We start from the raw sequence: 57,437 nt of genomic DNA on the forward strand, positions 1-57,437 counted from the left end.
AGCTCCCCAGAACTGGCGCAGTGCATCCCTAGGCATGTCGTCGAGCAAACGACTAGCGAAGGACAGATTGTCTATCCAAAATCAAAAATAAACTGGGCAACCGCCTTATCCAGAGCAGATAGATTCAAGATCGCCACCAACAATATCTTTAGAAAATACACCATATCCTCAAGCAAGCTAAGGATGTGCTATTTCTTAGAAAACTCCATCCAAGAAACCACATATCTCTCAAGAACCGCAGAGGGTGGCGGGCCTTCACTCTCATATGCACCATGGTATGGACGAGGAATGATGCAACTAACATGGGAGAAAAACTACAAACTATATACTGAGTTCCGTACCGGCCACCAAACTCCAACTTTCAGAGCAGAACTGGAGAGCAGCTTAGTTCACGCCTCGGAAAGTGCGGGCTTTTACTGGGTAAGCGTGGCAAAAGGACCTAACCTTGCAGTTTGTCTGAACAGATTCGCGGACACTCCACCTATTTTAATTCAGCAAACACTTCAAAACGTCTGCACAGATTACAATTACACAACTAAGACATGCTCAGTTTCACTCAGCAGCACCAAATACTACACATGCCAACAGCTAGAGACAGTTGCAAGAGGAGTAAACACAGGAAACCCAAACAGCACCGGAACAGTAAATGGATTAGTCCCTCGCCGAGTGGTTTTTGCAAGCTGCCTATTAACACTAACCGAAATGAACTTCCCAGACGGAAATAGCAACTCAATGTACCCAGGAATAATAATCAGGCAAACACCATGAAGCACTTACCTATAATTGCTATCGCACTTACCCTCCCACAAACAACACTAGCACTGGAGTGCATGGAAAAACAAAAAACCTATCAAGTCCTGAAATGTGAGGATCAAAAATTATGCGTCATAAATAATGAAAAAAAAAGTATAGTCGACCAAAAAATATCAGACGAAGACAACATTGCTTGCATCGATGTAAATTTTGACGGATATCAAGACATCATCGTAACTCACCCACCGTCAGGGCAGATTCAATTATCGTCTGTATTCATATACGACAATAGAAATGAACAATTCAAGAAAAATGAAGAGTTAAGCAAGTTACCTTGTTTGAAAATAGATAAATCCAAGAAGCTAATCTCTGGAACCTGCTTTTCATCAAGCAACTGTGATAAATGGATAGAACAGTATAGATTCAAGCCCAATGGAAGATTGCAGATCACAAAGACCAAAGGTACATACTGCGATCCGACTACCGGAGACGCATTCAGCTACACCGAAACCTATGAAAACGGGAAAGTATTTAAAAAGCAAGTAAAAAAACTAGATTAAAAAATTGACAATTTTTCTTTACAAACTCAATTTATGAAATATTACACCCCAGCCCTAGGGCAGAAAACAAATCTGTCCCCTTTCCTAATAAAGGGCCCCAACATGAACGGATTGGCAGACCGATCCACTGCAAACAAAAATGCAATTATAGTGCTATCGGTTACGCCTAGATTCGAGGCACCTAACGGATCGTACATCGACGCTCCCGAGGATTTCCAAAGAAGGACTCTGCCATGAAAAAATTTATCGCATTCGTGGCCATTTCAACAGCCGTTACCTCCACCACTAGCAGAGGTGAATCTCCGTCAACTGTAGAACCAGAGACCAGAAAATTCTGTAACTACTACATCGATGGAAATCTATCAAGAAATATAAAAAATATTGAATCAACAACAAACAACGGCATACAAAAAAACAAAATAACCACAACAATAAAAGCAGGAAAAAATCTCATCAAGACCGACATCGAGATATCTTGCTACACAACATCATCACCCGCATCCACTGAACCAAGAGGCGCCAAGTCAGAAATAGAGCTCGAAGACTCAGGGGGCCGATACTATCGGATAGTAAACTGGGAGAAAGAAGTACGAGGCAAAAACTGGCTAGGAACCATGGCCTACGTTAGCTCAATATTTGGCGATGGAGAGAGGAGTGTTATCCCCCAGCAATTCCTTACATGCCCGAACCTGCCTCGCAGCCCGTGCTTTTACATACACATATCCACTCCCACGCAACTATCAAAAGGAGATTCAATACAAATCATAAATGCCATGAAAGATATATCTATAAAACCATAAAGCAATCAGTCTGGAGAAAGACATGTGCGTTTTGTGAGGCACCACCATAACTGCTCTAGACATCATTACAGGTCACGCTCTAGCCAACGCATAAAAAACGAAAAAATCTGGCTCTATTGTGAACTTTTAAAATCAAAACGAGACGCCACTGGAGAACAACCTAAGGACTCAAGCATCCAGTAATATCTGGAAAATACCAAATGATAAAGTTGAATAACTTCAAAACATTACTCATAGCGATCACGACTCAATCATCTGTGGCTTTTGCAGCCACAGAAATAACCACCTGTGAGGCAAAAAATATATATCCGCCCAATTACACCCCAAGGCTTATAACAAAAGGCTCTCCAACAGAACACACTTCCTCAGCAAGCCAAGATTGCAGGGTGACTTTTCTAGACACTAAACACAACAACCAGACAAATGATGAATATATAAAGACCTACTCACCAGTAAAATCTTGGTCTTGTGTAAATGCAGGCGAAGCACTTCAGTACGGATACGACACAGACGATGAAAAAATTACTTATTCTTACAAAGTCAAATCATGGAAACTCTCTTCGCATAGCGCCAAAAAAAGCAACACGAAGCTCTACAATATAAAATCAAAAAATCCCTATGGTTATCTAATAACAAAGAGCACCGCGCCTTACAACTTTCACTTCTGCATGGTACAAAATTACCAAGCACTGTGTGGAGACGGTAACATCCCAGTCACTGAGGCCCAAGAAATAACAAGGCTAAAGAAAATCCTAAGTAGCTTCCAATTCGAAACAGTTGAAAGCAACAACTGAAAAAACACAACGATATCTCCTGATAAGCGAGAGCGAATATCCGGCATAAACCAAGGAGTTTTATCAAGATCTACTTTAGCACCCTCAATATTGCTCACATTTAAATCCTATCCTATAACTCCAGATAAATACCGAAGAAAAGCAGACAGGCAAAAAATGAAAATAAGATCAGCAATCTTAGCAATCTTAGCAATCTCTATCTGCTTCTTGCCAATTTCGATCCCTGCCAGAGCAGAGATCATTAACTTCTTTCCGTCAGACGACAGCAAGGTTACGATCAGAATAAACAACAACGAAGTAGAGATAATCAACAGAGACGCGCTAGAAAATAAATTAGAATTCGACACAGAAAAAACATTAAACATAGAAATCTCTGACTATGACTTTGACAAAAATCTAGACTTCTCCATATGGCACTCCGACGATGGGAAGGGAGTGTACGACATATACAGAATTTTCTTGTACAACAAAAAAACCAAAACATTCGTCGAAGCACAATCGAAATGTGGAGATGAATTTATAAACGTGAACATAGATAAAAAAACAAAGACAATCGCAAGCACAATCTTTGAAGATAACACCCCGAAAACTTGCCACACAAAGCTATAAGAAAAAATAGCCATCCGACAGCGATCAAAACATCTCGTGAAGACCCTGCTCCCACTTATAGCCAGCATAGTATTCTCATCAACCTCTCTGGCGGACTCATGCCAATCCGCCAAAGAACTAATATCCACCAATCTCTATGAGAGCAATGAATATAGAAATTTCACCTGCGGCGAGAAAAAATGCACACCAGATGTCTTCTCCGCAAGAATATCCATAGAAGCCATAGACCTCGGAAATAACTTAACAGGCTGTTTTGCGACCACAATAAATAAGGCGGCAAACTCCTACATAGGATTTTATCTAATCCAAAACAACAAGCCAAACCAGCAGTTCATTTTCTTCGGTTCATACCTATGCATAACAAAAATCATTAAGAACGACCACTACGTAATAACCGGAGAGGAGCGTATAGACTCCGAAAGCAAAGAGAGATACACATTCAAATGGAATGGGGAAAACTACATTTCAACCTCTGCGAAGTTCAGACACTCTCCAGAAGACCTAAAATGCCAGTAATCCAAGATATATCCAATCTTCAGGAGAAAAGGGAACTGATTTATTTCCAATCCCCATTCCTGAGCCTGCACCAACCAGTCCTAGAGCAGAAAATAAATCTGCTCCCTTTCCGGACAGTGGCCGGGGGTTCCAGTCCGAGCACCTCGCCGAACACTGGGACGCGCTGGACCGCTTCGAAGGCGCCGAATACCAGCGCGTGCTGACCGCGGTCACCCTGGCCGACGGGCAGCAGGTCCAGGCGTAAATCTACGCGCTGCGCTGAGCTGGAACTGCCAACGCTTCGGCGGTAATTTCGGCAGCGGCGGCTAATACTCTCGGCCGCTCGATTCCCTCTCAGACATGGACGTTACCGATGAAACTGCGCCTGCTTTGCGCCAGCCTGCTCTCCGTCAAACTGCTGTTCGCCTGCACCCTCGCCCACGCCGCCGATGCGCCGGCGATTCCCAAGCCGCTGGAGGAACAGGTCGCGCGCCTGGTGGAGCTGTACAAGGACGGCTTTGCCACCGGCTACCCCGAGGCGACCCGGGTGCAGACCCTGAAGATCGGCAAGGACAGCGAGATAATCCTGGCGGTGTTCACCATCGAAGGCTTCGACATGGGCAACAACTACAGCCAGTACCTCGCCGCCTTCACCCCCAGCGCCAACGAGGAAGGCGTGATCCACTACACCCTGCTGGATGCGCTGGCCATCGGTGGCGGCGGCTGGCGCTCCATCGACAAGCTGGACGCGCGCCTGGTCAGCGACTCGTCCACTGGTGCGACCCGTTTCGACGTGCCGGTGATGGAAAACACCGACGACGACTCGCCGAACTTCCCCAGCCGCGCCGGGGTGATCCACCTGAGCCTGGAAGGCTCGCAGTCGGTACGACTGGTGGAGAGGAACTGAAGGTTCGCGCCGGCAGGGGTTACAATGACGCCCCTGCCGACCCACTGAGGTCGGGCAAGCCCGGAGCCCGTTTCAGATGTTCACCCTCGCCCTCCTCGACAACCCGCCGCCCGAGTCCCTGAAGAGCCAGGTGCTGCAGATGGTGGTGGACTACTTCAGCGATATCAGCCCGGTGCCGCTGACGCCCAGCAACCCGCTGTTCCAGCTGTACCAGTACGTGATCGGCTTCGAGGTGCACCTGTACCTGCAGGGCATGGACAGCGCCAACCCGAGCGGCACGCGCCTGCTGCTGGCGCTGGATGACGAAGACCCGTCGCAGGTGCTGGGCTTTGCCCTGTACCTGCCGAGCCAGGACGACGAGCAGGCATGCACCCTGGCCTACCTGGCGGTGAGCGCCAGCCACCGGCGCCGGGGTATCGCCCGTGCGCTGCTGCAGCGCATGCTGGAACACCGGCCACACGCGGAGCTGGCCTGCGCTGCGGGCAAGGTGCCGGTCTTCGAGTTGCTGGGGTTCCGCGTGCTGGCGGCGCAGGGGCCGCATGTGCTGCTCAATACCCGCGAGCAGCGTTCCGACGGCATGGTGGCGGTGCAGGACTGGGCGCCGATCTACCAGACCAGGGAGGTGCGGCAGATCCACGCCTACCTGCTCAAGCAGAACGGCGCCAAGGCCATGAGCGATGCCGAGCGCAAGCGCGACCGCCTGCTCGACCAGATGACCTACCAAGCGCAGCAACTGGTGCAGGAACGTTTCCCGACCCTGCACTGATACCCCGCCCTACCCTGCGCGACACGCGCTCCCACCCGCCATCGGGCGGGAGCACGCCTGGCTAAAACCGACTCAGCTCAAACCGAGCCGCTTCAGAACGACCAGTTGGTAACGACGCTGTCCTTGTCGAACTCGAACGACAGGGAGTTGCTGGCGCTGTTGCCCTGCGGCTTGCCGGTCAGCTCGCCGAGGGAGGTGCTGGCACGGTCCACGTTGGTGCTGTTGTAGCCCTTGCCCTTGGCCTCGGACAGCGCCGAGGCCACCTTGTCGCCGCCGGGGATGCTGCCGGCGAGGTTGTACAGCGAGTTCAGGTCATCGCCGGCGCTGCGCTTGTGATAGACCAGCGACAGGCTGCCGTCGCTGCGGCTGTTGCGCGAATCCGGCGAGCCGTACAGGGCCTGGATTTCGTTCAGCGTGGTCTTGTGCGGGATGACGTGCGAGCGCACGTAGGCATCGTTGAACTTGTCTTCGCCGCCGCCCAGGGTGCTGCACCCGGCGGCCGTCAGCAGGGCGATGGCGAGAAAGCTGAATTTCACGAAAGGCACGGGCATGTTGAACTCCATGGTTTTGCTGGGTCGTCGAACAGGGAATGGCATCAGCTGCCGGGCCGCGCGAACGAATAGTCGTTGCAGCCACCCGGGTAGCTTTTCCACGTCTTGAAGTTCGTGATGGTGTTGCTCTGGTCGTACGTCAGTTCCAGCCGGCATTCCAGAGTTCTTGTGCTCTGTACGCTGTTGGGGGTGACGGTTACGCCTCCGGGCCCAGGGCCGGCGGAGAGGGTGTTGTAGCTGGTGCTCGATGACCAGGTACGGATGTAGCGCCAGCGCGCCACGGGATGGCCGCTGGAATCCTCGACGATATCGGTCGGCTCGCCGAACTCGGCCACGGCGCTTTGCAGCGGCTGCCCTTCCCAGTTGCGGGCGTTGATCACGTCCGGAATGCTCGGGAAGAGGTTGGCCGTGTCGAATTTCCCGTTGCTGCATCCCGAGAGGAACGCCAGACAGGAAATACCGAAGAAAAGGTGCAATCCATTGCGCAAGGGATAATCCTTCAACCTGCTTCAGCAACTCCCAGGCACCGCCCATTGCCGGGCGTTGGTCCGGGGCAGGAAGGTTCGGGGAATTGCCTGGATCGCCCGGAAAAAGCCCGCCGGACGGCCCTGAAATAATCTGAAACCGATTATAGGGAGCGGGCTTTTGCGCGGATGGAAATCTCTTGCCTGGGCGTCTCGGACTCTTGCCTGAGCGTCTCAGCCGCTCTTCATCTGGCTCAGCACGCTGTGCAACGAGGCGCGATGGCGGGCATGCGCCGGTTGCGGGCGTTCGCCCTGCTGGCCGGCCAGCGCCAGGTCACGCGCTTCCGTGGGCGAGTAGCCGAAGGCAGCACGGAAGGTGCGGCTGAAGTGGGCGTCGCTCTTGAAGCCGAACTGGAACGCCAGCCCCGATACCCGGTACTGCCGGCCCAGGTCGGCCTGCAGCAGTTCGCGGGCCTTGCTCAGCCGGCGCAGCTGGACGTAGGCCGCCACTCCCGACTCCTGGGCGAACAGCCGGTACAGCCGCGCCCGCGAGATGCCCAGCCGCCGGCAGAGGAAGTCCGGCGTCAGCTCGGGGCTCTGCAGGTGCTGCTCGACCAGTTGGCGGGCGCGGTTGAACAGGCTGTGGTCGATCTCCGCCTCGGCGCTTTCCAGGTTCGCCAGCCCCGGCGCCATCGCCGCCGCGACCAGCGCCAGGGTGGCCTGCTGCACGTGGGGGATTTCCTCGGGAGTGAAGCTGGGCAGGCGCTGGCGCAGGGCACGCATGTGATCGCCCAGCAGCTCGCTCAGCCCACCCTGCAGGACCAGCCCGTGGAAGCCCTTGTGCCCCAGCCGGGGGCTGAGCAGATCGCGGGGAATGGTCAGGATGATGGTGTCGCCGGCAGCGATGACGCTGTCCAGCTCGCGGGCCAGGTCGAGTACGTAGATCTGCGAGCTGCCGGCGCTGAGCGTCGTGCGGCCGGCGGAACCGCTGATGGAGTGGGACAGGCTCAGGCACAGGTAATAGTGGTCGAGGCCGTCGCGGCGGATCATCTGCAGCGGGCGCTTGACGTCGTAGTGCACCGGCTGCCCTTCGCCCTGCCAGGTACCGCAGCCCATCAGCAGCGAGCCGACGTAGCTGGTGGCGAGGTGGTAGTTGAAGGCCGAGGACTGTGGCGCGCCGATGTTGATGTCGAAGATGGCGTTGACCTCTTCGCGCCAGACTTCGAAACGCGACTTCTGCGGGTACGGCTGGGTGCTGAACGTGAAGACCGGATGTTCCATGAATACTCCGCTTTCGTGACAGCGCCCCGCGATGACGTGCCGAGGGGCCACGGGGACCAGCGACCGGCCAGAGCGCCGGACGCCGTCCACAAGCGAAAAATTCTAACGCCAGGCGACGCGTCGCCGCCACCTTCGCTGCGACAGGCCGCCGCAGGCGGGCCGGCAGCACTGCCCGGCGCCACCCTTGGGGTCAGTACCCGACCGCGGCTTGCTCGATGGAGCGGGCCACGGCGTCGGGGTGCGAAACCATGACGACATGGGACGCCCCGCCGACCACCTCGACACCTTTGGCATGGGCGCGCTGGGCCATGAAAGCCAGGGCCTGCGGCGGGATGTTGCGGTCCTGGTCGCCATACACGAACCACGAGGGAATGGCCTGCCAGGCGGCCGCGCCGGCCTTCTCGTTCAGCGCCGCTTCGGTGACCGGTCGCTGCGCCGCTGCCATTAGCGCAGCTTCACCGGCGGACACATCGGCGGCGAACTGGTCGTGGAACCTGTCCTGCTGGATGTACAGGTCCTTGCCGCCATCGGCCAGCGGCACCGGGGCCGCCAGGGTCGGGCCGAGGGTGCTGCCGGGGAACCTGCCGGCCAGCTCGGCGGCACTCTCGCCTTTTTCCGGGGCGAACGCGGCGACGTAGACCAGCGCCTTGACGTTGGGCCGGTCGCTGGCCGCCGCGCTGATCACATTGCCGCCGTAGGAATGGCCCACCAGCACCACCGGGCCCTTGATGCTGCCGACGATGTTGCCGATATAGGCACCATCGCTGGCCACGCCGCGTAGCGGGTTGGCGGCGGCGATCACGCTGTAGCCGTCCTTTTCCAGGATGCGGGTCACGCCGTTCCAGCTGGAAGCATCGGCGAAGGCGCCGTGTACCAGCACCACGGTCGGTTTCACCGGGGCCGCGCAAGCACCGCCGGTCAGCAGGCCGCTGACGAGGGCCAGGGCGGTGAGGGTCTTGTTCATGGTGGTTCTCCTGATTCAGAGGGAATCTCGTCTGCTTTTCGTAGGAGCGAGCTTGCTCGCGATCGCCTGTCACCGGACGTCACTGAGCGAAGCGGGTTCGCGAGCAAGCTCGCTCCTACAGGGTCAGTGAGGTGCGGGGAAATCGCTGGACTGGCTCAGCTCGCGCCACAGGCGCAGCTCCGCCAGCCGTGCCTTGTCGGCGTTCTCGATGGCCACCAGCGCGTCGCTGCCCAGGGCCAGGCGCAACGGCGGACGATCCATCCAGGCCACCGCGAGGATCGCCTGCGCGGCGCGCTGCGGGTCGCCCGGCTGGTTGCCGTCATAGGCCCGCTGCCGGCGTGCCACGGCACCGACCACGGCGTCGTACTCGAAGCGCCCTTCGGCCAGCGTTGTCGAGGCGCCGGCGAAGTCGGTGCGCAGGCCGCCGGGTTCGATGATCGTCACCCGCACACCGACCTGCGCCATCTCCCGCGCGAGTACTTCGGAGAAGCCCTCCACGCCCCACTTCGCCGCCGAGTAAGGGGCGCGTCCCGGCGCACCGATGCGCCCGCCCACCGACGACAGCTGGATGATGTGGCCGCTGCGCTGGCGGCGCAGGAGCGGAATCGCCGCCTTGGTGACGATGATGGTGCCGAACAGGTTGGTCTCGATCTGCCGGCGGAATTCCTCCAGCGAGGTGTCTTCCACCGAGTTGACGTTGCCGAAGCCGGCGTTGTTGAACAGCACATCGAGCCCGCCGAACTCCTCGACCATCTGCGCCACGGCATCCTGCGCGGCGGCCGGGTCGGTGACATCCAGCGGCGCCAGGCTCAACGTCTGCGGATAGAGCCGGGCGAGATCGGCCAGGGCGTCCGGGTCGCGGGCGGTGGCCAGGAGGCGGTGCCCGGCCTGCAGCACCGCTTCGGCCAGCGCCCGGCCCAACCCGCGGGAACAACCGGTGATCAGCCATCGTTGGTTCATGGGAACCTCCACGGTTCGCAAGGTACGGCTCTCAAGGTGCGTAGCGGGTGAACACCAGGTCGTGGTCCTTCACCCGCGCCTGATGGCAGGCCAGGCAGGTCTGGTGCTGTGCCTCGTCGGCGGGCTTGCCGTCGATGAAGCGGGCAAAGCCCCAGCCGCCGGTGGCCGCGTACTTCTTCGAGTCCTTGACCATGAACTGCACGGTGGTGGCGGCGCCGGGGATCGACGCCGGCTCGAACTCCGGCGACTGCACGTGCTTCCAGGCGAGCTTGGCCAGCACGCTGCCGTCGGGGAACGGCAGCGTGCCGGCGCGGTAGGCCTTCATGGCGATGTCGTTGCCCAGCACGGCGCGCAGTTCGTTCAGCGGCGCCGCCTCCTGGGCCGGCGCCACCAGCTGCCAGTTGCGGTAGCCCTCGGGCATGCGCACGCCGTAGATCGGCGAGGCATCGCCGTCGGCCCTGGCGCCTGCCGTCACCAGCAGGGCGAAGCCGGCCAGGGCGATGCGCCGCAGCGGGGTTGCTGTGAGGTTCATGGCGGCTCTCCGGCTCACAGGTGATCGGCGTCGACCACCGCCTTGACGAAGGCGTCCGGCGCCTCCTGCGGCAGGTTGTGGCCGATGCCGCCAGTGATCAGGCGGTACTCGTACTTGCCGCTGAAGCGCTTGGCGTAAGCCTCTGCCGGCGGATGCGGTGCACCGTTGGCGTCACCTTCGAGGGTAATGGTCGGCACCTTGATGCTCGGGAAGGCGGCCAGTTTCTTCTCCAACTCCGCGTAGCGCGGCTCGCCTTTGGCGAGGTTCAGGCGCCAGCGGTAGTTGTGGATGGAGATCGCGCCGTGGTCGGGGTTGTCCAGGGCCTGGGCGCTGCGCTCGAAGGTGGCGTCGTCGAACTTCCATTGCGGCGAAGCCAGTTGCCAGATCAGCCTGGCGAACTCGTGGCGGTATTTCTCGTAGCCGGCCTTGCCGCGTTCGGTGGCGAAGTAGAACTGATACCACCACTGCAACTCGGCGGCCGGCGGCAGCGGCACCTTGCCCGCTTCCTGGCTGCCGATCAGGTAGCCGCTCACCGACACCAGCGCCTTCACCCGCTCCGGCCACAGCGCCGCGACTATGTCCGCGGAGCGCGCGCCCCAATCGTAGCCGGCCAGCACGGCGCTCTTGATCTTCAGCGCATCCATGAAGTCGATGACGTCCACCGCCAGGGCGGCCGGCTCGCCATTGCGCTGGGTAGCGGCGGAGAGGAAGTGCGTGTCGCCATAGCCACGGGCATAGGGAACCAGCACGTGGTAACCCTTGGCAGCCAGTTGCGGCACCACTTCGGTGTAGCTATGGATGTCGTAGGGCCAGCCGTGCAGCAGAATCACCACCGGGCCATCGGCCGGGCCGGCTTCGGCGTAGGCGACATTCAGCAGGCCGGCATCGACGTGCTTGAGCGCGCCGAAGGCCGGGTCTGCTGCCGGCGCCGTGGCGGCTTGCGCCTGGGCACCGGCTACAGCCTGGGCGAGGACGATGGCCAGCGCCGAAGCGCCGAGAGTCGGGTATTTGAACAGGGTCATCACAGGTCTCCAGGGCAGGCGCGCGGCCCGCCCGGTGGTTGCCGGCAAGCGGCGATCTAGTGGCTGGTCAGGCTGGCGCGCAGCGGGCGGAAGGCTTCGCGCAGCTCCTCGCTGAACAGCTGCGGCTGCTCCCAGGCGGCGAAGTGGCCGCCCTTGCTCACCGCATGGAAGTAAGCCAGCGACGGATAGGCGCGCTGCGCCCAGCTCCTGGGTGCGCGGTAGATCTCGCCGGGGAAGACCGTGATGGCCACCGGCACCCTGATCTGCGCGGTCTTCTGCGCGGCGGCGCTGAAGTTGTTGTTGTTGTTTTCCCAGTAGAAGCGCGAGGAGGACGCGCCGGTGTTGGTCAGCCAGTACAGCGAGATATCGTCGAGCATCTCGTCGCGGCTCAGCACGCGCTCGGGCTCGCCGCCGCTGTCGGTCCAGGCGGCGAACTTCTCGTACATCCAGGCGGCCATCCCGGCGGGCGAGTCGGCCAGGGAGTATCCGATGGTCTGCGGGCGGGTCACCATCATCGCGCCGTAGGCGGCATTGCGGCCGAAGAAGCTGCTCAGCGCATCGAACGCGCGGCGCTCATCCGCGCCCAGCCCGGCGGGCGCCGGGGCGCCGCTGTTGATCGGCCCGACCAGCTCCGGCGGCACCGTCGCCGGCATGTTCAGGTGGATGCCGAGCAGGCCGGGCGGGGCCAGGCGGCCGAGGGCATCGGAGATCACCGAGCCGTGGTCGCCGCCCTGGGACACATAGTGGCTGTAGCCCAGGCGATGCATCAGCACGTCCCAGGCGCGGGCCACCCTGTCCGGGCCCCAGCCGGTGGCGGTCGGCTTGCCGGAAAAGCCGTGGCCGGGAATGGCCGGGATCACTACGTCGAAAGCGTCTTCCGCACGCCCGCCGTAGGCCACCGGGTCGGTCAGCGGGCCGATGGTTTTGAGGAACTCCAGCGGCGAGCCGGGCCAGCCGTGGGTGAGGATCAACGGCATGGCGTGGGGCTCCTTCGAGCGCACGTGGATGAACTGGATGTCCACGCCATCGATGCGGGTGATGAACTGCGGCAGCGCGTTGAGCCTGGCTTCGGCGCGGCGCCAGTCGTAGTCCTTGCCCCAGTAGTCCACCAGCGCGCGGACCTTCTCCAGCTGGATGCCCTGGGAGGCGTCGCCCACGGTTTCGCGGTCCGGCCAGCGCGTCGCGGCGATGCGCCGGCGCAGGTCGTCCAGCTGCTCCTGGGGCACCTGGATGTGGAGCGGCCGCACGCTGTCGTCAGCGCTGGCGGTGCTGCTGACGGTGGCGGCAAAGGTTTGTTGCAGCAGGTGATGCTGGCCGTCGCCGAGCAGGAACAGGCCCACGGCGGTGGCCATGAGCGTGCGGCTGAAGCGGCGACGAAACTGGGGCGATAGCGTGGCGGCTGGCATGGTCGATCTCCCTGATTCACTGGCCGACGGATCGGCGACCTGCAGCGATCTCAACAAAGCCCGACAGTTGCGGCGATTGCACCATGGTGTCGGTCGATACCTTGGTATCGGCTTTACTCGACCACGCGCCTGCAGTGCCGCAGGCGACACCTAGGTATCATTGGCAGCCCTGCCAGCCAGGCGCATGCTCGCCCCTCGGCCAGCGCCGGAAGAGGAAGCGGTATGCACAACGAAGTCGTCGACAAGCTGCCCGACATGGCGTGGACCGCCAGCGTCGAGGGCCGCCTGGAGAGCGTCAACCAGGCCTGGCGCAACTATGCCGGCCGCGACCTCGATGCCCACGACGAACACGCCTGGCAGGCGCTGGTGCATCCCGATGACCTGCCTGCGCTGCGGCGGGGCTGGGAAGCCAGCCGCCAGTCCGGCGTTGCCCGCGACCTGCAGGCGCGCCTGCGCCGGCACGACGGCGTGTACCGACGTTTCCTGCTGCGCGCCCGCCCGCTCACCAACGACCGCGGCGAGCCCGCCGGCTGGTGCGGCCAGCACATCGATATCGACGACCTGCTGCCCGCGCCGCCGGTCACCGTGACGCGCGAGACGCAGGAGCTGATCGACAGCATTCCCGCGCTGATCTCGCTGATGACGCCTGCGGGCGAGCTGGAGTGCGTCAACCGCCACAACCGCGAGTACCTGGGCGCCAGCTTCGACGAGCTGCGGCGCTGGACCAGTTCCGACACCATCCACCCCGAAGACCTGCCCCATGCGCTGAAAGCCTGGAAGCATTCGGTCGCCACAGGCGAGCCCTACAACTTCCAGCAAAGGGTGCGCGGTGCGGACGGCATCTACCGCTGGTTCCACGTGCGTGCCCTGCCCCACCGTGACGCCCGCGGGCAGATCCAGCGCTGGTTCGTGCTCAAGGTGGACATCGACGAGCAGAAGCGCGACCAGGCGCTGATCGCCCAGGCCCGCGAGTCGCTGGCCCGCGCGCTGGAGGAGGTGAGCGTCTCCGAAGATCGCCTGCGCACGCTGATCGATGCCGTGCCCGGTTTCGTCTGGCGTACCGGCCCGGACGGCAGCGTGGAATTCCTCAACCAGCGCTGGTTCGACTACACCGGCATGACCCCGGAAAGCGCCGCCGGCGTGGGCTGGATGACCGCCGTCCACCCCGACGATGCGCCGGCGCTGGGCGTCTACTGGCAAGGCCTGCTCGAAGCCGGCAGCGCCGGCGAGTTCGAGGCCCGCCTGCGGCGGGTCGATGGCAGCTACCGCTGGTTCCTGATCCGCGCGGTACCCCAGCTGGACGCCACCGGCCGCGTGCTGAAGTGGTACGGCGGCAACACTGATATCCACGTGCGCAAGCGCGCCGAACTGCTGCTGGCCGGCGAGAAACGCCTCCTCGGCCTGATGGCCGGCGGCTGCGCCCTGCCCCAGGTCCTGCAGACCCTATGCGAGCTGGTGCAGGACAACCTCGAAGGCAGCCGCTGCGCCATTACCCTGGTCGCGCCCCGCCATGGCCGCGTGGCGGAGGCGACACTGCGCCTGCAAGCCGGCGCCGCGCCACATCTGCCGGTGGCCTTGCAGGGTACGGCCGACGGCCAGCCGGTCGGCGCGCAAAGCAGCCCCCAGGCGCTGGCGGTGCTGCTGGGCGCCACGGTGCAGGTCGATGACCTGGCCGGCGAGGTGCGCTGGCCGGAGTGGTGCCGGCAGGCCCGCGAAGCCGGTATCCAGGCCCTTGCGGCGACGCCCGTGGTGTCTACCGCTGGCGAGGTGAGCGGCATCCTCTCGGTGTGTTTCGAGCAGCCCCATGCCACGGATGAAAACCAGCACGCGCTGATCGCGCAGTTCACCCACCTGGCCAGCATCGCCATCGACCGCGCCCGCAGCGAAGCGGCCCTGCGCCAGAGCGAAGCCTTCCTGGCCAAGGCCCAGCGCATCAGCCTCACCGGCACCTTCTCCTGGCGCGTGGACAACGACGAGATCGCCTGGTCGGAGGAAATCTACCGCCTGCTCGATCTGCAACCGGGCCTGACGCCGAGCTTCGCGCTGATCTTCTCGCGTATCCACCCGGATGACCGCAGCACGGTAGAGGACATGCTCAAGCGCCAGCGCCGCGACGGCCGCGACTTCGAGCACGAACACCGGCTGCTGCTGCCCAATGGCAGCGTGCGGCATGTGCACCTGGTCGCCCAGGCCACTCGCGAAGCCGACGGTGCGCTGCTGTATATCGCCACGGCGCAGGATGTCACCCAGCGCCGCCGCGCCGAGGAAACCCTCAACCGCACCCGCGCCGAACTGGCCCATGTCGCCCGCGTCGCCAGCCTCGGCGCGCTGACCGCTTCCATCGCCCACGAGGTCAACCAGCCGCTGGCGGGGATCATCACCAACGCCAGCACCTGCCTGCGCATGCTCGGGGCCCAGACGCCGAACCTGGAGGGCGCGCGGGAGACCGCACGGCGCACCATCCGCGACGGCAACCGTGCAGCGGACGTGATCAAGCGCCTGCGCGCCTTGTTCACCCGTCACGAGGCGGTCAGCGAGCCAGTCGATCTCAACGAGGCCACGCGGGAGGTGATCGCCATGCTGCACAACGAGCTGCAGCGCAACGGCGTGAACGTGCTGCCCGCACTGCCGGAACACCTGCCGACCGTGGTGGGCGACCGCGTGCAGCTGCAACAGGTGATAGTCAACCTGATCCTCAATGCCATCGACGCGCTGGGCGAGGTACACGACCGTCCCCGGCAGCTGCGCATCAGCACCGGCCATGATCTGGACGCGAGTATCTTCCTCGCGGTGCGCGACAATGGCGCAGGCTTCGCCGCGGAAGATGCCGGGCGCCTGTTCGATGCCTTCTTCAGCACCAAGCAGGCGGGCATGGGCATCGGCCTGTGGGTCAGCCGCTCGATCATCGAGCACCACGCCGGGCGGGTCTGGGCCACCACCCATGACGGGCCGGGCTCGACCTTCATCTTCGCGCTGCCGCAGGCGTCGGCGCAGTCGCACGCCCAAGGCACTCATGACCAGGGCGCTTACGACCAGGGCGTTTACGACCAAGGCACCCACGACCAACCGACGGAGAATCGCTGATGGCCACGCCCCTGCTCGTGTCGGTGGTCGATGACGACGAATCGGTGCGCGAATCCCTGCCGGACCTGCTGCGCGAGTTCGGCTTCGAGGTGTGCGCGTTCTCCTCGGCCGAGGACTTCCTCGCCTCCGACGCGCTGCTGAGTACCCGTTGCCTGATCCTCGATGTGTCGATGCCGGGCATGAGCGGGCCGCAACTGCAGAAGAAACTGGCCCTGCAGGCGATTCCCGTGCCGATCATCTTCATCACCGCCTACAGCGACGCCACCACCTGCCCCCGGCTGATCGCCCAGGGCGCAGTGGCCTGCCTGCTCAAGCCGTTCAGCGAAGCGGAGCTGCTCAAGGCGCTCAGCGCCGCCCTGCCGGTCGGCTGACAGGCCGGTCGACGCCACTCGGAGGACATGGCATGTTGCATCCCTACCCCCCTCACCCCGGCCCAGCCAAGCGAACGGAGAACCGGTCGATGCAAGAGACGACGCCCATCGTCTACGTGGTCGACGACGACATTTCGGTGCGCGAGTCGCTGGAGCTGCTGATCCGCTCGGCCGGCTGGCGGCCGGTACTGTTCGACGCCGCCAGCGCCTTCCTCGACGAGCCGCCGAGCCTTGCGCCCTGCTGCCTGGTGCTGGACGTCAACCTGCCGGACCTCAACGGCCTCGACCTGCAGCGCAGCGTGGCCGGCGCGCGCCCGGCGCTGCCGATCATTTTCATTACCGGCTATGGCGACGTACCGCTCACCGTACGCGCCATGAAGGCCGGCGCCGTGGAGTTCCTCACTAAGCCGTTCGACAGCGACACGCTGCTGCAGGCCATCGCCGATGCCCTGGAAAACAGCCGCGCCGCCCTCGGCCAGCAGACGCGCCTCGACGCCCTGCGCCAGGCCTACGCGCTGCTGACCCAGCGCGAAAGGGAAGTGCTGGAGATGGTGGTGGCCGGTCGCCTGAACAAGCAGGTCGCCGCTGACCTGGGCATCAGCGAGATCACCGTCAAGGCGCACCGTGGCCGGGTCATGCGCAAGATGCAGGCGCGCACCCTGCCGGACCTGGTGAACATGGCAGCGCTGCTCGCCATTACTTCCGCAGCGCGCTGAGCTCGACTCAGGCGCTGCTCAAGGTGCAACGCAGCGCTTCCAGCTGACGCACGTCCAGCGTGTCGAGACCTTCGCCCGGCTGGCAGGCATCCAGCAGCGCCAGCGCCTCGGCGGTTTTCCCCTGCTTTGCGCGCAGCCGCGCCAGGTCCAGGCTGGAGCGCAGCACCCAGGCACGGGCGCCCTGTTCGCGGGCCAGGGCCAGCGAATCCTGCAGCACGCCTTCCACCACTCGATCACCCTCCTCGCCCAGCGCCTCGATGATCTGCGCCTGGATGCGCAGCAGTTCCGGCAAGGCATAGGCATCGCCACTGCTGCGGCAGTGGGCAATCGAGCGTTGCGCCACCACCGCTGCGCGACGGAATTCACCGGCGAGGATCAGGCCTTCGGCCAGGGCGATCTCGAAGGAGGTGGTGAGCAGCTCGTAACGCATGCCGTGCAGGCGCTTGAGGCTTTCCTCCAGCAGGCGCACGGCGTCGCCGGGCTGCCGGCGACGGATCGCGATGGCCGCGCGCAGCCCGCCGGTCGCGGCCTGGTAGGGGCCGAAGGCATTGGCCTCGGCGAGGCGGCTGAAGGTCGCCAGGCTGCGCTCGGCCTTGTCCAGCTCACCGGTCCAGATATGGATGCACAGCGTCCACACCAGGGCGATGCAGTGGGTGGTGGGATGATTGAGTTCGGCCGCCTCGGCTTCCACCTGGTCTGCCCAGCGACGTGACTGGTCGGCGCAGCCGAGCAGCCAGAGCGTGCGCGCCAGGGCCAGGCCGGTGCGATTGTGGTGGTCGAAGCCATAGTGCAGCGTGCGGCTGCGCTCCGAGGGCAGGCTGTTGCGCAGGGACTTCTCCAACTCCTCGCGCGCCCGCTCCTGGTCGCCCAGCAGATGGTGGGAAATGCCGGCGAGCGAAGCCGCCACTGCCACCGCTTCCGGCTCGCCCAGGGTGTCGCCGACCAGCACCGCACGCTCGGCCCAGGCCAGCGACGAGGCGAAGTCGCCGATGCGCTCGTAGAAGATCTGCAGCAACCCCAGCAGACGCAGCTCGGCCCAGTGGTCGCCCAGCGCCACGGCGATTTCCAGTGCGCGCAGCAGGGCCTTGCCGGCGGCTTCGCTGTTGCCGCGGGTGAACATCAGCACCAGGCCGAGGGCCGCCTGCAACTCCATTTCGGTGGGCGTGCCGAAGTAGCCCAGTTCCAGCAGCTCGGTGGCCCGCGCGCACCAGGTGCGGCATTCCACCTGCAGCGAATAGTGCAGGAACAGCGGCGCACTGGCTGCCGCCAGCGGCAGCGCCAGACCGGGGTCGCCCTGTGGGCCGAAGCTCCACTCCAGCGCGCTGCGTACGTTGCCGAGCTGGCTGGCCAGGCGGGCACAGCCCTGGTAGCTCACCTCCGGCACGCTGCCCAGCTGCTCCAGCAGCCACAGGTAGTACGCCGCATGGCGGAAGGCCAGGGCGTGGGCCTCTTCATGGCCATGGGCGGCGGCCTTTTCGCGGGCGAAGGCGCGGGTCATTTCCAGCAGTCGGTAGGCCGTGGCGGTGTCACTGCGATCTACCGCCACCAGCCCCTTGGAGGTCAGTTCGTCGAGGATCGCCGCGGCTTCCAGCGCATCGATTCGCGCGTCACCGACTATCTGCGCGGCAGCCTCCTGGGAGAAAGGCCCGACGAATACCGAAAGGCGGTCGAACACCAGCCGCTCGTTCTCGCCCAGCAGACCGTAGCTCCAGTCGAGCATCGCGCGCAGCGTCTGGTGGCGCGGCTGCGCCGTGCGCCGGCCGGCCCAGCCAAGGGAGAAGCGCTCGCCGAGCAGGCCGTGGGTGGCCTGCACGCCATGGATGGCCACTCGCACCGCCGCCAGCTCGATGGGCAGCGCCATGCCGCCCAGGCGCCGGCACATGTCGGCGATCAGCAGCGGGTCGCCGTCCTGCAGTTGCAGCGAAGCGTTGGCGGCCTGGGCGCGTTCGACGAACAGCCGCACGGCCGGGAACTGCAGCAGGGTTTCCACCGCCAGGCCGTGGGGTTCTTCGGGAAAGTCCAGCGGGCCCAGCCAGTGCGCTTCTTCGTCCCGCGCACGCAGGGGCTCGCGGCTGGTCGCGAGCAGGCCGACACCGGGGGCAACCTCGCGGATGCGTTCGGCCAGGGCGGACACCACGTCCACCACGTGTTCGCAGTTGTCGACGATCAGCAGCAGGTCCTGCCCCTGCAGGTGCGCCAGCAGCACCGCCAGCGGGTCCTCGGCCTGCACCGCAACGCCCAGCGCGGCGGCCAGGGCCGAAGCCACCAGTTGCTCGTCCTCGACCTGGGCCAGGTCGATGAAGCGCACGCGCTGCCGACGCTCCAGCGCCAGGCGATGGCCCACCTCGTTGGCCAGGCTGGTCTTGCCGACCCCGCCGGTGCCGACGATGGTGTAAAGCCGTGGCTCACGCAGGCGCTGCAGGATCATCTGCACGTCGGCCTCGCGGCCGATCAGCTTCACCCGCGGTGGCAGGCTGCCGACGCCTTCGCCGAGGATCGCCACCGGCCGGGCCGGCGGTGGCGCCTCGACGCCGTGCCGGACCGGCGCGACGAAGGCGTAGCCGACGCCAACCTGGGTGGCGATGTAGCGCGCACCGTCCTCACCATCGCCCAGGGTGCGGCGCAGACCGGTCATGTGGAAGCGCAGGCTGCCCTCTTCCACCACCATGTCGGGCCACACGCGCTTGAGCAGCTCGCGCTTGGAGAGCACGCGGCCGGGCTTTTCCAGCAGCGCCAGGAGCAGGTCGAAGGCCCGCCCGCCGATGTCCATCGGCAGCGAATCGCGGGTGAGCAGGCGCTTGTCGGGCAGGACGCGGAAAGGACCGAATTCGATCGGCGTCATCGAGGCTGGGGGCGAATCGTCCGCTGCGGACTCCACGGGGTGTCTCTTCGGAGGTTGGAGTGGGCGCGAGGCTGGCCCGCAAGTCCTGGAAGGATAGGAGTTTCGCGCGCGCGATCAAGCCTTGTCAGCGGGCTTTTATGCGGGCCATCACGCTACGGCCGCTGGCGAAATCGCTCAGCGCAGGCTGACGCTGACCAGCATGTTGCCGCGCAGGGCCTTCGAATACGGGCAACTCTGGTACGCGGCATCCACCAGCCGCTGCGCCAGTTCCGGGTCCAGGCCCGGCAGCTGGATCGCCAGGTGCGCGCGCAGGAAGAAACCGAGCTCGCCATGCATCAGTTCGACCTCGGCGTCCACCGCCGTGTCCGCCGGGAACTCCAGCCTGCGAGCGTTGGCGGCATGCCTCAGCGCGCCGATGAAACTGGCCGACCAGCCGGCAGCGAGCAACTGCTCGGGATTGCTGCCCTGCCCTGGCGCCCCTGGCGGCGTCAGCCGGACCTGCAGGCGACCATCATCACTGCGTGCTTCACCATCACGGCCGCCGCGGGACTGCACGCGGGCGGTGTAGAGAACCTTCTCGATCGACTGCATCGGGTCTTCCTGAAAGCCTGAATTCAATGGGCGGCGACGGTACGCCTGCGGCGTGCCGGTCTTTTCGGCTCGGCCGCGTCGAGCGGTGGCAGGCGGCGGCAGGCACCTAGCTCGTGCCGGGCCAACTCCAGCAGCCAGGCACGAAAGGGCACCGCCGGGTCATAGCTGGCGCGCTGCCGGTCTACCTGGCGCAGCGTGGCGCGCAGCAGCTCGCCGATGTCCTGCTGGCCGATGCGGCCGGCCTGCGCCTGGCCCTCGAAGAAGGCGATCAGTAGCGGCAGCACGGCCATGTAGAGTTGCCGCGACGCGGCCTCGCCGGGCTCGCCGGAACCGAGGATCAACGCACCGAACTCGGCATTGCTGCGCCGCCCCGCCAGATTCATGCAGCCATCATGCTGGGTCATGGAGGCCTCCCTGGTTAGCCAATGACACCCGGCTGCCAGAGTGGCAAGGCCGGCGCAATCAGGCGAGTTATCTGCTGTTAGCTCCTGTTAGCCGCCTGGATTGTGCTCGGCGCAAAAAGCAGAAACCCGAGCCAGGCTCGGGTTTCCGTGAGGATGACGCTACGGGCGGCAGCACTCAGAACGGCGAAGGTTCCGCGCTGAACGCCGCGACCGCCTGCACCAGTCCCTGGGCCGCCAGCATCACCAGCTCGCCGCCCTTCTCCGGCGTGGCCAGGCCCGGATCGGAGCCCATGCGGCCGTCCGGATGGCGTGCGCGGAAGTCCGCCGCCTCGCGGATCGGCCCCCAGTTGGCGATCGCCGGCGAGTACTCGGCGGCCTTGATGTGCTGCGGATAGGCCCACTGGGTGACGGCGATTTCCGAGGGTGTCGCGTGGATGCCGTGGCCCTTGGGGAACTGCCGGTTGGCCAGCTCACCAACGCCTTCCAGGTCCCACCAGTTGCACAGTTTCAGCGCGAAGCCGGCCGGGCGCCGGGCGAAGCTGGCCTGGGCGTAGAGCTCGGAGAAGGCGGCCTCGATGGAGGCGACGTTGCCGCCGTGGCCATTGAGGAAGAGGATCTTCTCGAAACCGTGGGCGGCCAGGGAATTCACCCAGTCGCAGATGGCGGCGATGAAGGTCGAGGGGCGCAGTGTGATGGTGCCGGGGAAGCCCAGGTGGTGCTGCGCCATGCCGATGTTGAAGGTCGGCGCGATGAGGATGTCCGCCGCCTTCTGCGCTTCGTGAGCGATGATTTCCGGGCACATCCAGTCGGTGCCCAGCAGGCCGATGGGGCCGTGCTGCTCGTTGGAACCAATGGGAATGACGATGGTGCGGCTGCGGCCGAGGAACTGTTCGATCTCGGACCAGGTGCAAAGGGGCAGGAGCATGGGAACCTCGCGATTCGACGGACAGGCTTGCCAACACCCGGACTGGAAGTGCCGGGCTGCGGGACGCGCAAGCCAGGGTCAGGATGCCCGCGAGGCAGATGACACCATGGGCACTGGCGGTGCGGACATTGCACCATGGTGTCTATCGGGCGAATCAGCCTGCCGCCATTGCGGCGGCAGGCGTCGGCGATTGGCTCAGGCCCCGCCGGGCATGTGCCGGACGAGGTATCAGTACTTCCAGGTCACCGAGGCAGTGAGGTTGCGCGGCGCGCCGTAGTTGGAGGTGCTGCCGCTTTCCAGGGAGAGCAGGTACTTGCGGTCGGTGAGGTTGTTCAGGTTGAGCGAGGTGCTCCAGTTCGAGTCGATGTCGTAGCTGGTCATCAGGTCGACCAGCGCGTAGGCGTTCTGCCGCACGGCGCTGTAGGTGTCGCTCTCGACGCCGMTCTGCCAGCTGACACGGGAGCCGACCTTGACCTGCGGCAGCATCGGCAGGCGGTAGGTGGCGGTGCCGCGCACGGTGTGCTTGGGCACGTACCTGCGGGTGCGGTCGCCGTCGTCGTCGTCGATGCGCACGTAGGTGTAGCCGGCCAGCAGTTCCAGGCCCGGCAGCGCCTCGCCGGAGGCCTGCAGCTCGATGCCTTTGCTCTTGTTGTCGACGCCGTTGTAGACGTAGTGGCCGTCCACCAGGCCGGCGTATTCCTGGACGTTGCGTTGCTCGGTCTTGAACAGCGCGGCGCTGACGCTCATGCGGCTGTCGAGCAGGTTGCCCTTGATGCCGACTTCCTTGCTGGTGCCTTCCAGCGGATCGAGCAGGCCGCCGTTGGTGGCGATCACGTACTGCGGGGAGAAGATCCGCGTCCAGCTGCCGTACACCGCCCATTCCGGGCTGAGGTCGTAGACCAGGCCGGTGTACGGGGTGACCTTGCCGTGCTCGCGGGTGTCGTGGTCGGCGCCGTAGCTTTCGCCACTGCCATCGGCGCTGAGCATGCGCGCGCCGACGATCCAGTGCAGGTCGTCCAGCAGGCTGAAACGCGCACCGGCGTAGACGCTCTTCTGGGTGTCTTCGAAGTTCTGCGCGTTGGTGGTGTCGTTGGTGTAAGGCAGCGCCGGGCGCACCAGGTTGCCGGCCAGCGCGTCGGAGAGGTTGGCGCTGTAGTAGCCGTTGGCGGCAATGGTGTTGGCGCCGGCCTTGAGGTGGGTGCGGCCGTAGTTCACGCCCAGGGTCAGCTCGTGCTCGCGGCCCAGCAGCTGGAACGGCCCGGACAGCTGGCCCTCGCCGATGATCTGGTGCTGGGTGCTGGCGGTCTGGTTGGCGTAGGCGGTGCCGGCGTCGCCGTTGATGCCGTAGAGGTAGAACAGCTGGGTGTCCTGGTACTGGGTGATGCCGGTCAGGGTCAGCTTGCCGTTCCAGCCGTTGCCGAAGTCGTGGTTCAGCTCGGCGAAGGCGCGCTGGGTGTGCAGGTCCCAGTAGGTCCAGTCCTGGCCGACGCTGGAGCTGCGGCTGCTGTAGTGGATCGGGTTGCCGCTGCTGTCCACCAGCGGCAGGTTGCCCCAGGTGGTGCCGTTGGAGTCGGTGTTGTGCTGGGAGAAGCCGACGGTCAGGGTGTCCGCGTCGCTCAGGTCGAAGGCCAGCAGGCCGGCGGCGACGTTGGTTTCGTTGCTGTAGCGGTCGAGCCATGAGTTGCCCTTGTCGTGGGCGTAGATGAAGCGCCCGCGCACATTGCCGCTGTCGGTGAGCGGGCCGCCGACGTCGACGTCGAGGCGGCGGCTGTCCCACGAGCCGACGCTGGTGCCGATCTTCGCCTGGAAGGTATCGGTGGGCCGCTTGCGCACGAAGTTGACCGTGGCCGAGGGGTTGCCGGTGCCGCTCATGAGGCCGTTGGCGCCGTGCAGCACATCGATCTGCTCGTACTCGGCCATGTCCTGGCCGCCACCCATCAGGGTCTGGGCGAATGGCAGGCCCATGCCGTCGTACTGGAAGGTGTCGATCTGGTAGCCGCGCGAGGTGAAGATGGTGCGGTCGGTCTCGAACTGCTCCACGGTCACCGTGGGCGCCGAGCGCAGCGCATCGCGCACGTCGTTGAGCTGGAAGTCGTCGATCTGGTCGCGGGTGATGGTGGTCACGCCCTGCGGGGTTTCCTGGGCCGTCAGCTTCATCTTGGTGGTGCTGCTCGCCGGCCGGGTCTGGTAACCCTCGCTCGGCCCGTCGGAGCGGTCGGGAGCCTGGATCACGCTGTCGGACATGTTGAGTACATCGTCCGCGGCGTAAGCGGGAGGCATGGCGCTGCAGGCTCCGGTGAGCAACAGAGCAGAAAGACGGGGTTTCATGAAGGACGGCCTTGTGTAGGGAGACTTGTGTAGGGAGAAACGGGCAGGTACTGATTATTTGTTGCAAATGGTAATACATCCTATTTGATATTTCCCAGCACATTCGGTCTCTGTCGTGTATCGCCGTCGATACACAGCGTTCTCGATTGCCCTCGCGAGTACCGAACACAGGAAACAAGACAGCCCGCCCCGCCATCCGCCACACTGCCCGGCTACTGAAGACTGTCTGCGCCGGGGGCCGCCGATGAACAAGCTGCAAGCGATGGAAGTGTTCGTCCAGGTCGTCGACGCCGGTGGCTTCACCCGCGCGGCGCAGAACATGAACCTGCCCAAGGCGACGGTTTCCACCCTGGTGCAGGCGCTGGAGAACGAGCTGGCGGCGAAGCTGCTGATCAGGACTACCCGCCACGTCAGCGTGACCGCCGAAGGCGCCACCTACTACCAGCGCTGCCTGCGCATCCTCGCCGAGGTGCGCGATGCCGAGGAGGCGCTGACCCAGGACCTGCAAGCGCCTTCGGGGCGCCTGCGGGTCGATGTTCCGGCCTGGCTCGCCAGCGAGGTGCTGGTCCCTGCCCTGCCGGAGTTCTTCGCCGCCTACCCGGCCATCCACCTGGAGCTGGGCTGCAGCGACCGCCCCGTGGACCTCGTCGAGGAAGGCGTGGACTGCGCCATCCGCGGTGGCCGCCAGCTCGCCGATTCGCGGCTGATCGCCCGGCGCATCGGCAGCATGCGCTACCTCACCTGCGCCGCGCCGGCCTATCTGGAACGCCACGGCCAGCCCCAGCACCCTGACGAACTGGCGCAGCACCAGTGCGTGAATTACTTCTCCGCGCGCACCGGCAAGCTGTTCGACTGGTACTTCGTCCGCGGCGGCGAGCGCATCCAGGTGTCGCTGCCCAGCCGCATCGCCCTCAACGACAGCGCCGCCTATACGGCGGCGGGGCTTGCCGGCCTGGGGATCATCCAGATGGCCGAGCAACTGGTGGCGCCGCTGCTGCGCGACGCTCGCCTGCTGCCGGTGCTGGCGGACTGGGCCAACGAGCCGCTGCCGATCTACGTGATGTACCCGCAGAACCGGCACCAGCCGGCCAAGCTACGGGCCTTCATCGACTGGGTCGCGCACCTCATCGCCACGCATCCCAGCCTGAGCTGAAGCCCGGCACCATTCCGCACTTTGGCTAGCGTGGCCCCAGGCCTTCCGCTTCGCGGGCAGCACCAACGCTGGGACGCTGCTCCATGCGCGCCATGAAGGCCTCGATGAAGCGGTAGCCGGAGATATCCACGCCGACGCGCACCGGCCAGCACAGCACGTTGTACAGGTAGGCATCGGCCACCGAGAACTGCGCACCCATCAGGTAGTCGTGGTCCGCCAGGTGCGCGTCGAGGTAGTCGAACTTGCCGGCCAGGTTGCCCTCGGCGAAGCGCGCTTTCGACTCACGATCCACCAGCGGCGAGAACATCAGCGCCATGCCGCGGTGCAGGTCGGTCGCCACGTAGTTGACCCAGGCCAGCGCGCGGTAGCGCTCGCGGCTGCCGAAGGGTGGCAGCAGGCGGCACTGAGGATGGGCGTCGGCAATCCATTGCAGGATCACCGCGCCCTCGGTGAGCACATCGCCGTCCTCCAGCCGCAGCGCCGGCACGCAGCCCTTGGCGGTCACCTGCAAATAGTCGCCTTCCACAGTGGTCTTGGTCGCGAAGTCGACCTGCACCAGCTCGAACGCCTGCCCGGCTTCACGCAGTGCAATCTGCGGGGCGAGCCCGCAGGAGCCCGGGGAAAAATACAGTTTCATCATCATCGTCACCTTTCGCTCGGGGCGTTCGTTCAGGGCTTCAGTTGAGGGCATCGAAATCGGTGGCGGCATGCCGCTCGCGGAGGAACTCGCCGGGCGCGCCGGACGTGCGATTGACCACCCGCCCACGCGCCACCGCCGGGCGTGCGGCAATGGCGTGGTACCAGCGCAACAGGTGCGTGTACTGCTCGACGCCGAGGAATTCGTGGGCGTTGTAGACGCCGTAGAGGCTGCCGGGGTACCAGGGCCAGACGGCCATGTCTGCAATGCTGTAGGTGTCGCCGGCGAGGAACTCATGGGCCGCCAGGTGCTTGTCCAGCACGTCCAGCTGGCGCTTGGTTTCCATGGCGTAGCGGTCGATGGCGTACTCGATCCTGCTGGGTGCATAGGCATAGAAATGCCCCAGGCCGCCGCCGACGAAGGGCGCCGAGCCCATCTGCCACATCAGCCAGTTGAAGGTCTCGGTGCGCGCCCGGCCCTCGCTGGGCAGGAAGGCGCCGAAGCGCTCGGCGAGGTAGACCAGGATCGAGCCGCTTTCGAACACCGGCGTCGCCGGGTCGATGCTGCGATCCACCAGCGCGGGAATCTTGCCGTTGGGGTTGATCCCGACGAAGCCGCTGGAGAACTGCTCGCCCTTGAAGATATCGACCAGCCAGGCGTCGTACTCGGCGCCGGCATGCCCGGCGGCCAGCAGCTCCTCCAGCAGGATGGTGACCTTCTGCCCGTTCGGCGTGCCCTGGGAATACAGCTGCAACGGGTGCCTGCCCACCGGCAGCGGCTGCTCGAAGCGCGCACCGGACTCGGCGCGGTTGATGGAGGCGAACTGGCCGCCGTGGGCCGTTTTCGGGGTCCACACCTTCGCCGGCTGGTAATCCGTCGGCTGGCTGTAAGCGGGGGAATCTGTCATGGGGAAATACTCCTGGGAGTTCGGTCGTTACGCCGAAAAACTCTACCCAGGCCGCACTCGGCGATATACGCCGCCGCCACGAACTCATTGTTCAGGGATCTGAACAATCCAGAAAACAAACTTCAATCACTACCCTGCGACCACCCCATACGCTGAAAATTAAATTCCGGAGACTTGTATAAACCGCCGTTATCCGGCACTCCGCAAATTGATCGAAATTGACTCCCTGACAGCAGTAACGAAGATAGCGACTTCCACTTCCCCACCACCAGAGAACGCACAAGAGCCAGTTTGAAAGTTCACTCCGAAGAACCGTGACAAGGCTACAACCACCCCACTCCCAGAATAAAAACAGCAGGCACCCGGAATGTTATTGGATATCACCGTTGTCGTCATATATGCGGCAGGCATGCTGCTGCTCGGCTGGTACGGCATGCGCAAGGCGCATTCGAAGGAACAGTTCCTCGTCGCCGGGCACAGCCTCGGCCCGACCATGTACATGGGCACCATGGCCGCGACGGTGCTGGGCGGCGCCTCCACCGTCGGCACCGTGCGCCTGGGCTACGTGCATGGCATCTCCGGCCTGTGGCTGTGCACCGCCATCGGCGCCGGGCTGATCGCACTCAACCTGTTCCTAGCCAAGCCGCTGCTCAAGCTGCGCATCTTCACCGTGACCCAGGTGCTGGAGCGCCGCTACAGCCCGCTGGCGCGCCAGGCCAGCGCGGTGATCATGTTCGCCTACGCGCTGATGATCGGCGTGGTCTCGACCCTGGCCATGGGCACCATGATGGAAGTCCTGCTGGGGCTGCCGTTCTGGCTGTCGATCCTGCTCTGCGGCGGCGTCGTGGTGCTGTATTCCAGCCTGGGCGGCATGTGGTCGCTGACGCTCACCGACATCGCCCAGTTCATCATCAAGACGGTCGGCATGATGTTCCTGCTGCTGCCGCTGTGCCTGTACCGCGTGGGCGGCTGGGACGAGCTGGTGGCGAAGCTGCCGGCCAGTTCCTTCAGCTTCACCGCCATCGGCTACGACACGATCATCACCTACTTCATGATCTATTTCTTCAGCACCCTGATCGGCCAGGACATCTGGCAGCGGGTGTTCACTGCCCGCAGCGAGAACGTCGCCCGTTACGCCGGTAGTGTGGCCGGCCTGTACTGCCTGCTGTACGGCCTGGTGGGTGCGCTGATCGGCATGTGCGCCAAGGTGCTGCTGCCGGACCTGGCCAACGCCAACACGGCGTTCGCCAGCATCGTGCAGAGCACCATGCCCGACGGCATCCGCGGGCTGATGATCGCCGCCGCCCTGGCCGCGATGATGTCCACCGCCAGCGCCGGCCTGCTCGCCGCCTCCACCACCCTCACCGAGGACCTGCTGCCCGCCGTCATCGGCCCGAGGCCGCGCGGGCTGTGGCTGAGCCGTCTGTACACCGGCCTCACTGGGGTTGCCGTACTCGGCGTGGCGCTGCTGGTCAACGACGTGATCAGCGCCCTGACCCTGGCCTGCAACATGCTGGTGGGCGGCATGCTGGTCCCGCTGATCGGCGCCATCTACTGGAAACGCGCCACCACCAGCGGGGCGATTGCCAGCATGGCGCTGGGCTTCGGCACGGTGCTGACGTTCATGATCCGCGACGGCTTCGACGCCAATTCGCCGATCTACTACAGCCTGATCGTCGGCACCCTCAGCTTCGTTGTGGTCAGCCTGTTTTCCCGGCGTAGCGCGGGCGTGCCCGCGTAAGTAGGCCATCTGGCCAACGGCGTGGGCCGGGTGCCCACGCCGGTTCTTTTCCTCAGGCCCCGCCCTTCTTCAGACAATCAGCTCAGGCGATCAGCCGCCGCCCTTCCAGGATCAGGCGCTTGAACAGCGCCGCCACTCCGTCGGGCATCACCTCCCAGCTCAGCCAGTACAGCGGCGCCTTGCGGGTCTCCTCCAGCAGCAGCTGCAGATGCCCGTCAGCCAGCCGCGCGGCGGCCTGCACAGCCGGCACCCAGGCGTAGCCCAGCCCCAGGCAGCAGAGGTCGAAGATGCCGTTGGATGACGGCACCGACCAGCGCGGGTATTGCGAGCGGTAGATGCCGCTTTCCTCGATGAACAGGTGGTGCAGGTCGTCGATCTCGCCGCCGGTCAGCGCCGGTGCGTGCAGCAGCGCCTCGCGCGTCACACCCTCGGGGAAGTGCTGGCGGGCGAACTCCGCGGTGGCAACGCAGACGTACTCCATCTCGCCGATCGGCGTGGTGCGCACGCCCTTGAGGTTGGTCGGGTTGCTGCTCACGCAGCCCATCACGTCGCCCTTTTCCAGCAGGTGGTGGGTATGGCTCTTGTCGTCCAGGCGCAGGTGGATCAGGTAGTCCTCGCCCTTGAGCGCCTGGGCCAGCGCTTGCGGGAACCAGGTGGCGAGGCTGTCGAGGTTGACCCCCAGGGTGATCCGCGACGTCCGCCCCGGCTCCGGCGCCAGCTCGCGCAGCGCCTCTTCCTGCAGCAGCACCGAGCGCTGCAGGTAGCCCACCAGTTGCTGCCCGGTGGCCGTCGGCAGCACTGGTCGGGTGCGTTCCAGCAGCACATGCCCGAGCAGGCGTTCCAGCGCCTTGATGCGCTGGGAAATTGCCGGCTGGGTGAGATTGAGCTTGAGCGCGGCCAGTTCGAAGCTGCCCAGATCGGTCACGGCGAGGAACGCCTCGACCAGTCGCGAATCGATCATCGATAAATTCCCCTTATGCAGGACAGCCCGGACTTATGAATATTGCCGGTACAAGTTGGCAATGATGATATAGCCATCGCAAGTGTACAGCCACACTCACCGAGCCAACTTGATGCAAGTTACCCATATACAGTCAGGCGACACATTCATTGTCGACGCCGATACCGATCTATTGTCCGCCGGGCTCTCCGCCAATATAAAGATACCGCACTCCTGCCGCAGCGGAGTTTGTGGCGCCTGTCGTGCGGAAGTTATCAGCGGGCAATTCACCGAACGCCAGAACAATGAACTTCTGAACGCGAACAATACGCCGGTACTGCTTTGCCAGACTCGCGCCTGCAGTGATCTTGAAGTCAGTTTCAATACCGGCGCCGCGCTGCCGACACGCACCTTCATCATTGACGCCATCGACTGGCGCACACCCTTCATTGCGGTGGTTCATCTGCGCACCCGCGACGGTGAGCCGTTCGACTACCAGCCGGGGCAATACCTCGCCGTCCGCTGGAGCGGCCAGCGCCGCAAGCTGTTCTCCATGGCGACGCCCGCCGCCGATGGCCGCCTCGAACTGCACATCCGCCGCAACAGCGACGGCGAGTTCGGCAACTGGCTGTTCGACTCAGCCAGGCCGGGTTACCTGCTGGGCATCGAAGGGCCGTTCGGCGACTTCCAGTGGCAATCCCGCGAGGGGCAGAAGGTGCTGATGGTCGCCACCGGCACCGGCTTCGCGCCGATCAAGGCGCTGCTCAGCGAGCAGCTGGCGCGGCAGCCCGGCACCTCCATCGAGCTGTTCTGGGGCGCCCGGCAGAGTGCCGACGTCTATGACCTGGCGACGCTCCGGCAGTGGGCCGACGCCTATCCCGACTTCCGCTTCCGCGTGGTGCTCAGTGATGAGCTGGTGCAGGGCGAAGGCTTCCTCCACGGCAACTTGTTCGACCATCTGCCGGCGCTGGATGACCTCGACATCTACGCCTGCGGCGCGCCCGCCGTGGTCACGCGGCTGCGCCAGGAACAACGCAGCGGACGCTTCTTCGCCGACCCCTTCGACACCGCGCCCGGCAGCCCTGACGTCGCCCCCGCTCTGGTCAGCGCCAGCATCCAGCTCGGTAAAGGGAGCTGCGCGCAGGTTGCCCTGGAGCCCGGCCGACCACTGCTGCAGGAACTGAACCGCCTCGGCCTGCCGATCCAGCAGGTCTGCGGCGGACGCCTGGCCTGCGGTAGCTGCCGGGTCGAACTGCGCGGGCCGCAGCCCCTGCCAGCGGCGGAAATCGAAGAGCAGGACCTGCTCGAATGCCTGCCCGACAGCACCCCCGACAGCCGCCTGGCCTGCCAGCTGGTGATCGATTCGCGACTCGAACACAGCACCATCGAACTCTGAGAAGGAAACCGCGATGCACGCTATTGAAAAGACCGGCCTGAGCTACAACGCGCAAACCATGCTGGAAGCACGGGCGCGCGCCTGGGCGGTGATCGACGAACTGGGCACCAGGGTCCAGCCGGGGATGAGCGAGGCCGACTGCCGTGCCCTGCTGCGCACCATCCTCAAGGCCCACGGCCTGCTGCGCGGCTGGCACGAGGCGGTGGTCCGCGTCGGCCGCAACACGCTCAAGGAGTACGGCAATCCGTCCGAGGCGGATGTGGTGCTGGGTGCGGACGACCTGTTCTTCGTCGACATCGGCCCGGTGTTCGGCGCTGCCGAAGCAGATGCCGGCAAGACCTTCGTGGTCGGCCAGGACGCGGACATGCTGCGCGCCGCCACGGATGTGAAAACCCTCTGGAACGACGTCCGCGCGCTGTGGCAGAGCGAGCACATCACCGGAGCGGAGCTGTACCGCTTCGCCGAGCGCCAGGCCCAGGAAATGGGCTGGGAACTCAACCTCAAGCGCATGTCCGGGCACCGCATCGGCGACTTCCCCCACGAGCCCTGCTTCGACGGCCTGCTCAGTGAAGTGGACATCCACCCCACCTCCGGCCTGTGGATCCTGGAGATGCACATCCGCCACAAGACCCGCCCGTTCGGCGCCTTCTACGAAGACCTGCTGGTGGAAGAAGCCCGCTGACCCGCCGTCTGGCGAGCGCCCCGCCAGGCGGGGCGCTCGCTGCAGCAGCCAAGCGTCAGAACGTGCCCTGCAGGGTGACCATGAAGTTGCGTGGCTCGCCGTAGAAGTTGCCCCAGGAAACCGCGCCCACGCTCTGGTAGTACTTCTTGTCGAACAGGTTGTTGCCGTTGAGCGCGACGCTCCAGTGGTCGTCGATGCGATAGCCAACACGGCCGCTCCAGATGGCGTAGTCGGACTGCGTCGAGGTGACGTTGCGGCTGGTCACCGAGGTATCGCTCTGCGCCGTCACGCCTGCGCCCAGGCTCCAGCGATCCAGCTCGCCGGCCAGTTGGTAATCGGCCCAGGCGCGGAACAGGTGGCGCGGGAAATAGCTGGTGGTGAAGGTCGGCGACTGCGGGTTGTCTTCCGCACTCTTGAGGTACTTGGTCTGGGTGTAGGTGTAGCCGGCCAGCAGTTGCAGGCGCTCCAGCACTTCGCCGCTGACTTCAGCCTCGAAGCCCTGGGCGCGCACCTTGCCCACGTCGGTGTAGCAGTAGCCGTCGGAGGAGCCGAGGCAGGTGGTGTCGTAGTTGGCTTCGGCGCGATGCTCCTCGACCGTGCGGAACAGGTTGAAGGCAGTGTTGACCCGGCCATCGAGCAGCTCGCCCTTGATGCCCAGCTCGTAGTTGGCGCCGGTCTTGGGTTGCAGCGGGCTGCCGGATTCGTCGGTGTAGGTGCTCTGCGGCTGGAAGATATCGGCGTAGCTGGTGTAGACCGACCACTCATCGTTGAGGTCGTAGATCAGCGCGGCGAACGGCGTGACCTGGCCGTTTTCCTGGCTGCGGTCGTGCTGCCAGTAGTCCCAGGCCTGGGTGTAGGAGTCGCGGCTGTTGCGGTACCAGCTGACGCGGGAGCCGAGGACGAAGGTCAGCGGCTCGGCCAGCTTCAGGCGCAGGGTGGCGTAGGTGCCGAACTGGCGGGTGTCCGAATCGGTGGGCACGGAGCCGCCACGGTAGGAATTGGGCGGGTAGAAATCATCCGGCGGCTCGGGGATGTGCGGATTGGGGTTGAACGGGTCCTGGCTGGCGCCGAGCAGGCTCGACATGTTGATCAGCGCCCAGCGGTCGTGAGTCTTGGCGCGGCTGGCGTTGGCGCCGACGGTCAGCTCGTGCTGCAGGCCGAAGGCATCGAATTTGCCATCCAGGTAGGCGTCGAAGCCGTAGTCGGTCTGGTCGTAGTCGAACAGGCCGGAGTACACCGAGGACGGCGCGCTGGTCGCGCCCGGCGTGACGCCGCCGTTGGTCTCGGACAGCGCGTACTTCATGTTCTGGTCGTTGTGGCTCCAGACCCCGGCGAACTTGAACGCCCAGTCCTCGTTCAGCTGCTGCGAGAGGTCGGCGAACAGCGTGGTGCGCTCGCTTTCCCAGTTGTTCCAGGAAGCGCCCAGGCAGGTCGAGCGGCTGAGTTTCAGGTCCTTGCCATCGCTGTAGCGCGGCAGGCCGTGCCAGCAGGGAGTTGCATCGAGTTTCTCGTAGGCCACGCCGAGGCCGACGGTGGTGTCCGGGGTGAGGTCGTAGTCCAGGGCGCCATAGAGAATCTGGTCGTTGCGCTTGCCGACGTCGTAGAAGTACTGGCGATCCTGCAGTGCCACCACGGTACGGCCACGCAGGGTGCCGGACTCGTTGAGCGGCCCGCCCACGTCGACCTGGCCGCGGTAGTTGTCCCAGCTGCCGGCCGACAGCGACAACTTGGTCTCCGGCACGGCCTGGCCGCGCTTGGGCACGAAGTTGACGCCACCGGTGCTGCTGCCCGAGCCCTTGAGCATGCCCGCCGCGCCCTTGAGCACCTCGACGCGGTCGTAGAAGGCCATGTCGCCGGAGAAGCTGTTGGCCTGCACGTACTCGCCGCCGACATCCAGCGGCACGCCGTCGTACTGGTACTGTCCCTGCATCATGAAGCCGCGCGAGTAGAAGTACTTGCCGCCCATGGGCGATTCGTAGACGGCGATGCCGGGGGTCTTCTCCATGGCCTGCTCGATGGTGGTGACGTTCTGGTCGTCCATGTAGCGGCGCGTCAGCACGGTCACCGACTGCGGCGTCTCGCGCAGGCTGTGCACGCCCTTGCCGATGGTCACCGCGCGGGCGCCATAGGAGTTGGTGCCTTCGCTGGTCGGGTCCAGGGCCTGGCTGGAAACGGTGGTGGAGTCCATCTCCAGTACCGCGTCCGTCGCCGCCGGCACCAGGCCGTAGCCGCCGTTGTCCAGGCGCCGCACACTCAGGCGGGTGCCGGAGAGGATGCGGCTGAAGCCGTCCTCGATGCCGTACTCGCCATTCAATCCGCCACTGCGCTTGCCCTCGGTGAGGCCGGCGTTCACCGAGATCGGGATGCCGGCGCGGCGACCGAACTCGCCGAGCACCTGGTCCAGCGGGCCTGCGGGAATGGCGTAGTGCTGGGTGCGGGCGGTGGAAGTTTCAGCCTGCACCGGCATGGCCGGCAGCACGGTGAGCGCGGAACAGGACAACAGGGCGCAGCCGAGGGACTGGCGCAGGGCGCGGGTGATGGGGTGAAGCGTCATGGGCAGAGGGTCCGTTTCTCGTTGTTGGCCCGCAGTTGCGAGCAGGGATTTCTCCCTAGGCCACGCGAGAAAGGAAAACCTGCCGACTTTTCGAGAATTATTTTCATTGGCGCATTTTTGCTGCGCCAAAGGTTTCAGCGCGGGGCCACCGTCACCCAGTAGCGGGTACGCCGCTGTACCGTCACCAGCAGGCTGTCCTGCAGCATCGCCAGCACCTGTTCGGTGTCGCCCAGCGGGTAGCTGCCGCTCAGGCGAATGTCCGCCACCGCCGGGTCGCAGCGCAGCAGGCCGGGGCGATAGCGGTCCAGCTCGGCGAGGAAGTCCGCCAGGCGCATGCGCTCGGCCACCAGGTAGCCATCGACCCAGGCACCGGCGTTCTTCTCCAGCGCCTTGGGTGCGCTGACACCGGCTGCGCCGATGCGCGCCTGCCAGCCCGCTTCGATCACCCGCGCCTCACCGCCAGCCAGGGAGCTGGCGGCAACCCGGCCCTGGCTGACCGCCAGCAGCGTGCCGCGCCCATCCTCCTCGCGGCGGACGCGGAAGCGCGTGCCCAGCGGGCGCAGCAGCGCATCGCCGCTGATGACCCGGAACGGCCGCCCTGCCCCATCGCTGGCGGTGAGGATTTCGATTTCGCCATAGCGCAGGCGCAGTTCGCGCGCGCTGTCGCTGTAGTGCAGATCGACCGCCGTGGCGGTGTTGAGCCAGATACGGGTGCCGTCGGGCAGCGTCCGCTGCGTGCGCTCGCCGGTGCCGGTGCGGTAGTCCGCCATGGCCCCCTGGATCAGCTGGGTGTCGCGCCCCTGCCAGGCCAGGCCGCCGAGCAGGCCGAAGCCGACCAGCAGCTTGATCGCCTTGCGCCGGTCCATCTCGTTGTAGTGACGATGCCCGGCCAGTTGCCGCCCGAGCGGGTCGGCCAGCGCGCCGGCGTGGCGCTGCAGGCTCAGCGGGATGCTGCTCAGGCGCTGCCAGGCGCGCTCGTGCTCGCTGCTCGCCTCGCGCCAGTTGAGCAGTTGGCGTTGCTCGGCAGCACTCATGCAACCGGACTGGGCCAGGGTGAACCAGGCAATCGCCTGGTCGCGGATGACCGTGGAAATCGGCCGGGCATCGCCGTCGCGGGAAGCGCTCATTCGAAGCGGCTCGCATAGCAGGCAGCGAAGGCCTTGCTCATCGCCTTCTGCACCTGGTTGACGCTCAGTTCCAGGCGCTGGGCGATCTGCGGGTAGGTCAGGCCATCGAGCTGGGACAGCAGGAAGATCTCGCGCACCTGCGGGGCGAGCCCGTGCAGCAGCTCGTCGACCTCCACCAGCGCCTCGATCAGCAGCAGGCGCTCTTCCTCCGACGGCGCCACCGCTTCGGGGCGCGCGGCCAGGGCCTCCAGATAGGCGCGTTCGACCGCCTGGCGACGCCAGCGGTTGATCAGCAGGCTGTTGGCGATGGTGGCGAGGTAGGCCAGTGGCTGGCGCAGGTCGGCGATGGCGCTGCGCGAACGCATCACCCGCACGAAAGTATCGTGGGCCAGGTCCTCGGCGTCGGCATGCTCGCCGAGGCGACGACGCAGCCAGCCCTTCAGCCAGCCGTGGTGGGCAAGGTAAAGCCGTTCAACATCCCTTTCGAATGCCCGCTCGCTGTCCATGGAATTCCAGCTTTGTTAAACATGATAATCGTTCTCAACAATACTGGATTTCCCCTGCCCGACGCAATTGCGAGCCGCAGCAGGCGGTCAGCTAGGCGGTCAGGCAGTCTGGCAAGCAAGGAACCGCAATGGGGCGGCCAGGCCGCCCCATGCACGGATCAGAACAGGCCGCCGACGTAGATCGCCCCGCCGCCGCCCGCCTGCACGCCGACGTTGGCGCCGCGCATGTGCAGCGCGCCGCGTGCCGACTTCAGCAGGTCCGGCAGGAAGCGGTGGACGCCGCCGGTGGACATCATCGCCAGGGTCAGCGCCAGCAGACGGGCGTCCAGGCCCAGCAGCATGACCATGCCACTGTAACCGATGCCGACGCCGCCACCCACTTCGACATAGGCGCAGGCGCCGGTGATGTCGTCGCGGGTCAGGTCGCGGTCACGCAGCGCGTCGGAAACGAACACCACGCCGGTGGCCGGGAAATCCTCGGTCGCGCCGGTGGCGCCGACGCTCTTGCCGCGGATGTTCAGGTTGACCTTGCCGATCTTCGGCAGGCGCGCGCCGAAGCCGGCGCCCACGCCGATGCCGCCGAAACCGAACTTCTCTTCCTGGCCCTGGGGGTTCTTCAGCTTCAGCTGGCCGCCGCCACCGGCGACGAACATGAAGCTCGCGCCGCCGCTGGTGCCGGTGGTGTATTCCCAGTGGCTGCGGCGCATGCTGATGGGGATGATCGAGTTATCCATGGTTCACACTCCTTTGAACGAATGAACGCGCCCTACCGGCGCTTGAGCAGAAGATTCGCGCCTGCGCCGACGAAGGCCGCGCCGAGCAGGCCGAGCAAGGCGGTCATGCCCCACAGCGCGCCGAGATCGTCGACCACCGCGCTGAGCTGGGGTTGCTCCGACAGGTACAGCACCCGCACCGGCTGGCCGGTCTCGTAGCCGAAGATCAGGCCACCCTGAGGGTACGAAATGCGCTGACCAGCAGCCGTGGTGAACGCCACCTGGGGGTGCGAGCCACCGGCGTTGAGGCTTTCCACCTGACCCTCGGCGACCTGCGCGGCGCGCAGGAACTGCAGGCGATCGAGCGCCTCGTAGGTGACCAGCGCCAGGCAACCCAGGCCTATGACGCCGAACAGCAGGCCACGCAGGACCTGGGCGATTCGCGAGTCGGGAACATCTGCCATCGCTGGGGTTCATCCTTGCTGGTGGATTGCGCCCTGCACCGGGCCGCGCGGCCCGGTGCAGAACAGCTGGCGACCGGCATCCGCCGGCCGCTCGTGGGTCAGACGTTCGGGCAGGGCACCGGAGCCCAGTCGCCGATGTCCGGGTTCTTGCACATGCCGTTGACCTGGGTAGTGCCCTGGGAGGCCACCTGCACGCTCTTCAGCTGCTTGGCCTGGGCATCACGCAGGGCGCGTTCGGAGGCCACGGCCTCGCTCGGCACGCTCGGCAGCTTCTTCTTGGTCTGGGTCTTGGTCTTGGTCTTGGTCGGCGAAGTGGTGGTGCTGCTGGCCTGGGCGACGGTGGCGACGTCGGTACGCTTGACGCCCACGGTCTGCAGGTCCTTCTCGTAGGCCTGGGTGTAGTTGTTCAGGTCTTCGCCGGTCTTGCCGTTGACCGCGCTGATCAGGTCATTGGATTCCTTCAGGCCGGCGACGATTTCCGCCAGGCGCTTGCGACCTTCGTCTTCCTTGATGGTGCCGGCCTTGCGCTGCTGCAGCAGGGAGCTGAACTGGCTCTGGTAGCAGGACTGCGAAGCCTGGGCGTAGGCCACGCTGCGGTCGATGTCGGCGGCGCTCTTGTCGGCGTCACTGGCGTAGGAGCCCAGGCGCTGATGGTCGTCGGTGATCTGTTTCTGCTTCTCGGTGTAGTAACCGGCGGCACCGCCGACCAGCGCACCACCGGCCGCGCCGATGGCGGCGTTGCGGCCAAGGTCGTCCTTGTTGCCGACCAGCGCGCCGGTCAGGGCGCCGCCCACGGCACCGATCACGGCGCCGGTGGCGACCGACTTGGTCATGTTCGAGTCGGAGTCGCGCAGGTGCTGCACCGGCTCGTAGCAGGTCGGGTAGTACTCGACCTTGGTGCTCTTGCCGACCTGGGACACCGGCGAGCTGGAGCAGCCGCCGAGGAACACGGCGACACAGGTGAAGCCGGCGGTGGCCAGCGTCAGGGCGCGGCGGCGCGATTGCGGGTTTACACGGTTAGCGGACGATTGCATGTCTGGGCTCTCTGCTTGGGTTTGACCACCCCGGGACGGCAACGCGCCGGCCGGGTTCCTTCTGTACATGCCTGGCATCGGTGGTCATGGCTTCGGTACTGCCGATGCAAGCAATTCCTTCAGGATCGCCGCCGGGTCCGCGCGCTGCTGCTGGCGGTACTGGCTGACGTGCCTGACGAAAAGGGTCGCGCGGGTGACCAGGCTCTTGCCGATCACCGGTTTGCGATTGAGTTCTTCCTTGATGCGCTGGAACTGCGCCTGGATCACCGCGTCGGTGTAGCGCGTGCCGGTGGCCAGGTTGTCGATGTAGATGGCCACCGCGCCGTCCAGCGCGCTGCTGCCGTTCTGGATGGCGACGCCGAACAGCTTGGCGGTGGCGGCATCCTTGGCCTGCTCGGCCTGCTGCTGGTTCTTGCGCAGGTTGGTGAGGCGGATGTTGTAGTTGTTGATGGTCTCGGCCACGAGAGCCGAGGACTGGATCAGGTTGCCGGCGGCTTCCTCGCGCTGGCGGGCGATCAGCGAGACGTTGCGCTTGAGCTCCTCGTTGATGGTGCCCAGCTGCGCCTGCAGCTGCGGATCGGTGGTGGCGGCGATGATGCCGTCCAGGCGCTGGGTCGGGTCCTGGGTCTCGTCGATGGCGTCGGTGAGCCCGGCCAGGCGGCCTTCCTTCTTCCACTGTTCGAAGAGTTCCTGGTAGCGCGAGCGCGGCGCCGACAGCGCGCCGATGGCGACGCGGAAACCGGTGGTCTCGTTGCGCTGCTCGGTCCCGTCCGGGGCGAACAGCGGGTACTCGCGGCGCATGCCGGTGAACAGCGTGCCCTCGCCTTCCAGGTAGTTGCCGCCCTTCACCACGAAGCCGCCATAGGCGCCCTGCAGGCGGCCGGCGTGGACCATCTGGAAGGACTCCTGGACCATCTCGGCGGCGTTGCCGAGCACGTCGAACAGGCCGATCGGGTTCGGCTGGCGGGTGCCGATGGGCATCAGCCGCGCGGCCTGGCCGGTGCCGCCGGAGACCTGGTTGTACACCGCCCAGTCACCCAGCGGGCCGTCGCCCTCGCCGCCCTCGACATGCCGCGGGAACAACCGCGCTTCCAGCTCCTGCCGCGATACCGCCTGGGCGCCGCGGGCGGCGTATTCCCACTCCACCTCGGTGGGCAGGCGGACGAAGCCGAAGCCGCCGTCCTCGGCATTCTTGCCGCGGCCGCTGACCGGCAGGCGGTCGCGCTGGTACTTCATCAGCCAGGCGCTGTACACCGCCGAGAAGCGCTCGGCCTCGAAGCGCGACAGCTTCACCTTGGGCAGCCGGCCGGGCACGCCGTCGGGCAGGTTCAGCGTCTCGCAGGCCGGCGCCTCCTGGCCCTCGGCCAGCGACTGCGCCTGGGCCATGACCTGGGCGTACTGGCGCGCGGTGACCTCGTACTTGCCGAGGAAATAGAACATCGGCTTCAGCGGCTCGCCCTTGCCCGGCTTGGGCAGCTGCCCGGCGATGGTCTTGTTCCAGGCCGCCGGCAGGTCGCCGAGGCTGAACTGGCCGTTGATGTACTCGCGGCGGTAACCGGAGATGAACGATTGCTTGTAGCCCGGCTCGCCTTCGCTGAAGGGGTAGCCGAGGTTGACCTCGCGGTCGTCCAGCGAACCCTTGGCCAGCACGTAGACGTAGCGGAACACCATCTCGCCGCCGCACGGCAGCGGCAGCGTCACGTCGTCGGCCAGGGGCTTGGGATTGTTCAGCTTGTCGCCGTCATCCTCGGCGTGCGCCGCCGGGGCCGCCAGCAGGGCCGCGGCGATGGCCAGGGCGACAGGGTTGCAAGCCAGCATAGCTCGGCGCCACTCAGACATCACGGACTCCTTGCGCAGCATCGATACGACAGACCCGCCAGCCGCCCAGCAGCGCCGCCAGCAGGCTGGCCGCGAGCACCGCGAGGACGGCGACGAGGTAATGGGTGGGCAGCAGCTGCGCGGCGTGCTCGCCCGGCTGCGCCACGAACAGGCGGTTCAGCCCGCCCTGGGCCAGGCGGTACAGCGCGGCCGCCAGCAGCGCGGCGAAGGCCGAGCTGTACAACGCCTGCAGCACTACGAAGGCGAGCAGCGCCGAGGTGCCGAAGCCGACCAGGCGCAGCACCGCCAGCTCGCGGCGCTTGCGTTGCACCGCCGCCAGCGCGCCCGCGCAGATCGCGGCAAAGGCGCCGGCCAGGGCCAGCGCGGCGATCAGCCAGAACACCAGGGTCAGGTTGCGCGACAGCGACTGCACGCGTTCGATGGCAGCAGCCTGGGTGAACACCTCCACGCCCTGCCCGGCGAAATAGCGCCGCAGCGGCTCGACGTCGTCAAGCCCACGGGCATACAGGCGGAACGCCGGGTAGATGCGCTGCGCCCGCTCCCCAGGGGCTTCGCCCGGCCAGCCGAAGGCGTCCACCGCGAGGCCGTCGCGGAAGTCCTCGGCGGCTTCCAGCAGACCCGGTGCGGCAAACAGCGCATCGCGACCAAAAGCCTCCAGCGGCAACACGCCAAGCACCCGCAGGCTGAGCGCCCGCGAGCTGTCGCGGCCGGCGTTCTGCCGGGTCAGCAGTGCCTGCAGCGAGTCGCCAGCGCGCACGCCAAGCTTCTCCGCCGCCGTCTGGCTGAGCAGCACGTCCTGCAGGTCGTTTGGTACCGGCAGGCCGCCGAGCAGCGGATCGCCAACCGCGGTGGGGATCATCTCGGCGGTCAGCGCCTCGCGGCCGGGCAGCGACAGCTGCACGCTGGCGGCGATCTGCCGGGTACGCGGCACGGCGAAGGCCACGTCCGGGCGCGCGGCCAGCGCGGCGACATAGGCGGCGTCGAAACGCGCGCCGCCCAGGGGGATGATCTCGCGCACGCCGGCATCCCGTTGCAGGCGCTCGGTGAGGCTGCCGACCAGGCCGAACTTCAGGCCGAACAGCACCAGCAGCGGCGCCAGCACCGCCACCAGCGCGAGCACCGCGCAGGCGGACAGGCGCCAGTCATTGCGGTAGTCCTGCCAGGCCAGGCTGGCGACCAGGGGCAGGCGCATCAGGCGTGCTCCTCCAGGGTCGCGCAGACGCCGCCGTCGGCTTCGCGCCGGCAATCCAGGCGCAGGATGCGCAGCCCGGCCTCGCGCGCGGCGGCCTCGTCGTGGGTGGCGATCACGCAGCAGGCCTGCTGCTCGCGCACCTGTTCGAGGAACAGCGCGAGCACCTGGCGGGCGTTGAGCGGGTCCAGCGCGGCGGTCGGCTCGTCGGCCAGCAGCAGCGCCGGGCGATGGGCCAGGGCGCGGGCACAGCCGACGCGCTGGCGCTGGCCGACCGACAGCTCGGCGGGCTTCTTCTCCAGCTGATCGCGAATGCCCAGGCGTTCGGCCAGGCGCTCGACGCTGCCGTCGTCGGCCAGGCCGAGCAGGCGCCGCGACAGTTCTATATTGGCGCGCACGCTGAGGTAACCGAGTAGCCCGCCGGTCTGCAGCACGTAGCCGCAATGGCGGCTGCGCAGCTCGGCCAGGGCGCTGCGGCGGCCGCCGCGCCAGAGTGCGGGAATGCCGAACACCGCGTTGCCGGCACGCCAGTCGAAACGCTCCGCCTGCTGCGGCTCCGCCACCAGGGCGAGCAGGTCGAGCAGCGTGCTCTTGCCGCTGCCGCTGGCGCCCACCAGCGCCAGGCGCTGACCGGCAGCCAGGTCCAGGCACGGTACGTCCAGGCGGAAGCGCTGCGCGCCCTGCCCGCGGACACTGCTGACCCCACGCAGGCTGAGCAGGCTCATGGCAGCGTCGCCAGCGGCACACGGTACAGCGCGTCGCCCGGTTCGGCAGCGCCGAAGCGGACCCAGTTGGCCGTGTCGTTGTGGAAGGTTTCGTAGAGGCGGATCTTCGATTCCAGCTCGTCGATGAAGTCCTGCTGCTCAGCCACCGACAGCGACAGCCAGAGGTCCTGGGTCATGCCCAGCACCTTGCTGCGGTACGGCAGGCCTTCGAGGTACTCGCCGAGCAGGCCGCCCTTGGCCAGGTTGCCGCCCTGGCGCAGGGCGGAAGGGTCGCGACTCATGTAGGCGCTGGCGCTGGCGATTTCCTGGAAGAAGTCGCGCGGCGAGGTCTGCGTCTTGCGCGCCGCATCGACGATCAGCTTGAGCGACTGCTGCAGTTCGTTGAGCTGCAGGCGGGTGAGCAGCACGCAGACCTGGAAGGCCGGCAGCGCCGGGTTGCTCAGGTCGCGGTCGGCGGTCCAGGCGCTGACCAGCTGCGGGCTCTGCGCCTGGGTCTTGCGWCCGAGGAAGTCCATGTGCATGGCGTAGCCGATGGCCGCCGACTTCTGCGCCAGGCTCGGCGCGCTGGTCAGCTCGGGGGCGGCGCTGGGCGCGTTGCCGCGCACCTGGTGGACGAGGTCGGCGAAGACCGTGCCGATCTCGTCCAGGCGCTGGCCGAAGCGCTGCACGTCGCCACCGGGAACCGGCACGTAGAGGTCGCCGATGCGCGGGTTGGCGTCGCTGGTCAGGGTGCGGTATTGCTGCTCGGCGGCGGAGTGGTTCTTTGCCCCGGCCGGGGTCAGCAGGTGCAGCGCATAGAGGTGAATCTGCTTGTTCAGCGCGGCCTGGCGGACCTCGGCCTCGTTCATCCGCGTCGAGCTGTAGGGGTCGCTCTTGCGCAGCGCGCCGGCATCGCTGACCACCAGCACCACGCGGCCGCCGTAGCCGCTCCAGTCCATGCCATCCACCGCCTGCATGATGCCGGCGAAGGCGTCCTCGTTGAACGAATGGCTGGACACCGTGGTGGCCTTGATCTGCCCGGCCAGTTGCAGGAAGCGCGCGGGGTCGCGGCCTTCCTGCAGCGGGATCAGGGTCTTGCTCAGGTACTCCAGCCCCGGCGTCTTCTGCGTGTTGTTGCGGAAGCCCACCAGGCCGAAGCTGACGCTGTCCAGCTCGCCACGCTCGGCGAGCTTGCCCTGCAGGCTCTGCACCACGTCGCGAATCTGGTCGATGTAGGGCTGCATGGACACCGAGGTATCCACCACCAGCACGATGCCGGTGCGGAACGAATCGGTGGCAGCGGCCTTCAGCGGCTTGCCCGCCACCGTGCTGGCGGCCTGGCTGCCGGGGTCGATGGAGGCGACCTTGAGCATCTGCACGATCTGCCCGTTGTCATCCATGCTCTCGCGCGAATCGAAGATCGGCAGCAGGTAGAAACGCTCCTGGGCGACCGCGCTGGCGGCCGGTTCCAGGGCCAGCACCTGGCTGTTGTCGGCGGCATTGGCCTGGGCCTTCTGCAGCAGCGTGCGGGCGGCCTTGGGATCGGCGATCAACTGTTCCAGCAGGCTGTCCTGGCGCAGGAACATCACCGGCGCGCGGCCGGAGCGTTCGGTGAACTTGAGCACCAGGCTCTGCTTCCAGTCGGCGCCTTCGCTGGCCGCCAGCCAGCCCAGCGCGCGGCCGTCGCTGGCGGTGCTGACCTGCAGCCAGTCCTGGCCGGCGACATTGCGCCGGGCATAGACGTAGAGCACCGAGAACGCCGGCAGCGGCTGTACGGCGCCCTGCCCCGGCTCGCTGTGCAGCTGCGCGCCGGGCTTGGCCAACACGCGCTGGTAGAGAGTCTTCTTGCCGGGGATCAGCAGCGGGTGTTCGCCGGCCACCGAGTCGTCGCCCGCCTTGGCCTGGGTCGGCAGGCCGGCGGTCTGCGGCTTGTCGCTGGCCAGCGCCTGGCTCGGAGCCTGAACCGGCGCCTTGTCCTGCGTGTCCTTGTGGTCGACAACGACCGGCGCCTTGGCCGGACGGCCGAGCCACCAGTAGCCGGCACCACCGACACCCAGTGCCGCCGCGACGGCCACGGCGAGCAGCGCCAGCACCGGGCCTTTGCGCTGGCCCGACGACGCTGGCCCGGAGGCTGGCTGCGGCTTGCGTGCGCCGGCAGCCGGCGGCGGCGTGACCGGGGGCAGCGGCGGTTTTGCCGGCGGCGCCGCCTGGGGAATATCAATGGACACCGCCTGCAAACCGCCCAGTTCGGTGGGTGTCGGCTTGGCCAGCGGTGCCGGGTATGACGGCAGCGTCGTCACCGGCAGCGGCAACGGCAACGGGCGCACCACGGTGGCGTCCGGGTCCTGGGCGGACAGCGCGTCGAGGGCGGCGAGCAGTTCGGCGGCGTTGCCGAAGCGCTCGTTCGGCTCCTTCGCCAGCAGGCGCTGCAGCAGCCCCTGGTAGCGCCCGTGGTGCAGCGGCAGTTCCGGCAGCGGCTGGGTCAGGTGCGCCAGCGCCGTGGACAGCGCGTCGGTGCCCATGTACGGCAGCTCGCCGACGAGGATTTCATAGAGCACCACGCCCAGCGAATAGAGGTCGGCGCGGCCGTCGATGTCCATCCCGCGCGCCTGCTCGGGGCTCATGTAATTGGGCGTGCCGACGGCAAAGCCGGCCTGGGTGAACTGGGTGCGGTCATCCAGCGACTTGGCGATGCCGAAGTCCGAGAGCACTGCGGTGCCGTCGGCGCGGAACAGGATGTTGGCCGGCTTCACATCGCGGTGAATCAGCCCCTGGGCGTGGGCATAGCCCAGCGCCGAGGCGATCTGGCGGATGTAGGCCAGCCCCTGCTCGGGGCTCAACCCGGCGGCGATGCGCTCGCGCAGGGTGCCGTTGGGCAGGTACTCCATGGCCATGTAGTACTGCTCGCCGGCATTGCCGATGTCGTGCACGGTGACGATGTGCGGGTGCGACAGCCGCGCCAGGGTCTTGCCCTCGCGCAGGAAGCGCTCGCAGAACGAGGCGTCGGCGGCCAGCGCCGGGGCCATGATCTTCAGCGCCACCTTGCGTTCCAGCGAGCGCTGCACGGCCAGGTAGACGGTGGCCATGGCGCCCTCGCCGATCACGCTGTCGATGTCGAATCCGGGAATCTTCAGGTCCATGACGAGGGTTCGCTTGCCTTGATGACGATGGCGGTGATGTTGTCGGGAGCGCCGCGGGTCAGGCCCAGGTGCACCAGGCTGCGGACCACCTGGTAGGGGTCGGCGTGGCCGAGCACGTCGCGGATTTCATGGTCCTCGGCGGTCCGGGTGAGGCCGTCGCTGCACAGCAGCCAGGTGTCGCCGGGGAGGATGTCCAGTTGCAGCGCGGAGAGTTCCAGCTGGTCCTGCACGCCGATGGCGCGGGTGACGATGTTCGCCCTGGGGTGCACGCGCGCCTCGGCCTCGCTGAGCAGGCCGCTGTCCTGCAGCTCCTGCACGTAGCTGTGGTCGCGGGACACCGCGCTCAGCTCGCCGTCGCGCAGGCGGTACAGGCGGCTGTCGCCGGCCCACAGGCACAGGCCACGGTCCTCGCGCACGGCCATCAGCACCACGGTACTGCCCATGATGCTGACGCCGCGCACGCGGGTTTCCTCGCGCACCGCGTCGTTCACCTGGGCCAGGCCGCGGCGCAGAATCTCGTCGTAGTCTTCCAGCGAATCGGGCGGCGCAATGCGCCGCAGGCTGTCGACGATCAGGCTGCTGACGTAGTCGCCGGCAGCGTGGCCGCCCATGCCGTCGGCGACCACCCAGAGGCCGTCCTCGGGACGATCCAGGTAGGCGTCTTCGTTGATCTGGCGCACCAGGCCGACATGGCTGTGCGCCGCCGAGCGATAGAACAGCGGCAGCATCAGCACAGCGCCTCCCGACCCAGCAGGCAGGCGCCGAAGCGCTCGGCGGCGGGCAACCCGGCGCAGCGCAGCAGGCCCGCGGCGACCTGCTCGGAACCCTGGCCCCACCAGAGGCTGGCGCCTGCGCAGGCGAGCTCGGCCAACGCGGTGGTGCGCGCCGCTGCATCCAGTGCGGCCACGCGCTGCACGCCAATGGTCGACTCGCACGCGGCAGGCGCCTGTTCCGGCAAGGCCGGCAACGCCTGGACCGCTGCCTCGAAGGCGTCGAAACCGGCGCCCTCCTCCAGGCTCGCCAGCAGCGTCGCCTCGATGGCTTCGAACCAGCCATCGGCCGCCTGTACCGCCGCCAGCGCCTGGCCGGCGGGCAGCACGCTGGCGACCGTCAGCGGGAAATAACGGCCCACGCGATCAATGCTCGGCATCAGCACGCCGGCCACCGCCGCTTCGCCACACACACCCGGCGCGAGCAGGAAGCGCCACAGCGGGCTGACCAGGTAGGCCTGCAGCCACGCCTCGCCCAGTTGCCGCTGGCTGGCCTGCAGGCTGGCGGCGAGCCAGGCGTCCCAGCCCTGCTGGAAGCCAGCGGGCAGGTCGCGCCCGACGAAGTCACCGCGGCTGGCGATCTTGCCGTAGAAACCCACTGCCGTCATAGCCGCTCCGGCAGGCTGAAGCCGGCAACCGCGCGGCTCTTGAAGGGATTGAAGGCGCTGTTGGCGCGCAGCTCGTAGGCGATGCTGGCGCTGTCCACGCGCAGGCGCAGGTTGAAGCGATCCGGCGAGCCGCCGCCGACCAGCTCGGACTGGTCGAGCAGGCGGAACCACGCCCAGGGGCCTTCCACGGTCAGCGCCGAGCGCCCGCCATTGGCCGGCGGCGACACCGACAGGCGCACCGCGCCGATGCTGTTGGGGTTGGGCCACTGCATGGCCACCGGCCGGCTCGGGCCGTGGTCGTAGCTCAGCTGCTGGCCGTCGAGGTCGAGGAGGAACTGGCTGACCGAGGCGTCCATGGTCACCGGCTTCAACTCGAAGCGCACGCTGGGCTGCAGGCCGCCGCTGCGGAAGTACACGTCGCGGATCAGCGCGGCGCGCTGGAAGGTCTGCAGCACGCCCGGCGCGATGCCCAGCTTCTGCGCCGCGCCCGGCTGCCAGCGCCAGGTGCTGGCGGAGGTGTCGACGTAGGGTTGCAGGTACTTGCGGAAGTAGCTGTCCATCACCCCGCCGACACCGAAGAACTGGCCGAAGTCGTCCAGGGTGGCGTCGCGGGAGCTGCCCGGTACCAGCGGATAGCGACCGCTGAGGGACTGCCGCCAGACGTTCACCACCTCCGCCGACCAGGCCGCGTTGAGCTGGCTGCGCACACCGCCCATCATGCTGTTGGTGGTCGAGCTGACCACCGACTTGACCAGCCCCTGGACCACCGGCGGCTGGCGCTCGGCGGCCAGGCTGACGCGCGCAGCGGCAGCGCTGGCCTGGTTCTTGGCTTCGCCCAGCAGCGCATCGCCGCTGGCGCCGACCATGGCGCTGACCTGCACGTAGAGCGCATTCATGTCCGCCAGCAGCGCATCCAGCGCCATCGGCGAGCCGCCCTCCTGGCTGACCAGCCCGGCGAGCTCGGCGAAGTGCGCGCTGACCGGGTCCTGCCCCGTCGACTGCGCTACCGCGCCCGCCGTTTCCGGCGCCTGGCCGAGCAGAGAACCGAGCTTCTGCTTGAGCTGGTCGACGCCCGCGTCGGCCTTCTTCACCTGCGCCGTCAGCGCCGGGTCGGCCTGTTGCAGGTCGGTCTCGTGGGCCACCGCCACCAGCAGCTTCTTCAGCGGCGAGGTCGGCCCGGAGATCACCCGCAGCACGTCGGCGGCCTGGGCCACGCTGGTGATGGGCACGAAGTCGATGTCGGCGAGCAGCGCATCCCACTGCCGCACGTAGTCCTGGAAGTACAGCTGGCGCACCTCGGCGGCCAGCGCCAGGGCGTCCTGGGCATCGTTCAGTTCGCGGCCGAGCACCCACTGTTCCTCGGCCAGCACACCGGCCTGGTTGACGCTGGCCAGCAGGAAGGCCTCGCGGTAACCGCGCAGGGTGAAGAAGCCGCTCAGCGGATCAGCCAGCGGCTTGCCGCTCTTGCGCACGAAGACCAGCGCGGCATCACGGCCGGCGGCGTCGCTGAGGCGGAAGTCGCTGACACCTTCGGGCAGCTTCTGGCGCTTGACCCGGTCGTAGACGCGCTGCGCCACCGGCAGGCGTTGCAGTTGCTGGCGCAGGTCGTCGATCAGGCGCTGGTCCAGGCGTGCGTCCGGCGGGCGGCGTTCGAACAGCGCCTGCAGGTGCGTGTTCAGCGACAGGCGCTGCTCGGCCGGCAGGTCGCGCGGCAGGCTCTGGTCCCAGTCCAGGCCGATCCAGGCCTTGAGGAAGTCCGGGTCGTAGTGCGAACCGTCGCCGAGCATCAGGTAGGCCTTGAGCCCTTCGTAGAGATAGTCCGAGCCGCCGCCACTGCGCAGCTGCTCCTCGATGCGGCTGACCAGGCGCGGGGCGAAGGTCGCCACCAGCAGGCGGCGGTAAACGTTCCCGGCCTCCTCGTCGAGCATGTCGCCCTGGTACAGGCCCAGGCCCTCGGCCATCCCCGGCGGGTCGCCGGCCAGCGTGCGTACCGCGTCGAGCAGCGGCAGCACCGCCAGCACGTCGCGCTGGGCCGGGCTCAGGCTGCGCACGCTCTGGTCCAGCGGCGCGGTCTTTTCTCCAACCTGGGCGATGTACGCCTGGTTGGCGCGGAAGCTCAGCAGCCACAGTGTGCCCACCACCAGCACCAGCGCCACGCTGGCGGCCAGTGCGCCGATGGCCAGCCACTTGCGCCGCCGCTCGACCTTCGGGTCGACGCCGACCAGGCCGCGCTCGGCGAACGCGACATCGGTGAACAGGCGATGGATGAAGTAGCTACGGCCAGTGCCGTTCTGCCGCGCCAGGTGCTGGCGGTCGAGGTTCATGCTCTGCGCCATGGCGCCGATCAGGCGGTCGATAGGGCTGCCTTCCTGGGTGCCGCTGGTGAAGTACACGCCGCGCAGCAGCGGGCGCTCTTCATAGGCATTGGGCTTGAACACGCCGCCGAGGAACTCGCCGAGCATCGCCTTGAGCGCGGCGAACTGCTGCGGGAAGCCGTAGATCAGGTCGCGCCGCGCCGGGTCGCGTTCCTGTTGCAGGCGCTCGACCAGCCGCTGGTTGAGACGCTGTTCGAGGGCGGCGAATTCGCCGGCGAAATTCTCCAGCGGGCCGCCGGCCTGCTGGCCGTCGTCGAGGGCGAAGGTGAAGCCCCAGACCTGGGCGCGGGCCTCGCGGTCGAGGTCGTCGAAGAACTCCATGAAGCCGGGCACCAGGTCGCACTTGGTGAGCATCACGTAGACCGGGAAGCGCACGCCCAGCTGGCTGTACAGCTCCTGCACCCGCGCGCGGATCGCCACCACGTGGGCCGCCCGCTCCGCCTCGCTGGCCTGCAGCAGGTCGGCCAGGCTGATGGCGATGAAGGCGCCATCGATGGGCCTGCGCGCACGCTCGGTCTTGAGCAGGTCGAGGAAGCCCAGCCAGGCGGCCTTGTCGACCTGCGCGTGGCTGTCCTGGGTGGTGTAGCGGCCGGCGGTATCCAGCAGCACGGCCTCGTCGGTGAACCACCAGTCGCAGTGCCGGGTGCCACCGACGCCACGAATGGCGCCGGCGCCCAGTTGCGCGGCGAGAGGGAAGTTCAGCCCGGAATTCACCAGCGCGGTGGTCTTGCCCGAACCCGGCGGGCCGATGATCACGTACCACGGCAGCTGGTACAGGTTGCGCCGTTCCTCGCCGCCCAGGCGTGCCTTCTTCAGCAGCACCAGGGCCTCGTCCATGCGCTGGCGCAGGGTCGCCAGCTCCTCGGCGGTGGCCACGCTGGCGGCATCCGGCGGAGTCTCGGCGGCGAGGCTGGCGAGCATCCGCCGTTCCTGCCGGCGCGCCTGCAGCAGGCGCCAGGCGCGCCAGCCGAGCCACAGGGCGAACAGCAGGACGATCAGCGCCCAGCGCCGCCATTCCGGCACCAGCGCACTGAGCAGCGGGCCGATGAACCAGATGATCAGGCTCAGGGCGATCAGCCCGAGCACGGGAATCACCCAGCGGGTGACGAATCCGAACAACGACTTCACTCCACGCCCTMCGCCAGCACGGTGATTTCAACCCGACGGTTCTTCGCCCGCCCGTCAGCGGTGGCGTTGGAAGCCACCGGCTCGGTGTCGCTGAGGCCTTCGGCGCTGAAGCGCTCGGCCTGGCCGGTGCGTGCGGCGAGCATCTGCAGTACCTCTTCGGCGCGTGCCCGCGACAGTGCCCAGTTGGACGGGAAACGCAGGGTGGCGATGGGACGGTTGTCGCTGTGACCGGTGATGCGCACCTGGCCGCGGATCTTGCCGACGGCGTCGGCGATGCGCCCCAGCAGCGGCTGGAAGTCGTCCTTGATGCTGGCGCTGCCGGAGGCGAACAGCTCGTCGCCACGGATGGTCACCACCGAGCGGTCGACGCCGTCCTGCACCGCCACGCGGTTGGCGCGGATGTCGTCGGCGAGGAAGGTCGCCAGGCGCGGACGCTCGACCACCCGCGGCTTGACCACCGCCGGCTCGATGCTCTGCACCGGCACTTCGCCCAGGGCGTGAATCTGCCGGAACACCGGCTCGGCGTCGGCGGCCAGCTTCATCCGCAGGCCGAACAGCAGCAGCAACAGCAGCGCCAGCGCCACGGCCAGGCCGACCCACGGCGGCACCAGGCGCGACAGGCGATCGGGCATCACGCTGACGCCGCGCCAGTGCGGCGACAGCTCGCGCTCGCGTTCACCGCGCACGCTGCGCAAGGTCGCGGCGGTGCGTTCGCGCAGCGCTTCGAGCTGGCTGCGGCCGTCGTGCATCACCCGGTAGCGGCCTTCGAAGCCCAGGCTCATGCACAGGTACAGCAGCTCCAGCAGGTCGAGGCGTTCGCGCGGGCTCTGCAGGCAGTGTTCGAGCAGCTGGAAGACCTTCTCGCCGCCCCAGGCTTCGTTGTGCACGGTGATCAGCAAACTCTGTTTGCCCCACTCGCTGGCACTGCCCCAGGGCGTGCTGAGCACGGCTTCGTCCAGCGCGGTGCACAGCGCGTAGCGCGCCAGCAGTACTTCGTTGCGCGGCACGCCGGCGGCTTCCGCGCGTTGTTCGAACTGACGCAGGTAGCCCAGCAGTTGAGCGCGCAGGCTGGCCGGCGCCGGGTGCGCCAGGGTGCTGCGCAGGCGAGTGAGCAGGCTCAGCAGCGAGCCGGCGGCCTGCTCCAGCGGGTTCATGCCCTGGGCTTGGCCGGCCGGCAGCGGCGCAGCAGCTACCGGCAGCGGCGCGGCCGGGGCTTCGGCAGCCGGCTGCGGAGCGCGGCCACCGGGGCGCGGCATGAACTGGGTGCGGTCGTTGCCCAGCGGGTTGGGGCTGGCGTTACTGCTCGGCCAATCGTCGTTGACGCTCATCGCTTATCCCCGGATCGCCCAGAAGGCCAGGTTCAGGCCGGGGAATTCACCGGCGACGTGGAAGGCGAAGCCACCGGACTGCGCCAGCTGCTTCCAGTGCTCGCTGCCACGGTCCAGCTCGTAGTAGGTGGAGCCGGCGTGGAACGGAATCTGCCGCGGCGCCACCGGCAACGGCAGCAGGCCGATGCCCGGCAGCTGCAGGTTGACCAGGTCGCGGATGTGCTCCACCGAGCCGATCTTGCTCTGCTGGCCGAAGCGCCCGCGCAGGGTCTCGGCGGGCATGTCGGCGCGCACCACGAGGACGAAGCTGGCGTTGTCCAGCAGGCTGCGGTCGGCGAGCATGCCGACGTGGATGCCGTAGGCCTTCTCGACGATGGGGATCGGTACTGCCTTGCTGTCGATGAGCATCGACAGCGCCTCGCGCAGGGCCTGCATCAGCGGGGTGAAGCTAGTGACCAGGTCGTCGTGCTGGTACACCGGGAACGCCGCCGGGCGCCGCTCGGCGCTGGAGAAGGTGGCGAACTCGCCGGCCAGGGCGAGCAGCTCGCTGTACAGCCGCTCCGGGTGCAGCGGGCTGATCCGCGCCAGGTGCGCCACCAGCGGCTCGGCGCGGTTGACCAGCTGCAGCAGCATGAAGTCGGCGATCTCCGAGGCGCCGCCGGCGCTGGAGGCCACCACCCGCCCGGCGAGGGCTTCGCCGCGCTGGTGCAGCAGGCCCAGTAGTTCGCTGCGGAACGCCGCCAGCGGCTTGCTCACGCTGACGTCGAGCAGCGGCGGAATGTACTGCTCGTCCAGCACCAGGGAACGGTCGGCGCGCTTCTCGCGCACCCGCACCACCCCCAGGGCGGCGTAATCGTGCAAGCCGTCGGCGGCGGTGAGCAGGCGCAGCGCGCGATCGCCCACAGCCACCGGCACGCGACTTTCGAACGCGGCATTGTCGTCACGCACCTCGCGCACCTGGCTGCGATAGCGCGCGCCACCGGCGTTCTCGCCCGCCTCCACCGTGTCGCGCACGCCAGGGCGGCGCAGCGGCAGGGCCAGGTGGATCACGCCGTCGCGCAGGCCGTCCTCGATCTCCAGCGGTTCGGGGGCGACGTCTTCCTGCGGGATGTTGAACGGCGTGCCGTCGGGCAGCAGGCCGCGTGCCGAGACGATGGCCAGCTTGCCCTGGGCCAGCAGGCCGGGGTCGATCTGCAGTTCGGAGAAACCCCAGCCGGCGGCGGACAGCGGCCGGCTGCGGGAGTCGATGAGGCTTTCCAGGTAGCGGTCGTGCTGCTGGAAATGCTGGGTGCCGATGAACATGCCTTCCGACCAGATCACGCGATTATTCCAGGACATGGGGGCTCCGATTAGCGAGAGTCAGGACGGGAGGGTTGTTCCAGGGCCACCGCGTGCACGGCGTTGGCGCCCAGTTCGATGCGGTAGCTGGCGGCCTGCCCGGCCACCGGTTGCAGCACGCTGCGCCACTGCGCGCGGTCGAGGTCGCGGTAGCCGACCATCAGCGCCAGTTGGCGGGTAGCGGGATCGAGGTGGCGGGTCAGCTCGCGCTGCTCGCCCGGTTGCAGCAGCCATTCGTCCTGGGCGATCAGGTCGTTGCCCAGGACCGTGGCGGCGTGTTCGGCGAGGCTGAAGTAATCGGCGCGTTCGAAGCCGGCAGCGCTGCGCAGCTCCAGCAGGCGCACGCGCACCGGGGCGCTGTAGCCTTCCGGGGTGGGGTTCAAGCGGCTGTCGGCCTGCAGTTGCAGGGTCACGCGGGTGCCCTCCTCGGGCGCCGGCGCGGGGCTGGCGGCATCGCTGGAGCAGCCGTTGCACAGCAGGGCCAAGCCCGCTGCCAGTAAGACCTGTCGAATCATCCTTGTTCCTCGGTAACGCTCTTGTCTCATCCCTGATCGGTCGGCCTAGGGTTGCCGCAGTCGGACGATGTGTTGCTCGTAGGCCCGGCCGAACTCACGTCCGAACAGGTCCTGGAAATCTTCTTCGGCCTCGCGCGACAGCGTCGCGTACAGCTCGACGAACTGCTGCCAGCTCTGCGCCTGGCGCGCGCCGGGCAGCAGGCTGGCAAGCCCGCCGCCCTTGCCCATGCGCGCTTCCAGCGCCTGCGGTTCGAAGCGCGCCAGCAGGTGCTTGATCGCCGCCTCGACGCCGGCCATCACCGCCAGTTGGTGGGCGCGCAGGTCGTTGAAACCATCGCCCACCGCCTGGTCGGCAGCCATGAACGCCGGGCTGCCGCCACGCAGCAGCAGGAGCAGCGCTTCATCGGCATTGGGGGCGAATTTCAGCGGGTTGTTCTCCACCGGGCGCACCAGGGTCTGCTGCATGCGGAACTCGCCCTTGAGACTGCTGCGGGCGCGCAGCACGTCGATCAGCCCCTCGACCATCAGCCGGTAACTACGACCGATGGACTCCATCTGCGCGGCGGCCTGCTGTGGGTCCAGGCGCAGGCGTTCGAGCCCGGCACCGCGCAGGAAGGCTTGCAGCAGTTCATCGGAGGGTGCGGGCTCTACGGCGCGGGGCGGCTGCGGCGGTGCTTCGCGGGGCGCTGCGAGCTGTTCGCGGGGCGCTGCCGGCACCTCGGTTGTCGGTGCGACTGCCGGCTGCAACGGTTCGGGCATAGGCACGGGCATGGGCGTGGACTGCACGCTGAGCGCTGCCGGGGGCTCGACCGGGGCGAACGGATTGGCTGTGGCGAACGGATCGACGGCCGGCGGCGTGTCGCCGAGCAGGTCCCAGTCCGCCGGAATCAGCCCGGCGCCAGCGCTCGGCGGAGCAATTTCGGGGGTGACGACGCTGGGCATGGCCGGCGGTGGCGGCAGGGTCGGCGCCGGCGGTCGGAAGTCGTGGCGCTCGGCCGGAACATGGTCGGAAACCGGCGCCGGGGCCGGCGTTGTCGGGGCGAGAAAATCGAACAGATCGGGCAGGGTTTCCTGCGGCGAAACGCCTTGCAGATGTGCCGAAGCCGAGGGGCTGAATGGCGTTTCCGCGATCGCCGCCGGGCCGTTCTGATGGGCGGCCATCAGCGCTTCGAAACTGTTCGCCGACTCTGCCGCGACGAACGGCGAAGAGCCCTGGCCCAGAGCACTTTCGATGCGCGCCTGAATCTCGTAATCACCGATGCGGATAACTTCGCCATCTTCCAGAAGTTCACTGCTGCCACGGCGCATGCGAACTCCGGCGTGGACTAGCTCGACGCCGTTAGTGCTGTTGTCGGTGAGGTAGTAGCGCCCGTCCTTATATTGAACGAGGCAATGTCGCGAAGAGACCAGCCGTGCAGGATCAGGCAATACCCAATCATTGTCGGAGTTACGGCCAATTGCCATCACTCCACTTTCCAGTGTCATCTCGGGGCACTGGCCGGGGGTGATCTTGTGATAACTGGTGATGGTCAAACGCAGCGCCATGTCGCCTCCCTGCCTGCTCCGCCTTCCGTCGTCCATCCACGGACAACGCAACCCCCACGGGGGTTCAACACTTTTTTCCTACAAGCGTGAACCCGTGATTCTGAAGGGCAAACGGCGGAAACCGCGCGATCTTATCCTTCGTCCTGTGACCGTCAAGCACGTATCGCCGAAGAACTTTCCGACTCTTTGGCGTCGATCACAACTGCACTAACTCGTAAATAGCTTACCTTGACAAAAGCAACTACTGAACAAAAAATGGCGACTTCATCGCAAATATGTGATGGCTCAGTGATATTAAGCTGAGGGCAACTTCCGACAGAAGTAATTTGGAAACTTCTGAGGAATTTGTCGGTCAAGTCCACGACGATAGGGAGATCGATTACTGTGGATGGATCGTTATTGCTCGCCTCGATTTCGGACAATTCGCCCTGTGGCGACGACCTCGAATACGACAGCGAATTCCTGCAACTGGAACGTGATGCCCAGGGGCGCCCCGAGCGCAGCATGGGCGACGTGGTGCAGGCCGCCGAGCCGCCGGACTGGCGTGCGATCGAGCAGGCCAGCAGCGCCCTGTTGCAGCGCAGCAAAGACCTGCGCATCACCCATTTCCTAGTGCAGAGCAGCCTCGCGCTGGAAGGCCTCGAAGGCCTTGCGGCACGCCTGACGCTGGTCAGCGAACTGCTCTCGCGCTACTGGGCCGAACTCTATCCGCGCCTGGATGCCGACGACGACAACGACCCCACCGTACGGGTCAACACCCTCGCCGGCCTCACCTGCGAAACCAACCTCGCCCTGCTGCGCAATGCCGTGCTGCTGCGCTCCCGCGTATTCGGCACGGTGACCCTGCGCGCCGCGCTCAACGCCGCCGGCCTGCTGCCGTCCGCCGATGAAACCCTCGGCGCCGACGAACTGCACGGCGCCCTGCAGGACAGCGACCCCGAACTGCTCGCCGCCACCCGCGCCGCCATCAGCGCTGCGCTGGAGGCTGCCCAGGCCATCGAACGCCAGGTCGCCGAACAGGTCGGCTCCAACCGTGGCGTCGACCTGCAGCCCCTGCGCCAGCCGCTGAAGCTGGCCCTGCAGGTGCTCGGCGAAAGCGCCCCGGCCAATGCCGACAGCGCCACTGCCCAGATGCACAGCGAATCCGTGGCCGACGACACCGACAGCGGCACTGCCGTTGGTGTTGCCGCGCCCCGCAGCAACGGTGAAATCCGCAATCGCGACGATGTGCGCCGCAGCCTCGACCGGCTGCTGGAGTACTACGCCCGCCACGAACCGTCCAGCCCCTTGCCGGTGCTGCTCAATCGTGCGCGGACGCTGGTCGATGCGGATTTCGCCAGCATCGTGCGCAACCTGATTCCCGATGGCATCAGCCAGTTCGAAAACCTGCGCGGCCCCGACGCGGACCAGGCCTGACGGCCAGGGAAACGGGATCACGCTACATCGATGAAGGCCCGCGGGCCGACACGCAGCGTCGCGTCAGGCGACCAGGAGAGAAGCCATGTCCAGCAACAGCAGTTCCCAGAAATTCATTGCGCGCAATCGCGCCCCGCGGGTGCAGATCGAGTACGACGTCGAGCTTTACGGCGCCGAGAAGAAGGTCCAGCTGCCGTTCGTCATGGGCGTGATGGCCGACCTCACCGGCAAGCCCGCCGAGCCCCTGGCGCCGGTGGCCGAGCGCAAGTTCCTGGAGGTCGACGTCGACAACTTCGACTCGCGCCTCAAGGCCATGAAGCCGCGCGTGGCGTTCAACGTACCCAACGAGCTGACCGGTGAAGGCAACCTGAGCGTCGACATCACCTTCCAGAGCATGGACGACTTCAGCCCGGCCGCCGTGGCGCGCCAGGTCGACTCGCTCAAGCAGCTGCTGGAAGCGCGTACCCAGCTGGCCAACCTGCTGACCTACATGGACGGCAAGACCGGCGCCGAGGACATCATCATGAAGGCCATCTCCGACCCTGCCCTGCTGCAGGCCCTGGCCAGCGCGCCGAAACCCCAGGACAACGAGCCCCAGGCCTGATCAGAGGAAGATCCCATGAGCGAGATGTTGCGTGATGGCCAGGCCATCGAAGCGGCCGGCGAGCAGACCAGCGAGTTCGCCAGCCTGCTGATGCAGGAATTCAAACCCAAGACCGAACGTGCCCGCGAAGCGGTGGAAACCGCCGTGCGCACCCTGGCCGAGCAGGCCCTGGCGCAGACCAACCTGATCTCCAACGATGCGATCAAGTCCATCGAGTCGATCATTGCCGCCATCGATGCCAAGCTCACCGCCCAGGTCAACCAGATCATCCACCACCAGGACTTCCAGCAGGTGGAAAGCGCCTGGCGCGGCCTGCACTACCTGGTGAACAACACCGAGAGCGACGAGCAGCTGAAGATCCGCGTGCTCAACATCGCCAAGCCCGAGCTGCACAAGACCCTGAAGAAATTCAAGGGCACCGCCTGGGACCAGAGCCCGGTGTTCAAGAAGCTCTACGAAGAGGAATACGGCCAGTTCGGCGGCGAGCCCTACGGCTGCCTGGTGGGCGACTACTACTTCGACCAGTCGCCGCCGGACGTCGAGCTGCTCGGCGAGCTGTCCAAGGTCTGCGCGGCGATGCACGCGCCGTTCATCTCCGCCGCCTCGCCCACCGTGCTGGGCATGGGCTCCTGGCAGGAGCTGTCCAACCCGCGTGACCTCACCAAGATCTTCACCACCCCCGAATACGCCGGCTGGCGCTCGCTGCGCGAGTCCGAGGATTCGCGCTACATCGGCCTGACCATGCCGCGCTTCCTGGCACGCCAGCCGTACGGTGCGAAGACCGATCCGGTGGAAGCCTTCGCCTTCGAAGAGAACACCGACGGCGCCGACAGCAGCAAGTACACCTGGGCCAACGCCGCCTACGCCATGGCGGTGAACATCAACCGCTCGTTCAAGCACTACGGCTGGTGCTCGCGCATCCGTGGCGTGGAATCCGGCGGTGAAGTGCCGAACCTGCC

The 57,437-nt window shown here is 66.1% G+C and carries 50 protein-coding genes and 2 pseudogenes (2 of these 52 cut by a window edge); 19 read left to right on the plus strand and 33 right to left on the minus strand.

Annotated elements, in window-relative coordinates:
* From QO207_RS21705 to QO207_RS21735, 8 genes and pseudogenes are all read left to right on the plus strand, one after another.
* Positions 1 to 768, plus strand: the final stretch of a protein-coding gene (locus tag QO207_RS21705) for a M23 family metallopeptidase (RefSeq protein WP_301534358.1). The gene continues 1,641 nt to the left of window position 1, outside the view; the window shows 768 of its 2,409 coding nt (coding positions 1,642-2,409); its start codon lies beyond the left edge, outside the window; the stop codon is at positions 766 to 768.
* On the plus strand, positions 765 to 1,313 hold the full coding sequence (locus tag QO207_RS21710; RefSeq protein ID WP_301534359.1) for a hypothetical protein: 549 nt from the start codon (positions 765 to 767) through the stop codon (positions 1,311 to 1,313). The genes QO207_RS21705 and QO207_RS21710 overlap by 4 nt, the downstream gene beginning before the upstream one ends.
* Positions 1,314 to 1,546: 233 nt before the next feature.
* On the plus strand, positions 1,547 to 2,113 hold the full coding sequence (locus QO207_RS21715) for a hypothetical protein (protein ID WP_301534360.1): 567 nt from the start codon (positions 1,547 to 1,549) through the stop codon (positions 2,111 to 2,113).
* 200 nt (positions 2,114 to 2,313) lie between these two features.
* Positions 2,314 to 2,907, plus strand: coding sequence for a hypothetical protein (locus tag QO207_RS21720; RefSeq protein WP_301534361.1), 594 nt, complete (start codon positions 2,314 to 2,316; stop codon positions 2,905 to 2,907).
* A 645-nt stretch (positions 2,908 to 3,552) separates the two neighbouring features.
* On the plus strand, positions 3,553 to 4,032 hold the full coding sequence (locus tag QO207_RS21725; protein WP_301534362.1) for a hypothetical protein: 480 nt from the start codon (positions 3,553 to 3,555) through the stop codon (positions 4,030 to 4,032).
* A 127-nt stretch (positions 4,033 to 4,159) separates the two neighbouring features.
* Positions 4,160 to 4,276 (plus strand): annotated as a pseudogene (locus QO207_RS31550) (gamma-glutamylcyclotransferase); the annotation flags it as partial.
* A 108-nt stretch (positions 4,277 to 4,384) separates the two neighbouring features.
* Positions 4,385 to 4,918 carry a hypothetical protein gene (locus QO207_RS21730; RefSeq protein WP_301534363.1) on the plus strand — a complete coding sequence of 178 codons (534 nt, stop codon included), beginning with the start codon at positions 4,385 to 4,387 and terminating at the stop codon, positions 4,916 to 4,918.
* Between the two features lie 76 nt (positions 4,919 to 4,994).
* On the plus strand, positions 4,995 to 5,684 hold the full coding sequence (locus tag QO207_RS21735; RefSeq protein WP_301534364.1) for a GNAT family N-acetyltransferase: 690 nt from the start codon (positions 4,995 to 4,997) through the stop codon (positions 5,682 to 5,684).
* A gap of 92 nt (positions 5,685 to 5,776) precedes the next feature.
* Here the strand turns inward: QO207_RS21735 and QO207_RS21740 are convergent, their stop codons facing one another.
* The 8 genes from QO207_RS21740 to QO207_RS21775 all read right to left on the minus strand — a co-directional run bounded on the left by QO207_RS21740 (position 5,777) and on the right by QO207_RS21775 (position 12,864).
* Positions 5,777 to 6,235, minus strand: coding sequence for a hypothetical protein (locus tag QO207_RS21740; RefSeq protein ID WP_301534365.1), 459 nt, complete (start codon positions 6,233 to 6,235; stop codon positions 5,777 to 5,779).
* Between the two features lie 44 nt (positions 6,236 to 6,279).
* Complete coding sequence (locus QO207_RS21745) at positions 6,280 to 6,723, minus strand: hypothetical protein (RefSeq protein ID WP_301534366.1); 444 nt, start codon at positions 6,721 to 6,723, stop codon at positions 6,280 to 6,282.
* A 210-nt stretch (positions 6,724 to 6,933) separates the two neighbouring features.
* On the minus strand, positions 6,934 to 7,980 hold the full coding sequence (locus QO207_RS21750) for a helix-turn-helix domain-containing protein (RefSeq protein WP_301534367.1): 1,047 nt from the start codon (positions 7,978 to 7,980) through the stop codon (positions 6,934 to 6,936).
* 190 nt (positions 7,981 to 8,170) lie between these two features.
* Positions 8,171 to 8,944 carry an alpha/beta fold hydrolase gene (locus QO207_RS21755; protein ID WP_301534368.1) on the minus strand — a complete coding sequence of 258 codons (774 nt, stop codon included), beginning with the start codon at positions 8,942 to 8,944 and terminating at the stop codon, positions 8,171 to 8,173.
* A gap of 123 nt (positions 8,945 to 9,067) precedes the next feature.
* Positions 9,068 to 9,904: an oxidoreductase gene (locus tag QO207_RS21760; RefSeq protein ID WP_301534369.1), complete on the minus strand. Its 837-nt coding sequence runs from the start codon at positions 9,902 to 9,904 to the stop codon at positions 9,068 to 9,070.
* A 31-nt stretch (positions 9,905 to 9,935) separates the two neighbouring features.
* Positions 9,936 to 10,436, minus strand: a complete 501-nt coding sequence (locus QO207_RS21765; RefSeq protein ID WP_301534370.1) for a cytochrome P460 family protein — start codon at positions 10,434 to 10,436, stop codon at positions 9,936 to 9,938.
* Positions 10,437 to 10,450: 14 nt separating this feature from the next.
* On the minus strand, positions 10,451 to 11,458 hold the full coding sequence (locus QO207_RS21770; protein WP_301534371.1) for an alpha/beta fold hydrolase: 1,008 nt from the start codon (positions 11,456 to 11,458) through the stop codon (positions 10,451 to 10,453).
* Between the two features lie 56 nt (positions 11,459 to 11,514).
* A complete protein-coding gene (locus tag QO207_RS21775; protein WP_301534372.1) occupies positions 11,515 to 12,864 on the minus strand; it encodes an epoxide hydrolase family protein in 1,350 nt (449 codons plus the stop codon).
* Positions 12,865 to 13,086: 222 nt separating this feature from the next.
* Between QO207_RS21775 and QO207_RS21780 the strand changes: the two genes are divergently transcribed.
* The 3 genes from QO207_RS21780 (at position 13,087) to QO207_RS21790 (ending at position 17,035) form a co-directional block, all read left to right on the plus strand.
* Positions 13,087 to 15,948 (plus strand): PAS domain-containing protein, encoded by a 2,862-nt coding sequence (locus QO207_RS21780; protein WP_301534373.1) that lies wholly within the window; start codon positions 13,087 to 13,089, stop codon positions 15,946 to 15,948.
* Positions 15,948 to 16,319, plus strand: coding sequence for a response regulator transcription factor (locus QO207_RS21785; protein ID WP_301534374.1), 372 nt, complete (start codon positions 15,948 to 15,950; stop codon positions 16,317 to 16,319). Before QO207_RS21780 ends, QO207_RS21785 begins: the two co-directional genes overlap by 1 nt.
* Before the next feature lie 89 nt (positions 16,320 to 16,408).
* Positions 16,409 to 17,035 carry a response regulator transcription factor gene (locus tag QO207_RS21790; protein ID WP_301534375.1) on the plus strand — a complete coding sequence of 209 codons (627 nt, stop codon included), beginning with the start codon at positions 16,409 to 16,411 and terminating at the stop codon, positions 17,033 to 17,035.
* Between the two features lie 7 nt (positions 17,036 to 17,042).
* Here QO207_RS21790 and QO207_RS21795 read toward each other — a convergent pair whose 3' ends face one another.
* The 5 genes from QO207_RS21795 to QO207_RS21815 form a co-directional block, all read right to left on the minus strand.
* Positions 17,043 to 19,877 carry a winged helix-turn-helix domain-containing protein gene (locus QO207_RS21795; protein WP_301534376.1) on the minus strand — a complete coding sequence of 945 codons (2,835 nt, stop codon included), beginning with the start codon at positions 19,875 to 19,877 and terminating at the stop codon, positions 17,043 to 17,045.
* 174 nt (positions 19,878 to 20,051) lie between these two features.
* Positions 20,052 to 20,468: an organic hydroperoxide resistance protein gene (locus QO207_RS21800; RefSeq protein WP_301534377.1), complete on the minus strand. Its 417-nt coding sequence runs from the start codon at positions 20,466 to 20,468 to the stop codon at positions 20,052 to 20,054.
* Positions 20,469 to 20,491: 23 nt separating this feature from the next.
* Positions 20,492 to 20,872: a hypothetical protein gene (locus tag QO207_RS21805; protein ID WP_301534378.1), complete on the minus strand. Its 381-nt coding sequence runs from the start codon at positions 20,870 to 20,872 to the stop codon at positions 20,492 to 20,494.
* A gap of 175 nt (positions 20,873 to 21,047) precedes the next feature.
* Positions 21,048 to 21,797, minus strand: a complete 750-nt coding sequence (locus QO207_RS21810) for a creatininase family protein (RefSeq protein ID WP_301534379.1) — start codon at positions 21,795 to 21,797, stop codon at positions 21,048 to 21,050.
* A 228-nt stretch (positions 21,798 to 22,025) separates the two neighbouring features.
* On the minus strand, positions 22,026 to 24,077 hold the full coding sequence (locus tag QO207_RS21815; RefSeq protein WP_301534380.1) for a TonB-dependent siderophore receptor: 2,052 nt from the start codon (positions 24,075 to 24,077) through the stop codon (positions 22,026 to 22,028).
* A gap of 292 nt (positions 24,078 to 24,369) precedes the next feature.
* Here QO207_RS21815 and QO207_RS21820 point away from each other — a divergent pair, with 292 nt between their 5' ends.
* On the plus strand, positions 24,370 to 25,278 hold the full coding sequence (locus QO207_RS21820) for a LysR family transcriptional regulator (RefSeq protein ID WP_301534381.1): 909 nt from the start codon (positions 24,370 to 24,372) through the stop codon (positions 25,276 to 25,278).
* Between the two features lie 25 nt (positions 25,279 to 25,303).
* On the opposite strand, the gene gstA is transcribed toward QO207_RS21820, so the two are convergent.
* A complete protein-coding gene (gstA, locus tag QO207_RS21825) occupies positions 25,304 to 25,918 on the minus strand; it encodes a glutathione transferase GstA (RefSeq protein ID WP_301534382.1) in 615 nt (204 codons plus the stop codon).
* Positions 25,919 to 25,955: 37 nt separating this feature from the next.
* The gene (gene yghU, locus QO207_RS21830; RefSeq protein ID WP_301534383.1) at positions 25,956 to 26,822 is read right to left on the minus strand and encodes a glutathione-dependent disulfide-bond oxidoreductase; all 867 of its coding nucleotides are present in this window, start codon (positions 26,820 to 26,822) and stop codon (positions 25,956 to 25,958) included.
* 367 nt (positions 26,823 to 27,189) lie between these two features.
* On the opposite strand from yghU, the gene QO207_RS21835 reads away from it, so the two are divergent.
* Positions 27,190 to 28,563, plus strand: coding sequence for a sodium:solute symporter (locus tag QO207_RS21835; RefSeq protein ID WP_301534384.1), 1,374 nt, complete (start codon positions 27,190 to 27,192; stop codon positions 28,561 to 28,563).
* Positions 28,564 to 28,645: 82 nt separating this feature from the next.
* Here QO207_RS21835 and QO207_RS21840 read toward each other — a convergent pair whose 3' ends face one another.
* Complete coding sequence (locus tag QO207_RS21840) at positions 28,646 to 29,524, minus strand: ArgP/LysG family DNA-binding transcriptional regulator (protein WP_301534385.1); 879 nt, start codon at positions 29,522 to 29,524, stop codon at positions 28,646 to 28,648.
* A 112-nt stretch (positions 29,525 to 29,636) separates the two neighbouring features.
* Between QO207_RS21840 and QO207_RS31555 the strand changes: the two are divergent.
* From QO207_RS31555 to QO207_RS21855, 3 genes and pseudogenes are all read left to right on the plus strand, one after another.
* A pseudogene (locus tag QO207_RS31555) lies at positions 29,637 to 29,804 on the plus strand (2Fe-2S iron-sulfur cluster-binding protein); the annotation flags it as partial.
* Between the two features lie 153 nt (positions 29,805 to 29,957).
* Entirely contained in the window at positions 29,958 to 30,899 is a 942-nt protein-coding gene (locus tag QO207_RS21850; RefSeq protein WP_301534387.1) for a flavin reductase family protein, read from the plus strand.
* A gap of 13 nt (positions 30,900 to 30,912) precedes the next feature.
* A complete protein-coding gene (locus QO207_RS21855) occupies positions 30,913 to 31,581 on the plus strand; it encodes a M24 family metallopeptidase (protein WP_301534388.1) in 669 nt (222 codons plus the stop codon).
* 55 nt (positions 31,582 to 31,636) lie between these two features.
* On the opposite strand, the gene QO207_RS21860 is transcribed toward QO207_RS21855, so the two are convergent.
* From QO207_RS21860 to tagH, 17 genes are all read right to left on the minus strand, one after another.
* Entirely contained in the window at positions 31,637 to 34,135 is a 2,499-nt protein-coding gene (locus QO207_RS21860) for a TonB-dependent receptor (protein WP_301534389.1), read from the minus strand.
* Positions 34,136 to 34,269: 134 nt separating this feature from the next.
* Positions 34,270 to 35,262 (minus strand): FecR domain-containing protein, encoded by a 993-nt coding sequence (locus QO207_RS21865; RefSeq protein WP_301534390.1) that lies wholly within the window; start codon positions 35,260 to 35,262, stop codon positions 34,270 to 34,272.
* On the minus strand, positions 35,259 to 35,768 hold the full coding sequence (locus tag QO207_RS21870) for a sigma-70 family RNA polymerase sigma factor (protein WP_301534391.1): 510 nt from the start codon (positions 35,766 to 35,768) through the stop codon (positions 35,259 to 35,261). Before QO207_RS21870 ends, QO207_RS21865 begins: the two co-directional genes overlap by 4 nt.
* Before the next feature lie 158 nt (positions 35,769 to 35,926).
* On the minus strand, positions 35,927 to 36,502 hold the full coding sequence (locus QO207_RS21875) for a hypothetical protein (RefSeq protein WP_301534392.1): 576 nt from the start codon (positions 36,500 to 36,502) through the stop codon (positions 35,927 to 35,929).
* Between the two features lie 32 nt (positions 36,503 to 36,534).
* Positions 36,535 to 36,945, minus strand: a complete 411-nt coding sequence (locus QO207_RS21880; RefSeq protein ID WP_301534393.1) for a DUF3592 domain-containing protein — start codon at positions 36,943 to 36,945, stop codon at positions 36,535 to 36,537.
* A 98-nt stretch (positions 36,946 to 37,043) separates the two neighbouring features.
* Positions 37,044 to 37,979, minus strand: coding sequence for a type VI secretion system-associated lipoprotein TagQ (gene tagQ, locus QO207_RS21885; RefSeq protein ID WP_301534394.1), 936 nt, complete (start codon positions 37,977 to 37,979; stop codon positions 37,044 to 37,046).
* Between the two features lie 84 nt (positions 37,980 to 38,063).
* Positions 38,064 to 39,797 carry an SUMF1/EgtB/PvdO family nonheme iron enzyme gene (locus QO207_RS21890; protein ID WP_301534413.1) on the minus strand — a complete coding sequence of 578 codons (1,734 nt, stop codon included), beginning with the start codon at positions 39,795 to 39,797 and terminating at the stop codon, positions 38,064 to 38,066.
* Between the two features lie 13 nt (positions 39,798 to 39,810).
* On the minus strand, positions 39,811 to 41,010 hold the full coding sequence (locus tag QO207_RS21895) for an FtsX-like permease family protein (RefSeq protein WP_301534395.1): 1,200 nt from the start codon (positions 41,008 to 41,010) through the stop codon (positions 39,811 to 39,813).
* Positions 41,010 to 41,726: an ABC transporter ATP-binding protein gene (locus tag QO207_RS21900; protein ID WP_301534414.1), complete on the minus strand. Its 717-nt coding sequence runs from the start codon at positions 41,724 to 41,726 to the stop codon at positions 41,010 to 41,012. Before QO207_RS21900 ends, QO207_RS21895 begins: the two co-directional genes overlap by 1 nt.
* A 2-nt stretch (positions 41,727 to 41,728) precedes the next feature.
* Entirely contained in the window at positions 41,729 to 44,851 is a 3,123-nt protein-coding gene (locus QO207_RS21905) for a serine/threonine-protein kinase (RefSeq protein ID WP_301534396.1), read from the minus strand.
* Positions 44,842 to 45,579, minus strand: a complete 738-nt coding sequence (locus QO207_RS21910; protein ID WP_301534397.1) for a PP2C family serine/threonine-protein phosphatase — start codon at positions 45,577 to 45,579, stop codon at positions 44,842 to 44,844. Before QO207_RS21910 ends, QO207_RS21905 begins: the two co-directional genes overlap by 10 nt.
* Positions 45,579 to 46,229, minus strand: a complete 651-nt coding sequence (gene tagF / locus QO207_RS21915) for a type VI secretion system-associated protein TagF (protein WP_301534398.1) — start codon at positions 46,227 to 46,229, stop codon at positions 45,579 to 45,581. Before tagF ends, QO207_RS21910 begins: the two co-directional genes overlap by 1 nt.
* Positions 46,226 to 49,732 carry a type VI secretion system membrane subunit TssM gene (gene tssM, locus QO207_RS21920; protein WP_301534399.1) on the minus strand — a complete coding sequence of 1,169 codons (3,507 nt, stop codon included), beginning with the start codon at positions 49,730 to 49,732 and terminating at the stop codon, positions 46,226 to 46,228. The genes tagF and tssM overlap by 4 nt, the downstream gene beginning before the upstream one ends.
* Positions 49,729 to 51,060: a DotU family type VI secretion system protein gene (locus QO207_RS21925; RefSeq protein ID WP_301534400.1), complete on the minus strand. Its 1,332-nt coding sequence runs from the start codon at positions 51,058 to 51,060 to the stop codon at positions 49,729 to 49,731. The genes tssM and QO207_RS21925 overlap by 4 nt, the downstream gene beginning before the upstream one ends.
* Before the next feature lie 3 nt (positions 51,061 to 51,063).
* A complete protein-coding gene (gene tssK / locus QO207_RS21930) occupies positions 51,064 to 52,398 on the minus strand; it encodes a type VI secretion system baseplate subunit TssK (protein ID WP_301534401.1) in 1,335 nt (444 codons plus the stop codon).
* An 11-nt stretch (positions 52,399 to 52,409) separates the two neighbouring features.
* Positions 52,410 to 52,913, minus strand: coding sequence for a type VI secretion system lipoprotein TssJ (gene tssJ / locus QO207_RS21935; RefSeq protein WP_301534402.1), 504 nt, complete (start codon positions 52,911 to 52,913; stop codon positions 52,410 to 52,412).
* 45 nt (positions 52,914 to 52,958) lie between these two features.
* On the minus strand, positions 52,959 to 54,458 hold the full coding sequence (gene tagH, locus QO207_RS21940) for a type VI secretion system-associated FHA domain protein TagH (RefSeq protein WP_301534403.1): 1,500 nt from the start codon (positions 54,456 to 54,458) through the stop codon (positions 52,959 to 52,961).
* A gap of 384 nt (positions 54,459 to 54,842) precedes the next feature.
* Between tagH and tssA the strand changes: the two genes are divergently transcribed.
* The 3 genes from tssA to tssC all read left to right on the plus strand — a co-directional run.
* The gene (tssA, locus tag QO207_RS21945; RefSeq protein ID WP_301534404.1) at positions 54,843 to 55,874 is read left to right on the plus strand and encodes a type VI secretion system protein TssA; all 1,032 of its coding nucleotides are present in this window, start codon (positions 54,843 to 54,845) and stop codon (positions 55,872 to 55,874) included.
* An 85-nt stretch (positions 55,875 to 55,959) separates the two neighbouring features.
* Entirely contained in the window at positions 55,960 to 56,478 is a 519-nt protein-coding gene (gene tssB / locus QO207_RS21950; protein WP_301534405.1) for a type VI secretion system contractile sheath small subunit, read from the plus strand.
* Between the two features lie 15 nt (positions 56,479 to 56,493).
* Positions 56,494 to 57,437: the 5' portion of a type VI secretion system contractile sheath large subunit gene (tssC, locus tag QO207_RS21955; protein ID WP_301534406.1), read on the plus strand. Its footprint extends 550 nt past the window's final position; only the first 944 of its 1,494 coding nucleotides appear in the window; its start codon is at positions 56,494 to 56,496; its stop codon lies beyond the right edge, outside the window.

This window comes from Pseudomonas sp. CAN1 (assembly GCF_030462585.1).
In the GTDB taxonomy this organism is placed as follows: domain Bacteria; phylum Pseudomonadota; class Gammaproteobacteria; order Pseudomonadales; family Pseudomonadaceae; genus Pseudomonas.

Coding starts and splice junctions, on each gene's coding strand:
- QO207_RS21710 (WP_301534359.1), top strand. CDS start 765: ATGAAGCACTTACCTATAATTGCTATCGCACTTACCCTCCCACAAACA.
- QO207_RS21715 (WP_301534360.1), top strand. CDS start 1,547: ATGAAAAAATTTATCGCATTCGTGGCCATTTCAACAGCCGTTACCTCC.
- QO207_RS21720 (WP_301534361.1), top strand. CDS start 2,314: ATGATAAAGTTGAATAACTTCAAAACATTACTCATAGCGATCACGACT.
- QO207_RS21730 (WP_301534363.1), top strand. CDS start 4,385: ATGAAACTGCGCCTGCTTTGCGCCAGCCTGCTCTCCGTCAAACTGCTG.
- QO207_RS21735 (WP_301534364.1), top strand. CDS start 4,995: ATGTTCACCCTCGCCCTCCTCGACAACCCGCCGCCCGAGTCCCTGAAG.
- QO207_RS21740 (WP_301534365.1), bottom strand. CDS start 6,235: ATGCCCGTGCCTTTCGTGAAATTCAGCTTTCTCGCCATCGCCCTGCTG.
- QO207_RS21750 (WP_301534367.1), bottom strand. CDS start 7,980: ATGGAACATCCGGTCTTCACGTTCAGCACCCAGCCGTACCCGCAGAAG.
- QO207_RS21755 (WP_301534368.1), bottom strand. CDS start 8,944: ATGAACAAGACCCTCACCGCCCTGGCCCTCGTCAGCGGCCTGCTGACC.
- QO207_RS21760 (WP_301534369.1), bottom strand. CDS start 9,904: ATGAACCAACGATGGCTGATCACCGGTTGTTCCCGCGGGTTGGGCCGG.
- QO207_RS21765 (WP_301534370.1), bottom strand. CDS start 10,436: ATGAACCTCACAGCAACCCCGCTGCGGCGCATCGCCCTGGCCGGCTTC.
- QO207_RS21770 (WP_301534371.1), bottom strand. CDS start 11,458: ATGACCCTGTTCAAATACCCGACTCTCGGCGCTTCGGCGCTGGCCATC.
- QO207_RS21775 (WP_301534372.1), bottom strand. CDS start 12,864: ATGCCAGCCGCCACGCTATCGCCCCAGTTTCGTCGCCGCTTCAGCCGC.
- QO207_RS21780 (WP_301534373.1), top strand. CDS start 13,087: ATGCACAACGAAGTCGTCGACAAGCTGCCCGACATGGCGTGGACCGCC.
- QO207_RS21785 (WP_301534374.1), top strand. CDS start 15,948: ATGGCCACGCCCCTGCTCGTGTCGGTGGTCGATGACGACGAATCGGTG.
- QO207_RS21790 (WP_301534375.1), top strand. CDS start 16,409: ATGCAAGAGACGACGCCCATCGTCTACGTGGTCGACGACGACATTTCG.
- QO207_RS21795 (WP_301534376.1), bottom strand. CDS start 19,877: ATGACGCCGATCGAATTCGGTCCTTTCCGCGTCCTGCCCGACAAGCGC.
- QO207_RS21800 (WP_301534377.1), bottom strand. CDS start 20,468: ATGCAGTCGATCGAGAAGGTTCTCTACACCGCCCGCGTGCAGTCCCGC.
- QO207_RS21805 (WP_301534378.1), bottom strand. CDS start 20,872: ATGACCCAGCATGATGGCTGCATGAATCTGGCGGGGCGGCGCAGCAAT.
- QO207_RS21810 (WP_301534379.1), bottom strand. CDS start 21,797: ATGCTCCTGCCCCTTTGCACCTGGTCCGAGATCGAACAGTTCCTCGGC.
- QO207_RS21820 (WP_301534381.1), top strand. CDS start 24,370: ATGAACAAGCTGCAAGCGATGGAAGTGTTCGTCCAGGTCGTCGACGCC.
- gstA (WP_301534382.1), bottom strand. CDS start 25,918: ATGATGAAACTGTATTTTTCCCCGGGCTCCTGCGGGCTCGCCCCGCAG.
- yghU (WP_301534383.1), bottom strand. CDS start 26,822: ATGACAGATTCCCCCGCTTACAGCCAGCCGACGGATTACCAGCCGGCG.
- QO207_RS21835 (WP_301534384.1), top strand. CDS start 27,190: ATGTTATTGGATATCACCGTTGTCGTCATATATGCGGCAGGCATGCTG.
- QO207_RS21840 (WP_301534385.1), bottom strand. CDS start 29,524: ATGATCGATTCGCGACTGGTCGAGGCGTTCCTCGCCGTGACCGATCTG.
- QO207_RS21855 (WP_301534388.1), top strand. CDS start 30,913: ATGCACGCTATTGAAAAGACCGGCCTGAGCTACAACGCGCAAACCATG.
- QO207_RS21860 (WP_301534389.1), bottom strand. CDS start 34,135: ATGACGCTTCACCCCATCACCCGCGCCCTGCGCCAGTCCCTCGGCTGC.
- QO207_RS21865 (WP_301534390.1), bottom strand. CDS start 35,262: ATGAGCGCTTCCCGCGACGGCGATGCCCGGCCGATTTCCACGGTCATC.
- QO207_RS21870 (WP_301534391.1), bottom strand. CDS start 35,768: ATGGACAGCGAGCGGGCATTCGAAAGGGATGTTGAACGGCTTTACCTT.
- QO207_RS21875 (WP_301534392.1), bottom strand. CDS start 36,502: ATGGATAACTCGATCATCCCCATCAGCATGCGCCGCAGCCACTGGGAA.
- QO207_RS21880 (WP_301534393.1), bottom strand. CDS start 36,945: ATGGCAGATGTTCCCGACTCGCGAATCGCCCAGGTCCTGCGTGGCCTG.
- tagQ (WP_301534394.1), bottom strand. CDS start 37,979: ATGCAATCGTCCGCTAACCGTGTAAACCCGCAATCGCGCCGCCGCGCC.
- QO207_RS21890 (WP_301534413.1), bottom strand. CDS start 39,797: ATGCTGGCTTGCAACCCTGTCGCCCTGGCCATCGCCGCGGCCCTGCTG.
- QO207_RS21895 (WP_301534395.1), bottom strand. CDS start 41,010: ATGCGCCTGCCCCTGGTCGCCAGCCTGGCCTGGCAGGACTACCGCAAT.
- QO207_RS21910 (WP_301534397.1), bottom strand. CDS start 45,579: ATGCTGCCGCTGTTCTATCGCTCGGCGGCGCACAGCCATGTCGGCCTG.
- tagF (WP_301534398.1), bottom strand. CDS start 46,229: ATGACGGCAGTGGGTTTCTACGGCAAGATCGCCAGCCGCGGTGACTTC.
- tssK (WP_301534401.1), bottom strand. CDS start 52,398: ATGTCCTGGAATAATCGCGTGATCTGGTCGGAAGGCATGTTCATCGGC.
- tssJ (WP_301534402.1), bottom strand. CDS start 52,913: ATGATTCGACAGGTCTTACTGGCAGCGGGCTTGGCCCTGCTGTGCAAC.
- tagH (WP_301534403.1), bottom strand. CDS start 54,458: ATGGCGCTGCGTTTGACCATCACCAGTTATCACAAGATCACCCCCGGC.
- tssB (WP_301534405.1), top strand. CDS start 55,960: ATGTCCAGCAACAGCAGTTCCCAGAAATTCATTGCGCGCAATCGCGCC.